Annotated in this window: 32 protein-coding genes, 2 pseudogenes and 4 CRISPR repeat arrays; of the genes and pseudogenes, 20 read left to right on the top strand and 14 right to left on the bottom strand. The window is 65.1% G+C overall.

Features of this window, described 5'->3' with window-relative positions; translation table 11 throughout:
- Window positions 1-776 precede the first annotated feature (776 nt).
- The 6 genes from BKH20_RS04140 (at window position 777) to BKH20_RS14585 (ending at window position 5,675) form a co-directional block, all read left to right on the top strand.
- Window positions 777-1,073, top strand: coding sequence for a nucleotidyltransferase family protein (locus BKH20_RS04140; protein WP_070661622.1), 297 nt, complete (start codon window positions 777-779; stop codon window positions 1,071-1,073).
- Between the two features lie 19 nt (window positions 1,074-1,092).
- The gene (locus BKH20_RS04135; protein ID WP_143224937.1) at window positions 1,093-1,407 is read left to right on the top strand and encodes a HepT-like ribonuclease domain-containing protein; all 315 of its coding nucleotides are present in this window, start codon (window positions 1,093-1,095) and stop codon (window positions 1,405-1,407) included.
- A gap of 470 nt (window positions 1,408-1,877) precedes the next feature.
- A complete protein-coding gene (locus BKH20_RS04130) occupies window positions 1,878-2,165 on the top strand; it encodes a helix-turn-helix domain-containing protein (RefSeq protein WP_075375762.1) in 288 nt (95 codons plus the stop codon).
- Complete coding sequence (locus tag BKH20_RS04125; RefSeq protein ID WP_075390037.1) at window positions 2,162-3,406, top strand: type II toxin-antitoxin system HipA family toxin; 1,245 nt, start codon at window positions 2,162-2,164, stop codon at window positions 3,404-3,406. The genes BKH20_RS04130 and BKH20_RS04125 overlap by 4 nt, the downstream gene beginning before the upstream one ends.
- 367 nt (window positions 3,407-3,773) lie before the next feature.
- On the top strand, window positions 3,774-5,192 hold the full coding sequence (locus tag BKH20_RS04120; RefSeq protein ID WP_256693030.1) for a cation:proton antiporter: 1,419 nt from the start codon (window positions 3,774-3,776) through the stop codon (window positions 5,190-5,192).
- A gap of 30 nt (window positions 5,193-5,222) precedes the next feature.
- Window positions 5,223-5,675 carry a type II toxin-antitoxin system Phd/YefM family antitoxin gene (locus BKH20_RS14585; protein WP_256693029.1) on the top strand — a complete coding sequence of 151 codons (453 nt, stop codon included), beginning with the start codon at window positions 5,223-5,225 and terminating at the stop codon, window positions 5,673-5,675.
- A gap of 29 nt (window positions 5,676-5,704) precedes the next feature.
- On the opposite strand, the gene BKH20_RS04110 is transcribed toward BKH20_RS14585, so the two are convergent.
- Window positions 5,705-6,028 (bottom strand): HigA family addiction module antitoxin, encoded by a 324-nt coding sequence (locus BKH20_RS04110; protein WP_075390049.1) that lies wholly within the window; start codon window positions 6,026-6,028, stop codon window positions 5,705-5,707.
- A gap of 173 nt (window positions 6,029-6,201) precedes the next feature.
- Here BKH20_RS04110 and BKH20_RS04105 point away from each other — a divergent pair, with 173 nt between their 5' ends.
- Together BKH20_RS04105 and BKH20_RS04100 are read left to right on the top strand one after the other, a co-directional pair.
- Window positions 6,202-6,453 (top strand): type II toxin-antitoxin system Phd/YefM family antitoxin, encoded by a 252-nt coding sequence (locus tag BKH20_RS04105; RefSeq protein WP_075390036.1) that lies wholly within the window; start codon window positions 6,202-6,204, stop codon window positions 6,451-6,453.
- Window positions 6,453-6,707, top strand: coding sequence for a Txe/YoeB family addiction module toxin (locus BKH20_RS04100; protein WP_075390035.1), 255 nt, complete (start codon window positions 6,453-6,455; stop codon window positions 6,705-6,707). Before BKH20_RS04105 ends, BKH20_RS04100 begins: the two co-directional genes overlap by 1 nt.
- A gap of 612 nt (window positions 6,708-7,319) precedes the next feature.
- Here BKH20_RS04100 and BKH20_RS04090 read toward each other — a convergent pair.
- Complete coding sequence (locus BKH20_RS04090; RefSeq protein ID WP_075390034.1) at window positions 7,320-9,935, bottom strand: sialidase family protein; 2,616 nt, start codon at window positions 9,933-9,935, stop codon at window positions 7,320-7,322.
- Between the two features lie 264 nt (window positions 9,936-10,199).
- A complete protein-coding gene (locus tag BKH20_RS04085) occupies window positions 10,200-10,565 on the bottom strand; it encodes a winged helix-turn-helix transcriptional regulator (protein ID WP_075390033.1) in 366 nt (121 codons plus the stop codon).
- Between the two features lie 122 nt (window positions 10,566-10,687).
- Here BKH20_RS04085 and BKH20_RS04080 point away from each other — a divergent pair, with 122 nt between their 5' ends.
- Window positions 10,688-11,632 (top strand): NmrA/HSCARG family protein, encoded by a 945-nt coding sequence (locus tag BKH20_RS04080; protein WP_075390032.1) that lies wholly within the window; start codon window positions 10,688-10,690, stop codon window positions 11,630-11,632.
- Between the two features lie 420 nt (window positions 11,633-12,052).
- On the opposite strand, the gene metX is transcribed toward BKH20_RS04080, so the two are convergent.
- Both metX and BKH20_RS04065 read right to left on the bottom strand, forming a co-directional pair.
- Window positions 12,053-13,273, bottom strand: coding sequence for a homoserine O-acetyltransferase MetX (gene metX / locus BKH20_RS04070; RefSeq protein ID WP_075390031.1), 1,221 nt, complete (start codon window positions 13,271-13,273; stop codon window positions 12,053-12,055).
- An 11-nt stretch (window positions 13,274-13,284) separates the two neighbouring features.
- Complete coding sequence (locus BKH20_RS04065) at window positions 13,285-14,709, bottom strand: O-acetylhomoserine aminocarboxypropyltransferase/cysteine synthase family protein (protein ID WP_075390030.1); 1,425 nt, start codon at window positions 14,707-14,709, stop codon at window positions 13,285-13,287.
- Window positions 14,710-15,532: 823 nt separating this feature from the next.
- On the opposite strand from BKH20_RS04065, the gene BKH20_RS04060 reads away from it, so the two are divergent.
- On the top strand, window positions 15,533-16,936 hold the full coding sequence (locus BKH20_RS04060; protein ID WP_081381381.1) for an NlpC/P60 family protein: 1,404 nt from the start codon (window positions 15,533-15,535) through the stop codon (window positions 16,934-16,936).
- A 203-nt stretch (window positions 16,937-17,139) separates the two neighbouring features.
- Here the strand turns inward: BKH20_RS04060 and BKH20_RS04055 are convergent, their stop codons facing one another.
- Window positions 17,140-17,640, bottom strand: coding sequence for an inorganic diphosphatase (locus BKH20_RS04055; RefSeq protein ID WP_010614423.1), 501 nt, complete (start codon window positions 17,638-17,640; stop codon window positions 17,140-17,142).
- 235 nt (window positions 17,641-17,875) lie between these two features.
- Between BKH20_RS04055 and dacB the strand changes: the two genes are divergently transcribed.
- The 4 genes from dacB (at window position 17,876) to BKH20_RS04035 (ending at window position 22,777) form a co-directional block, all read left to right on the top strand.
- A complete protein-coding gene (gene dacB, locus BKH20_RS04050; RefSeq protein WP_075390029.1) occupies window positions 17,876-19,270 on the top strand; it encodes a D-alanyl-D-alanine carboxypeptidase/D-alanyl-D-alanine endopeptidase in 1,395 nt (464 codons plus the stop codon).
- Between the two features lie 81 nt (window positions 19,271-19,351).
- A complete protein-coding gene (locus BKH20_RS04045; protein WP_075390028.1) occupies window positions 19,352-20,572 on the top strand; it encodes a zinc-dependent metalloprotease in 1,221 nt (406 codons plus the stop codon).
- 113 nt (window positions 20,573-20,685) lie between these two features.
- Complete coding sequence (gene hpt / locus BKH20_RS04040) at window positions 20,686-21,240, top strand: hypoxanthine phosphoribosyltransferase (protein WP_075248100.1); 555 nt, start codon at window positions 20,686-20,688, stop codon at window positions 21,238-21,240.
- A 220-nt stretch (window positions 21,241-21,460) separates the two neighbouring features.
- On the top strand, window positions 21,461-22,777 hold the full coding sequence (locus BKH20_RS04035; RefSeq protein ID WP_256693028.1) for a hypothetical protein: 1,317 nt from the start codon (window positions 21,461-21,463) through the stop codon (window positions 22,775-22,777).
- A gap of 1,124 nt (window positions 22,778-23,901) precedes the next feature.
- Here the strand turns inward: BKH20_RS04035 and BKH20_RS14215 are convergent.
- The 5 genes from BKH20_RS14215 to BKH20_RS13945 form a co-directional block, all read right to left on the bottom strand.
- Entirely contained in the window at window positions 23,902-24,042 is a 141-nt protein-coding gene (locus BKH20_RS14215) for a hypothetical protein (RefSeq protein ID WP_178387912.1), read from the bottom strand.
- Between the two features lie 10 nt (window positions 24,043-24,052).
- Window positions 24,053-24,658, bottom strand: a complete 606-nt coding sequence (locus tag BKH20_RS04030) for a DUF6036 family nucleotidyltransferase (RefSeq protein ID WP_075373397.1) — start codon at window positions 24,656-24,658, stop codon at window positions 24,053-24,055.
- Complete coding sequence (locus tag BKH20_RS04025; RefSeq protein WP_075373396.1) at window positions 24,648-25,115, bottom strand: hypothetical protein; 468 nt, start codon at window positions 25,113-25,115, stop codon at window positions 24,648-24,650. The genes BKH20_RS04030 and BKH20_RS04025 overlap by 11 nt, the downstream gene beginning before the upstream one ends.
- Window positions 25,116-25,736: 621 nt before the next feature.
- Window positions 25,737-26,057: a CRISPR direct-repeat array (repeat unit 37 nt; unit sequence GTCTTAATGCACCTTCTGGTGCTGGGTGCTTTCTGAC).
- Between the two features lie 399 nt (window positions 26,058-26,456).
- A CRISPR array of direct repeats spans window positions 26,457-27,299; the repeat unit is 37 nt; unit sequence GTCTTAATGCACCTTCTGGTGCTGGGTGCTTTCTGAC.
- A gap of 262 nt (window positions 27,300-27,561) precedes the next feature.
- Window positions 27,562-28,305 (bottom strand): hypothetical protein, encoded by a 744-nt coding sequence (locus tag BKH20_RS04020; protein WP_256693027.1) that lies wholly within the window; start codon window positions 28,303-28,305, stop codon window positions 27,562-27,564.
- A 60-nt stretch (window positions 28,306-28,365) separates the two neighbouring features.
- Complete coding sequence (locus tag BKH20_RS13945) at window positions 28,366-30,720, bottom strand: hypothetical protein (protein WP_075373666.1); 2,355 nt, start codon at window positions 30,718-30,720, stop codon at window positions 28,366-28,368.
- Between the two features lie 348 nt (window positions 30,721-31,068).
- Between BKH20_RS13945 and BKH20_RS04010 the strand changes: the two genes are divergently transcribed.
- From BKH20_RS04010 to BKH20_RS13940, 5 genes are read left to right on the top strand one after another with little or no spacing between them, the layout of a single operon-like run.
- A complete protein-coding gene (locus BKH20_RS04010; protein WP_075390026.1) occupies window positions 31,069-33,165 on the top strand; it encodes a Cas10/Cmr2 second palm domain-containing protein in 2,097 nt (698 codons plus the stop codon).
- Window positions 33,162-35,084 (top strand): RAMP superfamily CRISPR-associated protein, encoded by a 1,923-nt coding sequence (locus BKH20_RS04005; RefSeq protein ID WP_075390025.1) that lies wholly within the window; start codon window positions 33,162-33,164, stop codon window positions 35,082-35,084. Before BKH20_RS04010 ends, BKH20_RS04005 begins: the two co-directional genes overlap by 4 nt.
- The gene (locus tag BKH20_RS04000) at window positions 35,081-36,910 is read left to right on the top strand and encodes an RAMP superfamily CRISPR-associated protein (protein ID WP_075390024.1); all 1,830 of its coding nucleotides are present in this window, start codon (window positions 35,081-35,083) and stop codon (window positions 36,908-36,910) included. Before BKH20_RS04005 ends, BKH20_RS04000 begins: the two co-directional genes overlap by 4 nt.
- Window positions 36,903-37,472 (top strand): hypothetical protein, encoded by a 570-nt coding sequence (locus tag BKH20_RS03995; protein ID WP_075390023.1) that lies wholly within the window; start codon window positions 36,903-36,905, stop codon window positions 37,470-37,472. Before BKH20_RS04000 ends, BKH20_RS03995 begins: the two co-directional genes overlap by 8 nt.
- A gap of 1 nt (window position 37,473) precedes the next feature.
- Complete coding sequence (locus BKH20_RS13940; protein ID WP_075390022.1) at window positions 37,474-39,774, top strand: hypothetical protein; 2,301 nt, start codon at window positions 37,474-37,476, stop codon at window positions 39,772-39,774.
- 77 nt (window positions 39,775-39,851) lie between these two features.
- On the opposite strand, the gene cas2 is transcribed toward BKH20_RS13940, so the two are convergent.
- The 3 genes and pseudogenes from cas2 to BKH20_RS03975 all read right to left on the bottom strand — a co-directional run bounded on the left by cas2 (window position 39,852) and on the right by BKH20_RS03975 (window position 41,236).
- Window positions 39,852-40,082 carry a CRISPR-associated endonuclease Cas2 gene (cas2, locus tag BKH20_RS15020; protein WP_075390047.1) on the bottom strand — a complete coding sequence of 77 codons (231 nt, stop codon included), beginning with the start codon at window positions 40,080-40,082 and terminating at the stop codon, window positions 39,852-39,854.
- Window positions 40,019-40,341, bottom strand: a pseudogene (gene cas1, locus BKH20_RS15015) (CRISPR-associated endonuclease Cas1). The gene cas2 and the pseudogene cas1 overlap by 64 nt, the downstream one beginning before the upstream one ends.
- Before the next feature lie 244 nt (window positions 40,342-40,585).
- Complete coding sequence (locus BKH20_RS03975) at window positions 40,586-41,236, bottom strand: reverse transcriptase domain-containing protein (RefSeq protein ID WP_075390020.1); 651 nt, start codon at window positions 41,234-41,236, stop codon at window positions 40,586-40,588.
- 939 nt (window positions 41,237-42,175) lie between these two features.
- A CRISPR array of direct repeats spans window positions 42,176-42,646; the repeat unit is 37 nt; unit sequence GTCTTAATGCACCTTCTGGTGCTGGGTGCTTTCTGAC.
- 405 nt (window positions 42,647-43,051) lie between these two features.
- Window positions 43,052-43,526: a CRISPR direct-repeat array (repeat unit 37 nt; unit sequence GTCTTAATGCACCTTCTGGTGCTGGGTGCTTTCTGAC).
- Window positions 43,527-43,669: 143 nt separating this feature from the next.
- On the opposite strand from BKH20_RS03975, the pseudogene BKH20_RS03970 reads away from it, so the two are divergent.
- Window positions 43,670-44,038: pseudogene (locus tag BKH20_RS03970) on the top strand (transposase family protein); the annotation flags it as partial.

The raw sequence follows: 44,038 nt of genomic DNA, 5'->3' as shown, positions 1-44,038 counted from the left end.
CCAACTTTGCCGACCCCCTGGGTGATCCTCTAGTAGGTTCCCAATGTATTGGACTGCTGGGTGTATTTCGGACAGTGCTTGTTTTCTTGATTCAGGCTGCCTTCGTTAAGTCTAAAAGTTCGCGTTCGGCCTCGTTCGGGGGCGGTACCTCAGGGCTGGGTGAAGGCAAACATGATTGCATCTCAGTTCGATCCAAGAGGCAATATTCTTGATCGCCTTATCCTGGGTTGGGTACACCATCCGATGGGCCCTCTCATTCTTGAACGTTGCGTTGAAGACTCCGCACAAGCGCCGTCCCAGCACACCCCCGTGTACCCCACTGAGGGGCGAATCCCATAAGCCTCTGAGTCTCAAGAAAAGTGGAGACCTCGACACCAATCGTGGCCCCATTCAGTGTCAGGGCATCGTAAGAATCCCACTTGACTCGCAGTCCAGCCAAACCTATCGCCCTCGTCGCCAGGAACTCATCAAGGTAGCCGCGAGCATTGTTCATCCGAAGATTGGACAGAGTGAAGCGCCAGAAGTCCACGACCGTCGCATCTGTTCCGGCCACCACCGTCTCATCTGACAAGGCATGAGTTTGGGGGCTCGGATCGGAGGAGTGGTCATGGGCTCAGTGCCTCGACAGGAAGGCTGACCCACTGTTACTGCGGGCAGCGAGCCATGGGGCGGAGGGCGTTGGTCGTCGGAAGGAAGTAGTGCCGGCTATACGTGGGGGTAGGAGGGATCCGCCTCCGACCCGTGGCCATGTGTTGCTCATCGCGTAGACTTGGCGCATGGAGACTCTAGATGTCGACCGATTGAGGCTGGACGCGCTGTGCCGTCGCTTCGGGATCGCGCGCCTCGACGTCTTCGGATCCGTCGCTCGTGGAGAGGACGGCCCAGGAAGTGATGTCGATCTTCTCTACGAACTCGCTCAGGGGCGAGCGCTCGGCTGGGAGATCGAGGACCTATCGCAGGATCTTGCCGACCTATTCGGACGCCCCGTCGACTTAGTGTCACGGAAGGCACTGCACCCGCTGATCCGTGACCAGGTCCTTGCGGACGCGGAGCCATTTTATGTGGCGGCCTGAATATCTTTACCTGAGAGAGATGCGGGATGCGATATCCCGCATCGTCGCCCTCATTGACGGAGTCCAGCTCAGTGCTGACCTCGAAGACGACTGGGTGAAGGCTGATGCTCTGGCTTGGAACTTCACGATCCTTGGAGAGGCGGCGGCGAAGCTGCCGGAGGAATTTCGTACAGGTCACCCGGAAATCATCTGGCGTCGACCCATCGGTTTGCGCAATCGAGTTGCGCACGGGTATTGGTCAATCGACGTCGACATCCTGGTGACGACGGCACGCAACGATCTTCCTGAACTCGGCCGGCAACTTGACGTCCTGCTATCCGGCATGGAACCGTAACGAAGCGCAAGCCCGGAGTTCAGCCGTCTGCTCCGTCGTCGTCGCCCCGCTCAAGACAAGGACACCACCAGCCGACTCTCGCGGGGTTGGATCGCCACGGAGTCAGGGCCTTGGAAGGCTGGTTGGAAGGACTCGCCCGAGCCGTGGCCAATGAGCGACCTCGTCTTGAAGCAGTTCTTGAACTGCGGCTGCAGGTTCGCTGGTCAGCAGGTCGTCGCCTGCGGGTCAACGAAGGTCGACCGCTGGTAGCAGTTCAGAAGCATCAGTGGACCGTCGGAGGACACGGCCACCACGCCCTGTGCCTGGGCTATGAGGTTGAACAACCCGCCGGCGGGCGGCCCGGGCGTCTGAGGGGCGATCCTCAGTTGCCGCAACCGTTGTCCACTCCACGTTCGCTAAACGATACGACTAGCAACATCGCCACAACTCTCAGTTCGGGCTACGATGGTCGTCATAGTGAATGGAGGGACATGTCGGGCTACAGGATCAACCGTCAGCTGACGGAGTTCGGAGAGCACGTGCGCGGGTGGCGCATGGTGCTCGGCCTGACCGCGCAGCAGGTCTCCGAGCGAGCGGGCATCACCCGTGACACCCTGCGCAAGATCGAGTCGGGCAACCCCAACGTCAGCTTCAACAGCGTCACCCAGGTGCTGCGCGCCCTGGGCATCCTCGACCAGCTTGTTGACGCGGCCGACCCCCTGGCCAGCGACATCGGCCGCCTCCGCGCCGGCCGCCTCACTAGAAAGCGCGCCCGATGACCACTATCGAGATCCTCTCCGATGCCAACGGCCCCCACCGGCTGGTCGGCCAAGCGCACTTCACCCGATCGCGCGGCCAGATCTCCACCACCTTTCTCTACGACCCCACCTACCTCGCCGACGGTGGGATGAACATCGACCCAGCCCTGAGCCTGGTACCCGGCGCTCAATACCAGCCCGGGCTCGTTGGAGCCTTTGCTGACAGCGCGCCTGACCGCTGGGGCCGCAACCTCATCCGCAAGGCCGAACGATCGCGAGCCCGCGATAAGGGACGCGTTCCCCGTCAGCTGGACGACCTCGACTTCCTCCTGGGCGTCAGCGACGACACCCGACAGGGCGCCCTACGCTTCCGGGCCCCCGGGAGCGACGAGTTCCTGGGAGAGCCCTCGCGCGTTCCGCGGCTCGTCGCTCTGCCTGAGCTACTGCACGCCAGCGACGAACTGGCCTCCGACGATGACCCCTCCGACGCCGTTAAACGACTTCTCGACACAGGGACGACGGGCCTCGGCGGTGCGCGGCCCAAGGCCTCGGTCCGGCTCGACGACGGCGGCCTCGCCATTGCGAAATTCCCTCACTCCGGCGACTCCTGGGACGTCATGGCCTGGGAGGCCACAGCTCTCGACCTCCTCGAGACAGCGGGCGTTCGCACACCCCAGCACCAGCTCACCCAAGTGGGCAATCGAAGCATCCTGATCCTGCGGAGATTCGACAGAACCCGTGATGGCGCGCGTATCGGCTATATCAGTGCCATGACAGCCACTGGATCGTCCGACGGGGACCAGAAGGACTACGCCGACCTCGCCGAGGCGATTCGCGATCTCTCTCGCTCGCCCGTCCAAGACCTCCATGAGTTCTACGACCGAATCATCGCGAGCATCGCCCTCGGCAACACTGACGACCACCTGCGCAACCACGGGTTCCTCGCCGACCGTGGGCTCTGGGGACTCAGCCCCGTCTTCGACGTCAACCCGAATCCCGACCTCAGTCAGCCCCGTGCGACGTCGATCATGGGAGCAGACGCGATGCCCGACGAGATCGACGGGCTCCTGGCTATAGCAAACGACTACCGGCTCACTCAATCGGAGGCGCGGGAGCGAATCGGACGCATCACTGCGTCTCTGTCAGGATGGCAGGGCCAGGCGCGGGCGAACCGACTCCCCGAGCGGGAGATCACCATGATGGCTGAGTCCATCGAGCCTCGCCTGGAAGCTCTCACCCGAGCCACGCACGCCGAGGATTGAAGCGGCGTCTCGTGACGCGAATCGAGTATCCCCAGGGGCGCTGAAGGAAGCGTTAGTAGGCTGCGCACGGCCCGGACCTGACACAGGCCTGGCCCCGAGCCGGGCTTGACTGCGCCCCTCTCCCGGGCCGACCGCAGCCCGCTCGCCACACTCATCCCAGGAAGGGAACCCGGCAGCCTCATGACCATCGAGATGATCGTCGCCCTCATCGGCGCCTCGGTTGTCGCCTACGCGATCGCCAACAGGTTCCGCCTCATCGCCCCGGTACTTCTCATCGCCTCCGGCGTGGGAGTCGCGGTGCTCCCAGTGGGGGAGGAGATGTACCTGCCCAGCACCGTGGTCCTCACGATCTTCCTGCCAATCCTCCATGTACTGGGAATCGCTGTCCGTCTCCCTCAACCGCATGCGACGAAGCCTGCGCGGCATCATCCTCAGCGCCACGGTGCTCGTCGCCATCACGGACGCCCTCATCACCCTCATCGGCGTCCTCACGGGTCTGAGCGTGGGAGCCGCCCTCCTCATCGGCGCCTGCCTCGGCCCCACCGACGCCACCGCCGTCTCCAGCCTGGGACGCGGCATCAACCCCAACGGCCGCACCGTTCTTCAGGCCGAGTCGCTACTCAACGACGGCACCGCCCTGGTCATCTTCGCCATCGCCCTCCAAGCCGCTCAGGACTCCTCCGGCGTCACCGCAGGTCTCGTCACGCATCAGCTCCTCCTATCCTTCGGCGGAGGAATCGGTGCAGGAGCCCTCGTCGGTGCGGCAGTCACGAAGATCGGCATCCGGGTCCGCACCATCACCGACGACCCCATGCTGGCGACAATCACCGCCCTGGCCACCCCGTTCCTCACCTTCTTCATCGCCGAGGAGATCGGCGGCTCAGGCGTGCTCGCCGTCGTCACTTGCGGAATCGTTATCTCCCGCTTCGCCGCCCCGCACATGTCCCTGGGCTCGCGAGTCCTCGGCATCCCCTTCTGGACGATCCTCACCCACATTCTCAACACCATCCTCTTCGTCATGGTGGGGGTGGCGCTCCCCGGCATCGTCGCCGAGCTCCCCCGCGCCGACCTCGTACGCGGCCTCATCCTCATCCCCATCATCTACATCGCCATGGTCGCGGGAAGGTTCGCAGGCCATCACCTCATCATCTACTCCATCTGCGCCCTCGACCGCCGCCCCGAGCAGCGCCTGCGCCGCACCAACATCCGCGGCCGCATCGTCTCCACGGTCGCTGGCTTCCGCGGCGCGATCTCACTGGCGATGGCACTGTCCATCCCGACCTCCTTCGACGGCGTCGCCTACGCTGAGCGCAACCTCATCATCCTCGTCGTCGCCGGCGCGACCCTCCTGTCCCTCCTCATCCAGGGCCTCGCCCTGCCCTACGTGGTCCGCTGGGCCAACGCCAGGCCCTCGGCCGGCACACAGACCGCCGAGTCCGTCGAGTCGCAGGAGACCGAGGCCCTCGCCGACATCCTCGCCGACACCATCAGCCAGCTCGATGCCATCGCCGAACGCGCGGGCGTCGACGACGACGCAGCCATCGAGGCGGTGCGTGCCGACTATGCACGTCGTCACGACTCCGTGCTCAACTCGGCCACAGAGAGTGAGGCCGACGTCTATAGCCGCCCGGAGAGCGCCCTGCGGCTTGCCGTCATCGAGCACCTGCGTGAGCGCGTACACGGCCTGCGCTTCGCCGGCCGCATCGACGACTCCACCGCCTCACGAGTCAACCGGCGCCTCGACGTCGAGACCCTCCACATCAACGGCCCCATCGACGTCGAGTAGACCGGCGGCGCCGACGAAGCGAGCCGGACGTTGCTGGCGCTCATTGACCGCATCGCCGCCAGTCACCATGCCGTTGAGATCGTCTCGAGCAACGGTCGAGCGGTTCTTATGCCTGCCGACGAGTATGCCGCTTGGCAGGAGACTGCTTACCTGTTCCGTCACCTGAGAACGCCCGGCGTCTCCTCGATGCATACGAACGGGCTCTCACGGGCTCTCGCGCTCGAACCCGACCTCATTGCAGCGGCGCTGGAAGGAGCTGGTGTCCAAATCGGTGACAAAGGAGCCCCGATGTCGCCAGCCCGGGAAACGAAACGTTGGAATCATGCGGTTTCTTCTCGCCGGTTCCGTCCCGTTCTGGGCCTTTGTCACCGATTTGGACACTGCCGGGCGTCTCGTTGGCGAGGACGGAGGGCCGCTGGGGCCCTTCAGCAGCGCAGGGCCCGCCTGGGCTCGATCTGCGCCAGGTCACCTCGCCGGATGTGAGCGTCGGTCATGTATACCGTCTGTATTGTCTACGCCACCGGCTGCAGCGGCACAATGCTGTCGAGCTGCTCGCGCAGTGCCCGGCGCTCAAGCCTGAGCTCATAGTGGCTCTGCAGGTTCATCCAGAGCTCAGCAGATGTGCCGAAGTACTTGGCCAGCCGTACAGCGGTGTCCGCGGTGATGCCGCGCTTGCCGTGCACGATCTCGTTGATGCGGCGCGGGGGCACGCCGATGGCCGTGGCGAGCTTGTTCTGGGTGATCCCAAACCCCTCGATGAAGTCCTCCATGAGGACCTCGCCCGGGTGAATCGGGTCGATCCGGTCAGCGTCAGTGGTAGTCGACGAGCTCGACATCATCCGCACCTCCTGAGTGCTAGCCCCTCGCAGGAAGTGCCCCGGTGACTGCTCCTGAGGCCCTTGAGGTGCAGTAGGTGGCTGCTCGGACCGTGTGAGGGAGTGAGAGAGCCTACAGTCTATCGTCTCGGATGGTACCGTATCCTGGTACGTCTGAGGGAAGAGGTGCTCTTATGTCTATCAGTGCAAGCGAGGCGCGCAAGACGTTGTACCCGCTCATTGAGCGAGTCAACGCCGATCATGACGCCGTTGAGATTGTTTCACGTAAGGGCAGTGCTGTTCTTATGCCCGCCGACGAGTATGCTGCTTGGCAGGAGACCGCCTACCTGTTCCGATCGCCTGAGAACGCGCGACGCCTTCTTGATGCGTATGGCCAGGCTTGTGCGGGCCAGACGGAGACGCATGACCTTGACCGGGAGGACTGATGCGTCTCGTATGGGTCTCGTCGGCGTGGGAGGACTATACGTACTGGCAGAAGGCGGACCGCAGGATCCTCAAACGGGTCAACATGCTCATCGATGCGGCCCTTCGCGATCCCTTCGGAGGTATCGGTAAACCCGAGCAGCTCAAGTACGGCGCCTCGGGTGCGTGGTCGCGAAGGATCACTGACGAGCATCGCCTTGTGTACCTCGTTGCTGGTGATGACCTGGTGATTCTCCAAGTTCGCTACCACTACTGATAGTGAAGGCGGTCGTGTCGTCTCGAGTAACGACCGTGCGGTCCTCATGCTGGCCGACGAGTACGCGAGCTGGCAGGAGACCGCCTACCTCTTCCGGTCGACCAAGAACGCCCGTCGTCTGCTCGACGCATACGAACGGGCTCTCACGGGCTCTCGCGCTCGAACATGACCGCATTGCAGGGGCGCTGGAGGGCGCAGGTGTCCAAATCGGTGACAAAGGAGCCACGGTGCCATCAGTGCGGGAGAAGGAACGTTGGAATCATGCGGTTTCTTCTCGCCGGTTCTGGTCTGTTCCAGGCCTTTGTCACCGATTTGGACACTGCCGGGCGTCTCGTCGGTGAGGACGGAGGGCCGCTGGGGCCCTTCAGCAGCGCAGGGCCCGCCTGGGCTCGATCTGCGCCATGTCACCTCGCCGGATGTGAGCAAAAGTCATGCGCGCAGATCTCCCTACCCGGCGACCTGCCGGCACCCGGTGGCGAGCCTGGTCCGCGCGGTCGCGTCTCGCCGCTGAGGCGGCCGCTCCGCCGAGCAGGACAGCATTGAGGGGTGGGGCGCGTCGGCGTCCCACCCCTCAGTCAGCGCTCCGAGCCGGATAGCCGGCTCATCGCGTGTTCAGTTCTTCGCGCGACGAGCCCGTAGCAGCAGGTAACCGCCGACAACCGCGACACCCGCAAGGCCCAGGCCCAGCAGCGCGTTGGTCCCCGTGCGAGACAGGCTGCTGCCGGCCTTCGCCGCCTGCGTCGGCGTGGCGCTCGGCGTGCTGGCGCCACCGGTCGGCTGCGCCATGGCCCCGTCAGACGGCCGATCGATCTCATCGGGCTCCATGCCCGGCTTCGACGTCGCCGCCGCGCTCCGACTCGGTGCCGGGCTCGCGCTCGACGACGGCCGCCCCGACTGTGTCGGCGCAGCGGTCGCCTTCGGGTTCACCACCGACGGCGCCCGACCCGTGGCACCCGGCTTGGGCGCCGAGCTCGGCTGGGTGCCCGGCGCCTGCGTCGGCTCAGCGGTCGGAGCAGGCGACGTCTCCGGCTCGGGCGCAGCGGTCGGTCCAGCGCTCGGCTCGGGCGCGGAGCTCGGCATCAGGGCTGCCGTCGGCTCCGTGCTCGGAGCGGTCGTGGGCTCCGGAGCCGGGGCGCTGCTCGGCTCCGGTGCAGCGCTCGGCGCGGCCGACGGGGCCGGCTTCTTCGTCGGTGCCGCCGACGGTGCCGCCGTCGGGGACGGGCTCGGCTCCGCCGGCTTCTGGCCGCACTGCTCGCCGAGCCAGTTCATCGTGAAGTTGCGGTACCAGATGCCGCCGTAGCTAGCACCGTCATGGGCGTCCTCGCTGAGCAGCCCGATGCTGCCGTCGGACTGCACCGCGATCGTCGTGTAGCCAACGAAGGGCTCGTGGAAGACCTTGCTGGTCGTCCAGGAGGCGCCGTCGTCGCAGGACATCGAGATGGTGCCGCGGTCACGCGACCACGGCTTCGGGTTCGGTGAGTGGCTCAGCAGCAGCACCTTGGCGCGCGGGTCGTCCGGGGCGGCGTTCGGGAAGGCTCGGATGATCTGGGCGTTGTCCACCGAGTCGGGCAGGTTCTTGTCGGACACCGGCTCGCTCCAGGTCTGCCCGCCGTCGGTGGAGTGGGCCACCTTGCGGAAGCCGGAGCTGTCCGAGGCGCGCGAGTTGAGCATGAGGGAGCCGTCGGAGAGCTCAACGACCTTGTTCTCATCCATGCCGGTCCCGATCGGCGTGCCGGCCTGCCACGTCTTCCCGTGGTCGTCGGAGTAGACCGAGACGGCCTGCACCGCGCCGTCGGCGGTCCTGATCGTGTACTGCTGCACCAGGCGCCCGGCGTGAGGGCCGTGCTGAATCTGGATGCCCTGGCCCGAGGCCGCGAAGCGCGCGGTCCACGGGTTGTTCTTCGTGATGTCTGCGGTGATGGTGCGGTGCGTCCAGGTCCAGCCGTTGTCCGTGGAGGTCGACACCTCGGCCTGGATGACGCCCCGGTTGTCCGGGTCGGTGCCGGTCTGTGAGCCGCCCCAGCCCTGGTCGTAGGACTTGACGTGGAAGTTGAAGATCGTGCCCGTCTGGTGGTCGACGACGTAGCTCGGGTCGGAGTAGCCGACCTTCTTGCCGGTCTCCGTGCCCTGGTGGATGTAGGTGGGCGCCGACCAGGTCTTGCCGCCGTCGGTGGAGCGGCGCTGGACGATGTGGTTCGGGTTGGGGGCGTCGCTGCCGCCGTTGCCGTTGTCCTTCGGGCGCTCGTCGTAGGAGATGAGCAGGTCCCCGTTGGGGGCGGTGGTGATCGCCGGGATGCGGTAGTTGTCGGTGGCCGTGTTGGGGGCCACGTGCTGGGCCTGGCTCATCGAGGCCGGCAGGTCGGTGCTCGCGTCGGGCGCCGGCGCGGGCGTGGCCTGCGGGTGGTCGCCGACGACGTTGATCGGGTTGCCGGTGGCGGTGAGCGTCTGAAGGGTGGCGCCGTCGGTGCCGGTGGCCGTCAGAGTGATCGACGGCGTCCAGCGGCCGGCGTCGACGTCGGCCTGTGTGATCGTGTGGGTGAGTGCCTTGCAGTTGTAGACGGCGCCCTTGCCCGGCTTGAGGCCGCCCCAGTGGCACTGGCGGCCCAGGTCGTCGAAGGAGGAGTCGGTGGCGGCGACGTTGATCGTCTTGTCCGACACCGAGCGCACGCGCACCGTGTAGCTGACGGTGTCGCCCAGCTTGTAGTTCTCCTGGCTCGACGACGGCGTGAGCGACTCGACCCGCAGCGTGGCGGCCTTGACCGGGCTCGTCGCGCCGCTGATCGTCTCCGGGGTGCTGAGGGCCTTCCCGGCGTACTCCACGGCCTTGACCTCGTAGGCGATCTGCGGGGTGAAGCCGCCGGCCTTGACGTCCTCGGCGGTCACCGTGTGCGTGGCCAGGCCGGTGCAGTCGGTCTTGGTGGTCCCGGCCGGGACGTTGCGCCACCGGCACTTGGAGACGTTCCCGGACAGGTTCGTCGAGGCAGGGGCGTAGGAGTGGGCCTCGCCGCTGGTGTTGGTGAGGGTGATGTTGAAGGTCATGACATCGCCGACGGAGTAGAGGCCGTCCGCGGGCGCGTTCACCTGCGTGATGGTGACGTCGGCCAGGCCGTCAGAGGTGGGGACGGCGAGCGCCGGGGGCGCGGCGGCGATCAGGCCGGTGGCGGCCAGTGGCAGGGAGCCCAGGAGAGCCGGCAGGCGCCTCCGGGAAAAAGGACTGTGCGATGTCATAGGTGTTCCGTTCTAGGGTGCCGAGGCGGCCTTGCCTTCAACAGGAGACGTAGACGGTAGATGTCAGACGTCTCACGATAAGGTAACGGAACATCACGATTCTGCAAAGTCGGGCGAGTCGCCGACGGGGTATAAATTGTCCGGCCGTCAAGTTCGTCTCGACGGCCGGTCGTGTCGGTGAATGACTCCGTGGCTGTGATTCGCGCCAAGAGAATGTGTGCCGTGTAGGTCTTCGGTGGTCCACTTCAAGAAACATGAGGGCATCTACATGAATTGACCTCGCTCTGCTACCACCTGATTTCCCCATTGTGTCAGGGCCTGTAAGGCGGGTAAAAAGGTTCGACCGAAGTCGGTGAGTGAGTACACCGTTTTCAGTGGCGGCTTATCGCCAAAGGCTCGGCGTGATATGAGGCCGTCCGTCTCGAGCTGTTTGAGCTGATGAGTGAGTGTTGCATCTGTTGCTGACACGAGATCGTTTCGTAGTTCGCTGAAGCGCTTCGGCCCGTGTTGAAGGTGGTAAATGATGACCGTCTTCCATTTTCCTCCGACAAGATTCATGGCCACGCTGATCGGGCAGGAGTAGGTCTTGTCGTTGAAACTGACGAACTCGCTGATGTATTCGGTTCTCATGTGTCATGTCTCCGTTTTGAGGGGACTATCTAAAAAGATAGTTCTTGACGTGGCGGTCTCACTCCTGTGACGCTGTCCTGTGTCAGCCAATGTTCGTTATGAGTCATGGATGGGAGCGTAACATGCTGGACACTCCGATTGTTGCTGTTGCCGGTGCAACCAGCAAGCAGGGGCGCAGCGTTGTGAGATCGTTGCTGCAGGGTGGAGGCTACAGGGTGCGGGCACTGACTCGGGATCCCGCATCGCAGGTGGCGCAAAGCCTTGAACGTCAAGGTGCCGAATTGGTGGCGGGGTCGCTTTCGTTGGGGAGTGATGATGCGTGGGTTGATGCTTTTTCTGGTGCTCGTGCTGCATTCTTGGTCACCCCTCCCACTCCTCCGAGAGGGTCTCGTGAATACGAGTTGGGGTGTCGGATCGCTGATGCTGCGGTGAGGGCCGGGGTTGAACACGTTGTGTTCAGTGCCTTGGAGAACGTTGATGAGACCACAGGTGGAAAGTTGTTCGCACCTCATTTCACCGACAAGGCACGGGTTGCGGAGTACATCAGTGGTCTGCCCGTAGCTAGTACTTTTGTGATCCTCTCATTTTTCTACACCAATTTGATGGAGTACTACGTTCCCAGGGTGGAGGACGGCTCGCTTGTCCTTCCTATATATCTTCCTGAAGATTTTCGGGCGCCGTTCGTCGATCCCGTCACGGCGACTGGTCCGGCTGTGCGGGAAATCATCAGCAAGCCGGAGAGGTATGACGGTGAAACCCTGCCGATCGTGGGTGATGTCATCTCTCCGCGCGAGATGGTGAGAACGTTCCAGGATGTTACCGGACTGCGAGCCGAATATCGCGATGCGTTCACGTATGACGGGTTGGCGCGCAACTTTCCTGAATTGGTTGCCGATGATCTTCATGCGCAGGAGATCCTGGGGATGGTCAACTATGCTGTTGAGTACGGTTACTTTCGGCAGGATCGTGATCTTGAGTGGAGTCGCAGTATAGACCCGGAGGCGCTCACGTGGGAACAGTTCCTCCGTGCCACGGGGTGGCGCGGAGAGGCTCGTTCATATGGGTGATGATCCCCGTGCCATCTATGGGATCGGTGTGCGAAGTATGTGTCCGCGGGGCGACCGTCACGTTGCATGACGCTCCTGTTGACATTCTCTTCCGGTGTCTTGAGGTGCTGTGCCACCTGCTCTTTCCGTTGTGCCATAGGAATGGCCATAGGGATGTTCTCCCCCCTGGTATGCCCGCAATCGACGTCGATGGCGGGGACATCGACGTCTCGCCGATCAGCGCGCGTGACGCCGTCGCAGCGGGGGGCTGGCCACCCGGTCCCTGCGCTCTGGCTCCGTGCCCTTTGACGTGCCCGAGCTCGACGCGGAGCTGGCTGCCTACTTCCACCGCGGGCAGCACAACTCTTACTCACCGACGGAATCTTCATAGACGACGCGGCTCCGGGTCGTTTCTGAAGTTTTGGTCAGTTTTGTCGATGTCTATGCGTCGGCCAGGAAGTCGCGCAGGATCGTGTCCATCTGCTCGGCCTCGATGAGGAAGCCGTCGTGCCCGTGCAGGGAGCTGATGGTCTCGCGCCTCGCGCCGGGGATGCCGCCGGCCAGCTCCTCTGCCTGGGCGGGCAGGAAGAGCCGGTCGGAGTCCACGTCCACCACGAGCGTGCGCGCCTGCACTCGCGCCAGCGCCGCCTCGATGCCGCCGCGCCCCGTGCCGACGTCGTGCACCATCATCGAGTGGGTGACGATGAGGTAGGTGTTGGCGTCGAAGCGCGCCAGCAGCTTGCCGGCGTGGTAGTCCAGGTAGGACTCCACCTGGTAGCGCCCGCCCACCGCCGGGTCCTCCTCGCCCTGGTGGCGCCGCCCGAAGCGCTCGTCGAGCTCGGCGGCGCTGCGGTAGGTCGTGTGGGCCAGCGCCCGCGCCAGTCCCAGCCCCCGCACCGGCCCGACCGAGTGGGAGTAGTAGTCGCCGTCGAAGAAGAAGGGGTCGGCCACGATCGCCAGTTCCTGCAGGTGGCACCAGGCCAGCTGGTCGGCGGTCGTTGAGGCGCCGGTGGCCACCAGCGCCAGGTTGCGCACCCGCTGCGGGTGGGTGACCCCCCACTCGACGGCTCGGTGCCCGCCCAGCGAGGCCCCGATGACCAGGTGGAAGACCTCGATCCCCAGCGCGTCGGCCAGACGCGCCTCGGCCTCGACGGCGTCGCGCGTGGTCAGCCACGGGAAGCGCGACCCCCAGGGGCGCCCGTCCGGCGCCGTCGACGACGGCCCCGTCGAGCCCTGGCAGCCGCCCAGGATGTTGGCCGCCACCACGAAGTAGCGCTCAGTGTCGATGGCCCGCCCGGGCCCCACCAGGTCCGACCACCATCCCGGCGTCGGGTGCCCGGGCCCCGCCTCACCGGTGACGTGGGAGTCGCCGGTCAGGGCATGCAGCACGAGCACCGCGTTGTCGCGCTGCGGGCTCAGCTCCCCCCAGGTCTCGAAGGCCAGGACCGTGTTGGGCAGGACCTCCCCGGACTCCAGGGGCAGGTCCCCGATCTCCAGGAACCGACGGTGCCCCGGCTCGTCGCCGGGCCGCCAGGCGCCCGTGGGGGAGCCGGCCTTGCGGTCCACCAGCTTGGAGGAGGCCGTCCCCACGCCGAAGGCGGCCGGCTCGGTCTGGGTGCTGCCGCTGGAGACAGGGTAGGAGGAGGATGTGGTCGCACTCATGGCACGCCGCCTCAGGCTCCGGCCGCCGCGCTCGGCTCTCCCGCCCCGACGGCCCGGGCCGCCGCCAGGCCGCGCTCGAGGTCGGCCAGGATGTCGTCGATGTGCTCGATCCCCACGCTCAGGCGCACGGTCCCGGCACTGATCCCGGCCGCGGCCAGGCCGGCGTCATCGAGCTGGGAGTGCGTCGTGGTGGCCGGGTGGATCGCCAGTGAGCGCACGTCCCCAATGTTGGCCAGGTTGGAGAACAGGCTCAGGGCGTCGATGAAGGCCGCCCCCGCCTCGCGCCCACCGGCCAGGTCGAAGGTGAGGATCGAGCCCGCCCCGCGTGGACAGTACTTGCGGTGCCGCTCGTAGTAGGGGCTGGAGGCCAGCCCCGAGTAGCGCACCGAGGCGACGTCGTCGCGCCCCTCCAGCCAGGTGGCCACCGCCAGGGCGTTGTCCACGTGCCGCTCCATGCGCAGCGAGAGCGTCTCGATGCCCTGGGCGATGAGGAAGGCCGAGTGCGGCGCCAGCGCGAAGCCGAGGTCGCGCTGGCCCTCGGCGCGCGCCTTGAGGATGAAGGCCAGGTTTGCGCCCAGCGGGCTGCCCACCCCCAGGTCCCGGGCGTAGACCAGGCCGTGGTAGGACTCGTCGGGCGTGTTGAAGCCCGGGAAGCGCTCGGGCTGGGCTGCGAAGTCGAAGCCGCCGGAGTCCACGATCACGCCCGCCACGGACGAGCCGTGCCCGCCCAGGAACTTCGTCGCCGAGGCCACCACGATGTCCGCGCCCCACTCGAAGGGGCGGGTCAGGAAGGGCGAGGCCACCGTGTTGTCCACAACCAGTGGGATGCCCAGCTCGTGCGCGGCCGCCGAGATCGCCTCGATGTCGAGGATGTCGCCGCGCGGGTTGGGGATCGACTCCCCGAAGAAGGCGACGGTGCGCTCGTCGGCCAGCGCCGCCCAGGCCGCCGGGTCGCCCGTGTCGTCCACGAAGCGCGCCTCGATGCCCAGCCGCGGCAGGGTGTGGGTGAGCAGGTTCGTGGTGCCGCCGTACAGGGAGGGGGAGGCCACGATGTTGTTGCCCGCCCCGCCCAGCGTCACCAGGGCGAGGGTCGTGGCCGCCTGCCCCGACGACGTCAGCAGCGCCCCGACACCGCCCTCCAGGGCCGCGATCCGCTGCTCGACGATGTCATTGGTGGGGTTGTTCAGGCGCGTGTAGATCGGGCCCAGGTCGCTCAGGGCGAAGCGGGAGGCCGCCTGCTCGGCCGACTCGAAGACGTAGGAGGAGGTCTGGTAGATCGGGATGGCCCGGGCGTGGGTGGGCTCGGACATCGGGTCGTGCCCGGCCTGGACCTGCTTGGTCTCAAAGCGCCAGCCCGCCGGGCTGGTGGGGGAGGGGACCGGCTGCGCGCCCTGGGGGGCGGTCTGGTCGGGGGTGGTGGGGTGCTGGTCGGTCATGAGGACTCCTTGGTGGTTTCCGGTGGCCGGCGGCGATGTCAGTGCCACGAGCGGTGCCTGCCTCGCGCCGGCGGTTGCGGCGCGCCTACGGGCGGCTGCCCGGGGCCCGCTGGGGCCGGCGTCGGAGCCGGCCCGGCAGCAGGCGGGGCGAGGAGTCGTGGTGCTGAGTCGTCCGCCGTCACCGTGCTGCAACTTCTGTGGTGGTGCGGGTGAGGGCGGGGACGCGCACGTGGGCCGACGGCGGCGTGCGCGTCAGCTGCGCATTCGCCCCGTGGTGGGGGCGTCCGGCCGAAGGGCCTCAGGACGACGGAACATGCTCCGACTTTAGCGGTTTCCTCCGCGGGTGGTCCAAACGCGTGTCCGCCATGCGGCCGCGGTGTAGGGCTCGGCGCGGGTGCGGCGCCTTCGCGGCGTCCCCTTGCCGCGGGGCGGTGCTGGCCTGTCCGGCCTGAGCGACCGCCTTCCGCCGGCGACGATCCGGCCGTTTCAACCCATAGTGACCTGCACAAACGGTCATTTGTGCCGGATGTCATATCGGTCACGGTCATATGACGACGACGAAGAGCCCCGTCAGCGCAGGCACAATCCGTTAACTACAGAGATGTAAGTTACGATTGTGAATAGTGTGAATTCTGTTTTCAGATGGGGCCAAAGCGACTAGTGTGGCTTTGTCGCATCCGGGCTGACGCTGTCTGCCGTCTTCGTCCCCTCATCCGCTCCGCGCCCCCGTGATCTCGCGGAACGGATCCCGACGGCGGGCCGGCGCCGGTCCCCGGGTGAGGCGTCATCCTCACGTTCAGCCCCATCACGACGGAGAACCCCTGTGAGCTCGATCCCCCCAAGACGGCACGGATACGGTGTTGTTGCCACCGCAGTGGTGGCCCTGGCATGCACCCTGGCGCCATCGGTGCTGGCCGACCCCGTGGATCAGAGCGACATCGATCGCTCCAAGGCCTCCGAGCGCTCGACCTCCACCTCCATCGCCTCCCTGGAGGCCCAGCTCGCCCAGGAGAGCAGCAACCTGGAGGAGGCCCAGATCAAGGCTCAGGTCGCCAACGAGGACTATCTGACCGCCGTCGACGAGCTCAACACGGCCACCAAGGACGCCCAGACCGCCCAGGCCAACGCCGACGCCGCCGCCTCCAGCACGGCCACGGCCCGCTCCGACCTCGGCTCGATCGTCGTCCAGACCTACCAGGAGAGCGGCAACCCGCTCGACCCGCTCACCCCCTACCTCACCAGCGAGTCACTGGCGGACCTGGCCGACGCCGACGTCGCCCTGACCCGGGCCGGCGAGAAGAACAACGCCAAGGTCCAGAACGTCGAGGCCCTCGAGGCGGTGGCCGCGAGTATGCAGACCATCGCCGACCAGAAGGTCACGGCCAAGGAGACCGCCACAACCGCCGCCGCGACCGCCAAGTCCGACGCCGAGGCCGCCGCCAACGACGCCCAGAACGCCGTCACCACCACCCGCACCAACCGCCAGAACCTCATCGTCCAGCTGGCCGCCCAGCGCAACACCACCGTCGAGCTGGAGACGAAGTATCAGAACCAGGTCGAGGCCGAGCGTAAGGCCCGTGAGGAGGCCGCCGCCCAGGCAGCCGCCAAGGCGGCCTCGGAGAAGGCGGCCGCCGACCTCGCTCAGAAGCAGGCCGAGCAGGCCGCCGCCCAGCCTCAGGAGTCGGCCCCTGCTCCCCAGGAGCAGTCGAGCCAGCCCAGCCCGAGTCCCCAGTCCTCCGCTCAGGAACCCGCCACCACCTCCCAGCCGGAGCCAGAGGCGGCCGATGAGGAGGAGGCCGCGCCCTCTCCCGCTCCCACCCCGGAGCCTGAGCCTGAGCCTGAGCCCGCGCCGTCGTACTCCGGCAACGCGGCCTCCACCGCCATCAACGCGGCCATGGGCTACATCGGAACCCCCTACGTGTGGGCCGGGGAGTCGGCGTCGGGCCTGGACTGCTCGGGGCTGACGATGGTCTCCTACGCGGCCGCCGGCGTGTACCTCACGCACTCCTCGCGCGTGCAGTACGGGGAGGGCACCCAGGTCCCGCTCGACGCCGCCCAGCCCGGAGACCTGGTCTTCTGGTCCTCCGACGGCAGCCAGTCCGGCATCTACCACGTCGCCATCTACCTGGGCGACGACACGATGATCGAGGCGCCGACCTTCGGCATGACCGTGCGCGTCACCCCCATGCGCTACTCCGGCGTCATGCCCTACGCGGTGCGCCTCTGAACCTCTCAAGCGGGGGTGGGGCGGGCGGCACACGCGCTCTCGGCTACCATCCGCGCCGCTCGTTCCTCGCGGCGCTCCCGCCAGACCCGCCACGCCTTCGAGCACGTATTCCGCCCGCCCCGAAAGCCGGGGCGGGCGGTTCGTCAGTCGCGAGCTGTGGGGCGGTGCGGAGCATGTATGCCGCCCCGCCCGCCCGGCTAGCGTCAGTGGCCCTCGCGGGCGACGCGGTCGGCCTCGCGCTGGAAGGACTGGCGGATCTCCTCCTCGGCCTCCTCGCGGCCCACCCAGTGGGCGCCCTCGACGGACTTGCCGGGCTCGAGGTCCTTGTAGACCTCGAAGAAGTGCTGGATCTCCAGGCGGTGGAACTCTGAGACGTCCTCGATGTCGGTACGCCAGGAGGCGCGCTGGTCGGCGCTGGGCACGCACAGGACCTTGTCGTCGCCGCCCTTCTCGTCGCGCATGCGGAACATGCCCAGTGCGCGGCAGCGGATGACGCAGCCGGGGAAGGTCGGCTCCTCCAGCAGGACCAGCGCGTCGAGGGGGTCGCCGTCCTCACCGAGGGTCCCGTCGATGTAGCCGTAGTCGTCGGGGTAGCGCGTCGAGGTGAAGAGCATGCGGTCCAGGCGGATTCGGCCGGTTTCGTGATCGATCTCGTACTTGTTGCGGTTGCCCTTGGGGATCTCAATCGTGACGTCGAACTCCACGGGGAGCCTCCTTCGCTCGTGTCTTCAGCTCGTTGGGCGCTGGAACGGTGCCTGCTGGTCGGCGTCGATCCGGCGGGGCGGGTATTGATGGCACTAGTGTGGCGCACGACAGCGCCTGAGGTCGGTAAACGCGTACTCTGCACGTCGGTGCACCGGTGGCGGTAACCTCCTGGGCGCCCTACCTACTTGATATACAGGCCATCCCAGCCTGTCCACAACCCAGTCCGGAGGACGTATGCGCAAGGTCCAGACCGCTGCCCTGACAGCGGCGAGCCTGCTGGTTTTCGGCGGCTACTACAGCCTGGGCGATGCTCTCGACCTGCTGCCCGGCCCGGTGACGGTCGCCTACGCCGACGTCGCCCCCCGGCCCTTCCCGACTCCGGCCGGCCCCAGCGCCAAGACCGCCGCCGCCCCCTCCGGCCTGGACCAGGGGGCTCCCACACCCTCCAAGACCGCCCTGAGCGGCTACGCCCAGGGCGTGGCCTCCGACGCCGCCCTGACCGGGGGGAACGTGACGGCCTCCGTCGTCGACGTCGCCACCGGCGAGGAGCTGCTGGACCGCTCGGCCGCCACCGGGGTGACGCCGGCCTCCACCAACAAGGTGCTCACCGCCTGGGCCGCCCTGTCCTCCATGGGGCCGGGACACACCCTTCAGACCAAGGCCGTCCTGGAGGGGCAGACCCTCACCCTCGTGGGCGGCGGTGACGTGCTGCTGGCCGACAACGAGGGCGACCCGAGCGCCACGGCCGGCCACGCCGGCCTGGGCGACCTCGCCCGCGCCACCGCTGAGAAGCTCAAGTCCCAGGGGACGACGTCGGTCTCCCTGCGCCTGGACGACACCCTGTTCACTGGTGCCCAGTGGAACGAGAAGTGGGAGGCCGGCAACGAGCAGTACGTGGCCAAGATCCAGCCGATCATGGTGGATGTCTCAGCCACCCAGAACCAGGGCTACCCGGAGGATCCGGCCATGGGGGCCGCCCAGGCCTTCGCCAAGCACCTGAGCGAGGCCGGCATCACGGTCGACGGCGAACCGACCCGCGCCGCAGCCTCCGGTGGCGCCCGGGAGATGGCCTCGGTCTCCTCCGCCCCGCTGTCCGACATCCTCGCCCTGTCGCTGAAGACCTCCGACAACACGATGACCGAGGTCGAGGGGCGCCTCGTGGCCGCGCACGCCAAGGAGACCACTGACTTTGCCGGGGCCTCCAAGGCCGTGCTCGCCCAGCTGAGCAAGGACGGCTTCGACACCTCCGGGGTGACGCTCCTGGACTCCTCGGGGCTGGCCAAGGGCAACAAGGTCCCCGCCAGGCTCCTGGCCCAGATCCTCGCCAAGGCCGCCGGAGGCGAGGGCAGCTCGGCCGGACGCACCCTCATCGCCGATCTGCCCGTCGCCGCCCTGGACGGGACTCTGGACCACCGCCTGCACGACACCGCCGCCGCCGGGACGGTGCGCGCCAAGACCGGCTCACTGGAGCAGACCTCCTCCCTGGCCGGGGTCGTCACCACCGCCGACGGGCGCCAGCTGGCCTTCGCGGTCCTGGCCAACGGCTTCCCCGCCAACGGCGTCGGGGCGGCCGCGGCCGCGATCGACAACCACTTCGTGGCGCCCCTGGCCTCCTGCGGCTGCTCGTGAGAGGCGCGGCGGCGTGTTCGGCGCAGTGGCGAAAGGCAGGGGCTCGGGCAGCCCGGTGAACTCGGCGAGAAAGGTGTCACGGTGACGACCCAGGGCACAGCGGCGGGCCTCGTCGACTGGCGGACGGTGGAGCGCCTGAGTGCGCTCATCCCGGCAGGCCCCAGCGCCTCGCGCTCGGCGCGCGCCAGCTCGGTGGCGGTCCTGCGCCGCTCCGCCCAGGAGGCGCCGGCCTGGGTCGCCAGGATCACCGGCCTGAACCGGGCGGCTCAGCAGGTCGCCGAGTCCACACGCGTGAGCGTCGTCGACCGGGCCGGGCTCGTGCGCGCCTCCACCCGGGCGCTGCGCGGCCTCATGGAACAGGTGCCCGCCCCGCGGGCCTCGGAGGCGATCCAGCTCGTCGGGGCCGCCGAGATCGCCGGGGCGATGAGCCTGCTCGCCACCCGGCTCCTGGGACAGGTGGTGCCCGCGGCCCCGAGCGGACCCCACGGCCACGGGGCCGGTGCCGCCGACGCCGCTCCGCCCGCAGGCGAGGGGGCCGACGTCGCGGCGCCCGCCACCGCGCCGGCCCGTGACGTGGCGACAGGCACAGGCTGGGATGGGGCGGCGTCGCCGCACCTCCTGCTCGTGGCCCCCAACGTGCTGGCGGTGCGCCGCCAGATGGACCTGGACATGCTCGACCTGCCCGCCTGGGTCTGCCTGCACGAGATGACCCACGCCGTCCAGCTGGCCGCCGCGCCCTGGCTCGGCCCCTACCTGTCGGACTCCATGCGCATGGTGATCGGCGCCGTCGTCGAGGCCGTGTACGGGGGCGCCGACGGTGCCGGGGGCGAGAGCTCACGAGGGCGGGGGAGGCAGCGGCCGCGGCGAGGCCGGGCGGTGCGCCTTGCGGCGCGTGCGGGCCGAGGGCGGGTGCTCGAGGGTTTGATGAACGTCACGGATCGCGCCGAGGTCGCCTCCCTGGCGGCCGCGCTGACCTTCCTGGAGGGGCACGCCGAGGTGGTCCTCGATGACGTGCACCCCAACCGGATGCCGTCGGTCCACCGGCTTCGGGCCGTGCTCTCGCGCAGCCGCGCGGCCGACGGCGGCATCGGCCCCGGCCCCGGACTGGGCTCGCTCCTGCTGCACCGGCTCATGGGCCTGGAGGCCAAGGAGGCCCAGTACGCCGACGGCGCCGCCTTCGTGCGCAGCGTCGTGACCCGTATCGGGCACGAGGGGCTCAACGCCGTGTGGGCCGATCCCGAGCTGCTGCCCACGCCGGCTGAGCTCGCCCGCCCCGACGTGTGGGTGCGTCGCGTCAGCTGAAGTGCCAGGTCGCGGCCCGTTGTGGCAGGCTTATGGCGTCGGCGCGGACCGGTGGCCTCCCCGGCCACGGTGGGCCCGCGCAGTTATGACGACACATGAGGAAGGCAGGGCGTATGGACGCCACGGACATGGGATCGGACCTTCAGCAGGTTCTCATCACCGAGGAGCAGATCGGGCAGCGCCTCGATGAGATGGCCGCGCAGATCGACGCGGACTACGCCGGTCGCGACCCTCTGCTCGTGGGCGTGCTCAAGGGGGCCGTCTACGTCATGGCGGACTTGTCACGCCGGCTGCACATGAGTGCCCCGATGGACTGGATGGCGGTGTCCTCCTACGGCTCGGGCACCAAGTCCTCCGGCGTGGTGCGCATCCTCAAGGACCTGGACACCGACGTCACCGACCGTCACATCCTCATCATTGAGGACGTCATCGACTCCGGGCTGACCCTGTCCTGGCTGCTGGGCAACCTGTCTTCCCGCGGCGCGGCCTCGGTGGAGATCGCCACGCTGCTGCGCAAGCCCGACGCCGCCAAGGTTGAGGTGGACGTCAAGTACGTCGGCTTCGATATTCCTACGGAGTTCGTCGTCGGCTACGGGCTGGACTACGCCGAGCGGTACCGCAACCTGCCGTTCATCGGTACGCTGCGCCCTGAGGTCTACGGGGGTTGACTGATCCAGGTCAACCTTGACGCAACCTGAGGGTAAGACGGAAAAATAACGGGATGTGGCACCTGGGCGCCGTCGTCGGGCGGCGGTCAAGGGGCCCGCGAACTGCGATGTGCCCCCTTTTCAAGGTGGTCGGAGTCGCGTACGTTACGTTAAGATAACAAGTGCAGGTCGCCGGTGGATGCCCCTCCCGGCGGGTGACGTGGAAGGACTGTTGGTAACAGTGAAGAAGGCTGTGCGTCGACGCGCTCCGAGGCTGGTTGGTCTCGCCGGTGCGGTGGTGCTGTCGTCCTCGCTGAGCATCCCCATGATGGCTCCGGTGTCCGCGGAGCCGACCTCCGGCAACACGTTTAATACGGTTGCTGAGATGGCGCAGGTCAGCGGTGCTTCGGGCACTCTGACGACTCTCGGTGACGAGGCGCCCGGTGATGGTGGCGGCCTGACCTACAACGTGGAGGGTGTCAGTCCCGGGGGCGCGTTGGGCGCTGTCTCGGTCATGCTGGCTGATGGCCAGTGGGCCGTGCCGCAGGGGCTCCCCGCCTCTGCGGCCGCCGGCCCGGATGGTGCCGCCGCCAACGACGTGGTGGCCCGGACCCAGTCCTTCGTCAGCGCCGGAGGGTCCTTGGTGTCGGATGCGTCGCGTCCTACGCCGCTGTCGGGGGCGAATGCGCGTGCCAGTGGCCCCGCCCCGTACGCGATCACGTCCTCCGCCCTGGTGGGCATGGTGCTCTCCGGCTGGGACTACTCGCACACGACGTATGCGGCGGACCAGAACACTCAGGTCGGCTACCGGGCCGACGTCGGGCAGGACCTTTCCGGGAGCTGGAAGCCGGATGACCTGGCCGGCTGGTTCCACTCCCAGGGGCGTCTGTGGCTGAACACGGACGGCTCGATCAGCCCCGGGGACATTGTCTTCTTCTCCAACCCCCTGTCCGGGGGGCAGGGTGGTTCCGGCTCGGCTCCCGCCCAGTCCACGGTGTTCGGGAACGTCTACGACGTCGGCATCTATGTCGGCAACAACCAGGTTGTGCGGGCCTCGACGGGCACCGCCCAGGCGCAGACCCTGGATGCGCAGATGATGGCTGAGGTGGCTTTGGTGGCGCGCCCGCAGTGGTCCGCTCCTGCTGGTGGCGCGGCTGCGCCTGCGGATCAGCAGCGTACCGGTGGCGGTGCGGGAGCCGCCGGGGGTGGCGCTGCGACGCCGGCCCCGGCGGCCTCGGCGTCGGCCTCGCCCCAGGCGAAGGCTCAGCAGGGCCCGGCTGCGGGGGCCCCGTCTTCCAACGGCGGCTCGGTGCCGGATGGCGCAAGCTCCGGCGCGCAGTCCGCGGGTGGGGCCGGGGACGGCGACCACAACGAGGTCGTGGTGGGTGCTGGTAGCAGCCAGGACGCGAAGGGGCTCACGAGCGCCGCTGAGCGGCCTTCCGCCCAGAGTGTCCGGGAGCGGTGGCTGCCGGTGACGGGTGTGGCGATCGGCGTGCTGTCCGTGGCGGCGATCCTGCTGTCCGGCGGCCTCGTCATCCTGCGTCTACGCCGCGCCTGAAGCGGGGGCGGCGCGCGGGGCGCGGGGCGGCTTGGCTGGGCTGTCGGCCCGGCCACCTGACCGCCTGGTCGCATGACTGCCTGCCCGCTCGTGGGCGGGCGAGGAATGAACGGTGAGTGGGCTGCTGCCGCCGAGTTTCTTGGTGCCGCCCGTTTTGGTTTGCGTCTGCTTGACCGGCTCCTGCGGTAGGGGCGTTTTGGCTGCGTGACGTTTCCTGGATTCCTGCGAGTTCACCTGCCAAGAATCCACTTGGGGTGGGGGTTTTGGTTGTCGTCGAGGAGGACGGCGTCCGTGGTGGTGGGGTGGTTCGGGTTGGCTCGGAGGGCCTGTTCAAGGGATTGGCGATCGGACTGGCCGTTTTCCGGCGCTGTTGGCAGCCACCGCACGGCAAGCCCCGTGAATAGGGGCTTCTGGTGCTGGGTGCTTTCTGACGCCAGAACCAGATCGCCGCGCTGCAGGCGCAGATGTCTTAATGCACCTTCTGGTGCTGGGTACTTTCTGACGCATGAAGAATGACTATGAACCAGCTGCGGCTGAAGGTCTTAATGCACCTTCTGGTGCTGGGTGCTTTCTGACCTGGATACCAGCGTGGGATACCTGCTCACGGGAGAGTCTTAATGCACCTTCTGGTGCTGGATGCTTTCTGACAAGGTACAGATCGTCCTCGAAGACAACCTCTAAACGTCTTAATGCACCTTCTGGTGCTGGGTACTCTCTGACGGGACCTGGTTCGGTGTCAGTGCCCAGGCTGAGGAGTCTTAATGCACCTTCTGGTGCTGGGTACTTTCTGACAGGTCAAGCAAGGAGACAACGATGACAAACATTATGGTCTTAATGCACCTTCTGGTGCTGGGTACTTTCTGACCTCTGCCTCTGGGAACGGCGTCGTTGCGCCACTTCCAGGGGCTGGAGCGCTACCGGCTCCGCAAGCACCCCGCGGGACCGGCCGGCACTGTTCCTATTTAACCACTTTTCGGCGTCCTGACGCCAAGCGCCACCGACGCCCCCTCAGGCACCCTCGGCCACCAGCTTCCGACGACGTCAAGCAAAAGGTCGACGTTCCCGCCTGTGACTGTGGCCACAACCTGCTGTGGTGGAGATGGAGCAGGGCTCTGGACTCGGCGTCAGGAGCGTTTCCCACGCCGAGCCGCCTGGCCGTCCAGCAAGTGGGTCAGGAAGGCCTCGAGCTGTCTGTCGGCGTCGGTCATCATGGTCCACTGCTCGGAGACGATGGACCCGACCGCCTCCGAGTCGAGCTCGATCACACGATCCACCTCATCCGCAGCCTGCGGTTGGTCTGGACCTTGATGTTTTACTGTCTTTCCAGTGATGAAGAAAGGACTGTGCTCGTGCCTTGGCTTCTTCGTGCTGCTCGTCGAGGAGTTCGAGAAGGTTCATGACGTCATAAGGATTGACGATTGCGGCGTCCAGCAATGCGCCGACAAATTCTCTGTCCTTGTCGCGGTTGGCACACAATTTTGCGACGCACAGATCTTCTGGTGACAGGCAATAGCCTGTGTTACTTAGTGTGCTTCCGGGAAGAGAAGTTGCAGGTCCTGAAACAGCTATGAGGCGGTCTCTCCATCCGGAAGAGAGGATCGCGGTGGAATCGTCGACGCCGTCGATTGCGAAGCCGTGAAGTTGCTCGAAAGGAGAAAGCTCGCCAGCGACTCCCTCAATGAGATCCGCCAGTTCTTTGACGGTTTCAGGGTTGTCGTCGATGGGAAGAATGTCGATCTCGCGGGATAGTGTGGCGCGTTCGGGCAGTTCGTCCTCGGAGAAGGAGGCGAGGATGGACTGTGAGCCGAGGACGGTCACCTCGCTTCTGTTGATGATTGTGCAGGCTGTACGAATGGCGTGGTAGAACTGCTCACGCTGCATAGTGCTTCCTCTCCCAGTAGATGACGGCCTGGCGTTGGGGTGCGCTGAGAAATCCCGCCATGGGGGAGACGTCTCGGAGCAGGCAGGCGTCCTCGTCTTCGGCGCACATGCGTTCACGCATCGTTTCGATGTCGCCTGACTCTATCCATGACTTCCAGCGTTCGAGAGCCGACCGGTGCAGCGTCCCTTGAACCGAGTGTTCATTGCGTGCGATTCCGGTGACAACTTGTGGGTGCCAGGATGACGTCTCCGACCAGTTGATGGATGCATCGACCAGTCGGTGGAGCATGAGGCTGCGGCGTCGTGAGCGGCTGGAGGCCGCAGCGCTGTCCGGAGTGATGCTGGTGATACCGGGGTCGAGGTCGGGGAGGGGCGTTGTGTTGTCGGGGATGTGTGGGGCCACGATCCCGAGATCCTCCAAGCCCAGCGCGCTGAGATAGCGGGCGCGCGTGCGCAACGTAATGTCGCCTCGCGCTTCTCGTGTCTCGGTCTGAGATACGGAGGCGGCAGAAACCCCTAGGCGTTGTGCTAGCTCACTCTGCGCAACGCCTAGGCTGCGCCGGGCCTCCTGAATCGTAGTCACGTACTTAAGTTATAAGTTAAAGGCTGGCGTTGGCAACTGTTCTTTCGGTGGCGTCATGGCCCTGCCTCTGCGTCGCCGCTGAAGCAATGCTGGTGTGGGACATGGATGTTGGTCTGCCGACGCGTTGACTGTGTCCCGTGAGTGGGTGACGAGCGGGCGGCTGGGCTCCTTGGCGCGGCCGCCTGGCTTTGCGTCTGCTGGCCGTTCCCTGCGCTGTAGGCGTTTCGACTGCGTGATGCTTGCTGGAATCCTGCGAGCTCACCTGGCACGAATCCACCTGGGGTGGAGGCCTTGGTGGTCGTCGAGGAGGACGGCGCCCGTGGTGGTGGGGTGGTTCGGGTCGGCTTGGAGGGCCTGTTCAAGGGACTGGCGGTTGGACTGGCCGTTTTCTGGCGCTGTTGGCAACCACCTCACGGCAAGCCCCGTAAATAGGCACTTCTGGTGCTGGGGGCTTTCTGGTTGGAGTACCTCAGGGCCACCGAGGCGTGGATAAATGGTCTAATGCACCTTCTGGTGCTGGGTGCTTTCTGACCATGGAAGGAGATACCATGCAAAGAAGGAACAACGGTCTTAATGCACCTTCTGGTGCTGGGTGCTTTCTGACTGATTGGGGTCCACTCGGGTGTCGCTCGGAGGTTCGTCTTAATGCACCTTCTGGTGCTGGGTGCTTTCTGACCCCGCACCGTTGCCGAATATGAGATTCTCGTTACCAGTCTTAATGCACCTTCTGGTGCTGGGTGCTTTCTGACGCGTTAGGGCATATAGGCGCGAGGTTCTCAGTCTTAATGCACCTTCTGGTGCTGGGTGCTTTCTGACCTCTGCCTCTGGGAGCGGCGTCGTTACGCCATTTCCAGGGGCTGGAGCGCTACCGGCTCCGCAAGCGCCCTGCGGGACCGGACGGCAGCGCTCCTATTTAAACACTTTTCGGCGTCCTGGCGTCAAGCGCCACCGACGCCCCCTCGGGCGCCTCCAGCCACCAGCTTCCGACGACGTCAAGCCAAAAGGTCGACGTTCCCGCCTGTGACTGCGGGCACATCCTGGTGTGGTGGTGGAGGAGTCGGGCCCGTGCGACATCGGGAGCGCTTCCTCCGCCGAGCCGTCTGGCCGCTCAGCTCGTAAAGGAGATGAGGGTGGACTGTAAGTTCCGTCAATAGGCTTTCTGGTGCTGGGTGCTTTCTGACGCCGAAACTTCGGAGGAGAGGAGGTGAATACCTCAGTCTTAATGCATCTTCTGGTGCTGGATGCTTTCTGACTTTGGCTGGTTGCTGTAGCTGCCTGGGTGGGTGTACCAGTCTTAATGCACCTTCTGGTGCTGGGTGCTTTCTGACGAAGCTCGAGAGGCTTCTTAATGATATTCCGGATCTCGTCTTAATGCACCTTCTGGTGCTGGGTGCTTTCTGACTATGCCATCTATAAGGAGTGCCATGTTGCTGAGTAGTCTTAATGCACCTTCTGGTGCTGGGTGCTTTCTGACCAGGATGTCATTGACAGGATTGCCGAGGTCTTTGAAGGTCTTAATGCACCTTCTGGTGCTGGGTGCTTTCTGACGTCGAGTCGTTCCGATGGATGACTCACACCGAGAGTCTTAATGCACCTTCTGGTGCTGGGTGCTTTCTGACGGTTGACGAGCTGCTGGCTGCTGAGAGTGACCGTGACAAGTCTTAATGCACCTTCTGGTGCTGGGTGCTTTCTGACTAATCAGCGAGCTTCTGGGGCGCCTTGACGCAGTCAGTCTTAATGCACCTTCTGGCGCTGGGTGCTTTCTGACGGGCGAAGAGATCCCTGAGTGGGAGGCCCAGCTGTCTTAATGCACCTTCTGGTGCTGGGTACTTTCTGACCGACGTGCCGCTCCAGTTCTCACAGTTTGAGAGTGAGTCTTAATGCACCTTCTGGTACTGGGTACTTTCTGACATGACGGCTGGATCGGCTTCGACACACTCAGGACCTTCGTCTTAATGCACCTTCTGGTGCTGGGTGCTTTCTGACGTGTGACTGGGACGTGAGACCTCATGAATGTTCTAGTCTTAATGCACCTTCTGGTGCTGGGTGCTTTCTGACCCCTGCCTCTGGGAGCGGCGTCGTTGCGCCGTTTCCGGGGGGGGTGGAGCGCCACCGGCTCCGCAGGCACCCCGCGGGACCGGCCGGCACGGCCCCTATTTAACCACTTTTCGGCGTCCTGGCGCCAAGCGCCACCGACGCCCCCTCGGGCACCTTCAGCCACCAGTTTCCAACGACGTCAAGCCAAAAGGTCGACGTTCCCGTCTGTGACTGCGGGCACATCCTGGTGTGGTGGAGGTGGAACCGGGCTCTGGACTCGGCGTCAGGAGCGTTTCCCACGCCGAGCCACCCGGCCGCCCACCTTGTCAACGAGCAGCCAGATCCCGCCGCCGATGAGGACCGACCCGATAAGACCGAAGCCAAGAATCCACCCCCATCCCGCGTCCCAGCCGCCGATGCTCTGGTGCCGGACCGCGATACCCTTGGCGGCCTCCCAGTTGGACCAGATCTCCAGGAACACGCTCAGCGGCAGGCCTATGAAGGTCAGGACCGCCAAGGCGATCTCCATGACTCGCGTGGAGCGGGCGCGCTCCTCCTCGGCCTTCTGGTCGGCGCGGCCGATGCGCATCAGTACGTTCTCGCGGAGCCTGTGCGCCTGATCTCTGGCCTCCTCAACCAGCAGAGGAATCCGGTAAGTGTCCAGCAGGTAGGTCAGGAAGGCGTCGAGCTGTCTGTCGGCGTCGGTCATCATGGTCCACTGTTCGGAGACGACGAACCCGACCGCCTCCGAGTCGAGCTCGATCACACGATCCACCTCATCCGCAGCACGCGGCTGAACGTCGGCCAGACGAGCCATGAGCGAGGAGGCCCGGAAGCGCTGAAGCAGCATGAGCAGAATCGCCTCGATGAAACGCCCCTCAACCTGGGCCAGCGGGAAGAACCCTCCCTGCTGAACCTGGCAGAAGGAGCACCCGTGGGACCCTGCGTAGGCCACCCAGGTCTGCGAGAGCCGGTGGAGCTGCCAGATCGAGCCCTCTCCCTGCTCCGAGGTCGAGGACAACGTCATGCGGCGTGAGATTGACGAGGCTCTACGGTGGGTCGCAGCCGCACTGGGGACCGGTACCGGTCACGGCTTCTCCCCGTCGCCAGTCTTCCCCAGCGCCTTCACCTGGCCCCGCAGTGAATGGAACCGACGGCCCCAATCCCCGGCCGACACATTGTGCTCGGCCTCGACCGCGTTAATGGCGAAACGGAGGAGGGCTGGGTACGTGCAGGTATCGCGCTGCTGGTAGTTCTCAAGGACAGTCGGCATGATCTCCGCAAGCGACTGATTGCCATGAGTAATCGGGAGCTTGTTACGCGCCCTTACAAGGAGACCTAGAAGGTGTGCGGCAGATTCTGCTTTGAGATCCGTTTTTCCGGAATCGTTCTTGTTGTTCGCCATGACGCGAGGCTGGATGAAGCCCTTGGGGCGATTGCGATCTGGAATGTTCACGAGTTCTGCGATGATGGTGATGATGCGCGCCTGAGCGTCAGAAGGAAGACCTGCGATCAAGTTTGAAGCTGCCTCCATTGCTCCCAGAACGGTGCCCGCGAAGCTGTCAAGATCGGCGGCATTGACGGCCTCGACAAGTTGGTTTGCTAGTTCAGTAGCAGTGTTGGATAACTTGCCCATCTCGGGGCTGCCCAAGGCAAGAAGCCTGCTGGCAGACAAAAGATCGAAGCGGTTCAGGCAATACTCAGTTGCGTCCAGGAGGGCCTGGCGGGTGTCCTTGTCAAGCCCGAGCTGGTGGAACTGCAAGGACGCGCTGTTATCTTCCTTGGACGCCAAGAACACCGGAATTCCGTGTGCCGAACCAAACTCCTGTGCGGCCTGAAGGAGTGTGATGAAGATGGGTTTTTCTCCAAGGTTCGTCACAATAATGGCGCGAGGGGATTTCGGCAGCCGGGCAATCCAACTGATAGCCTCTGCTTTAAGATCTCGCATCGTCGCTTCAATCTCATGGGATTGAGCTCCGTTGTCGGTTGTGGAGGGGCCATAGTTGACAACAATTGTTACGCCATTTCCTGTCGGTTCCCAGGAAGGGAGGCGATCCAGTCTATCGTTTCTGATGTCTTCGGCTACGTCATGCCCGGCGGTCCAGGACTTCTCAGAGCATGCAATAAAGGTGTTGACCTGCAGGGGTGGGGGAACAGAGCAGGATCTACTGATAATCTCTGCGGGAGGCTGAAGAAGAAGTGAGTCGATGAGCGGAAGACGCCCATCAAGCCCCTTGGTTGTAAGGAAGCACACTTGTTCCGATGGCCAGCTTAACCAGGATGGTGGTTCTCCTAGTGCGTGCCGGACGATGTCCAAAAATTGGCTTGGGTCGGTTGCTGAACTCGGCGTGCCGAAATGATGAGTTGCGTCAACGCCGAGGTCGTTGAGGTCGGACTGTGCGGCAAGCCAGTCATTTGGCGGGCAAGGATTTCTTTTCGCCTTTCTTATGGATTCCCCTACCGTCAAAGGTCTCCCTTTGCTTGCGAGTGATACGTCGGAGATGTTAAGACCGTTGGAGTCGTTGTACTCCTGTAAACGCCGTCGGTACTCAGCAATGATCCAGGACCGAACGGCCATACCGGCTGCAAGGTCACCTCGCGAGACGTCCGCCAAAACTATCTGAGCGAAATCGTGAGGGGTGGGCGAGGTGTTCGATTCTCCCATGACCCTTTCAACCGATTCGGCGGCTATATTGACCTCTTCGTCTGGAGTGGGAGATGACATCTTCAGAATCGTCGGTAGTCCGAGTCCCATGAGCCATCCCCTGGCTGGGTCGGCGCGGACTGACATGTCGATGAGTGGTGGTGCGTCCTGTGCGTCGGGGTCATCTGCTGTGCGGTCAATCAGGACAAGAGACCAGCCATCCGGGTGCGTGGATGCAGCGACACCGGCAGCTTCTGAGAATATTTTACTTGCCCCACTCCCAATGGGCAGAAGAATGTGCCCGTTATGTAAACCTATTGTATGTTCCAGTAGCTCGGTGCTCGCCTGGTTAACCGTAAGGTCTGGTAAAATGCAGGATTCGATGTGGATGTCATCCACTCCGGCTAAAGCCGATATGTCGTCAGAAATCTCGCTGAGCTGATGAGCGAGAGAGCGTGCGAGCTGGTCTGTGGGGGTGCGTCCCCCTTCGGCGCCGATGATAAGAATATCTGCCTGGCTGACGTCTTTGGTTGCAAGTCTCGACAGGGCTCGTATCTCTTTCTTCAGTGCGCTGCCGGGGGGTGTCGAAGCGTCTTCTTCGTCGGTGTCGATGTCTATCTGGTGGTCGAAGCTCAGTTCCAGAAGCCGGGATGCGATGCCGGAGGAAGTTCTTTGGGAGTTAAGCTCGGCCAGACGAGACGCCAAGTCATCCTCAATATCTTCTTGGGCGCGCTTGCGATTCCCCTTCTTTAATGGGATCCCAAGATCTGCTGTACCTGCGATATGAACAAGCAGCATGATTGACTCTTCTCCTTTGAATGGTGCGGGCGCACCCTTGAGGTGCTGGAAATGAGGCTCGCGTCGGCATACTCTGCTGCAGCCTGACTGCTTACTCGGCGGGCTGGTTGAGAGGCGGTCGCCTGCCCCGTAACAGTGCCACACCCGCGGCAGGTGCGCAGAGTTTTTACAAGGTTGGATGTTGTTGCGTGTTGTTGGGGTAGCGGGGAAAACCGGCGACCATAAACCCGCATGGCAATGTTTGTCAAGGACGTCATTGTTCTGGGTGAACGCTCGCCACGCCAACCGGATGTCTGGTAAGACTATCCCGGGGCCCACAGCCGCGCCACCGTACGAACGGAGTTGACGATGCACCTTGTCATGCTTGAAACCAACGGGAATCAGCGCTTCATCTTCTCCTCGCCGCGGCTGCGGGACAGCGTCGGAGCGTCCTCCCTGCTGACCAAGCTCGAGCAATGGACTGCGCAGGAGCTTCTCGCTAAGGGCGCGGCCGCAGCCTGGTGCGCGGCTCGCGGACTGCCCGACGGCCGAGAACCGCACGAGTCCCAGTGGGTCTCCACGTCCTCCGGCAAGGTCATCTTCCTGGTGGATTCAGCCCAACAGGCCAAGGACGTCATCGGCGCCGTGACGCGTACGGCTCTCGCCAAGGCGCCGGGCATGGACGTCTCCGGCGTCTTCATCTCCCTGCCCACTCCTTCCGATCCGCAGTCCGGTCCCGTCTACGTCACCGAGAGCGCACTCAAGGAGATCCACGCGGAAGCAGCCCGCTACGCCCTCCAACGCCCGCCCGCCGAGGCGCGCTTCTCCCAGCTTCCGTTCCTCAGCCGGGCCAAGGACTCCTCCCTGCCCGCCTCCCCGCCGCTGGCCACCTGGGACGAGGCCAAGGATGATCGCCAGGACGCGCTGTCGCTGGCCTCGCGCGTCCGGCGCTACGGGGCGTACCAGGCACGGCTCGATCTCCTGGACAAGGGGGTCGATCGCAGCTCCGACCTCTCAGACAAGCAGGCGCTTCTCACCCGCGACCCGACGATGCTGGCCAAGAAGCTCCACCAGGTTTTCGTTGAGGGCATCGAGCCGGTGGGTGATGAGGGCAGGCCGTCACCTGAGGAGAGTATCGCGCAGGGAGCAGAGGAGCTCCGTCCGCTTGAGCACGCCATCCAGTCCAACCCGGACGCCAGCAGCACCGCTGACTCAGACATCGACTCCGGCGACTACGCCTTCCTGTCCAAGGTCGCTGTCATCCACATCGACGGCAACGGCGTCGGCGGCATCATGAAGGAGCTCAACTCCTCGAAGGACCGTGTCGTCCCAGGCGTGTTCAAAGCCAAGGTCGGCTGCGACCGCGATGACCCCGACGCGTTGCGGCGCTTCCTTCGGGCGGTCAACAAGCGCCTGCAAAACGCAGTCGAGCACGCCTTCGCCGCAGCATGGACGCGAATCGACGAGCTGTCCGAACATGATGACGACCGGGCCGGGCGGGGGCACACTGTCATCCCGGTCGTCCCGGTGATCCTCGGTGGTGACGACGTCACCGTCATCACCAGCGGCGACTACGCCCTCCCCTTCGCCGCCGCCTACCTCCGTCACTACGAGGAGGCCACCGGCAACGACCCGATCCTGTGCTACCTCACCCCGCCCGAGGGCCAGGACACCGGCCCCATGACCGCCGCTGCCGGCGTCGCCATCGTCAAACGCAACTTCCCCTTCCACATCGCCTACGAGCTGGCCGAGAAACTGGTTGGTCGCGCCAAGAAAGTCGGCAAGACGGCGTGCCCGCCGTGCTCAACACTCGACTACCACGTCCTGTTCGACACCACGGTCCTCGACCCCGACGAGGCCATACGCGGCTACGAGAGCTTCACCACCCGTCCCTTCCGCCTGCTCAACGACGAGACGTCGTCGGCCGTGAGCACCCGCGACGACGGCTCCAGAACCGCCGGCTCCGGCGACGGCGAGCACAGCACATCCGCCGACTCCTCGCCGAACGACCTTCGCCACGAGCCCTGGGAGGCGACCTGCCAGCGCGTCGCCCGGTTCAAGGGGGTGCCCCTCGGCAGCACCGACGAGAGCCGAAACGAGACCGTCCTCGAACCGTTCCCACGCACCCGGGCGGCGCGCATCTGCGGGCTGCTGTCCGCCGCGGTGCGGGAACGAGCCGCTCATCGTGACGACGACGTGACGGACGCTCCGACCGCTGAGGCCGGGGACCGCGAGATTCCGGGTTCCGAGGCGTCTGAGAAGAAGGAGGACTGGGTCCCTCCGTCGCTCGTCAACGCCTGGAACGAGTGGGAGGCGGCCCGCGAGGAGATCGGCACCTGGATCGACACCGAGCTGGGCGGCCTGGGCGCCATGTTCGACCTCCTGGAGCTCTCCGACCTCCTCCCGCCCTCCTTCTTCCCCAGCCTGGGGGAGGCCCCCAACACAGCATCGGAGGCCACCGAATGAGCCCCTCATCCCCGACCTCCTTCCCCCTGTCGGTCACCTTCCACTCCGACTGGGGCGTCACCACCGGAACCGGCGTCGCCGGCGGCGTGGACTCCGTCGTCGAGAAGGACGAGCGCGGCCTGCCGATCGTGCGCGCGACCGTGCTCGCCGGCGTCGTGCGGGAGCAGTCGCTCCTCGCGGCCCAGGCCCTCGACGACGGCTCCGGCCGCTCCTGGCGCGCCTTCGCCTCCGCACTGTTCGGCTCCGACCTGGCGCCGCGACTCGTCACCTTCTCCGACGCCAGGCTCATCGACCCACCGGCCGACCCCACCGACCTCATCCACGAGGTCATCTCCCTGTCCATCGACGAGAGGACCGGCACAGCGCGCGAGGACTTCCTGAGGATCTTCGAACGCGCCGGCGCCTGCCGACTGCGCGGCGAGGTCACCCTGTCCGACGTCGATAGGGACGGACGCCCCCTGACCTGGAGCGACGAGCAGCGCGACGCCGCCGAGCTCCTCCTGGCCCTCTCGGGCTTGCTGGTGCGCGCAATCGGCTCCAACCGGGCGGCCGGCGACGGCGTCTGCGACGTCCTCATCCACGCCGACCACGAACCCGGTGACGCCCGGGCCGTCAAGGACTGGTGCCGCACACAGCTGGGCAGGTGGAAGGGGCGCGGCGCACCGCAGCCTCCCGCGGCGGACGCGGCCGCTGCGGCCGCCCCGGTCCTTCAGGCGAGCCGTGCATCCACCGCCGCCGGCGCCTTCCACGAGGCGACCTTGACGGTCGACCTGCGAACCCCGGTGGTCTCCTACGAGGTCCCCATGTCCAACGAGATCCGCTCCCTGGACTTCCTGCGCGGCACCGTCCTGCTGCCCTGGGTGCACCGGCTCATCACGCGCACCGTCGCCCAGGCCCCCGGCGCATCGGAGGCCCTCGTCCGGGAGGTCCGCGACGCCGTCGTCAACGGGGAGCTGCTCGTCTCCGACGGCGTCGTCTCCTACCAGGGGGAGCGCGGGCTGCCGATGCCCCTGGTGTTCTCCAGCCCCAAGGTCGGCCAAGGAGCCGAGAGCCAGGAGCCCAAGACGGCTGAGGGCGAGGGCGACGAGGAGATGCGTGTCTGCAACCGGATGTGCGCCGAGGAGCCCGAGAACGAGGTCCACAAGCCGCTGCGCAATGGATACGTCTTCCCGGCCGCCGGCGCGAAGGGCGCCCCGGCGCTCATCGGGCGGCAGTCCACGGCGCACGACGCCGCCACCGGGGCGGCCAGGGACGGCCAGCTCTACCTGGTGCGGGCGCTCCCGGCGGGCCTGAGCCTCCAGGCGACGGTGACGGTCTCAACCCGTCTGTACCAGCGGATCGGTGAGCAGCTGGAGGCCCTCGCCGGCACCGGGTACCGGGCCCGCCTCGGGGCGCGTCGCCTCAGCGGCACCTTCGGGGAGACCGAGTGCACCCTCTCGGCCTTCGCGCCGAGCCCGGCGCCCCAGGTGGTCGACGCCGAGGACACGACGATCTGGTTCACCTCCGACGTACTGGCCCGCTCATCCCGGCTCGGCCCGGGCGGGAGCCTGACCGACCTGCTCGCCGCCTTCGAGCGGGCCGGCGCCCCCATCGAGCTCGCCGAGGCGGACGAGACGCGCTTCAACGCCGGGGTCAGGCACCGGCGCGTGGACTCCTGGTCTGCGGCGAGCCACCAGCCCCGGGCCACCCGCATGGCCATCCAGGCCGGCTCGGTCCTCAAGGTGAGAACCACCGCCCCGGAGAGGCTGGCGGCCCTGGCGGCCGTCGGTATCGGGGAGCTGCGGGCGCAGGGCTTCGGACGGTTCGTCGTCGGGCACCCCCTGCTGGAGAAGGAGACGTTCACACTGAGGAGCCTTCACGGGGAGGACCTCGCACCGACCGCTGATGGCGCTGCGGCATCGAAGGAGGCTCAGCGATGAGCGTGACCCGCTATGAGCTCACCGTCCACCTGGTGACGGACGCGCCCCTCCACTCGGGAGGCATCGACGAGGTGGTCGACCGCCGGCGTGGAGCCGTCGACTCTCGCGACGATGAGTCCACGCCGGCGAGCGATTCCGAGAAACTCGATGACGCCACCGAAGACGGCAAGAAGAAGTCCAAGGCAAGACGGACCACCGTCGCCCGGCGATTCGCGCGCGACGGTCACGGTCGTCCGGTCCTCACCGGGCGCTCCGTCAAGGGCGCCCTGCGAGCCGCCTGCCAGCGATTCCTCGAGGAGCACGGCGGCGCCGTCGGACCGACCGAACGCGAGCTGCGGCAGCTGTGGGGCGATGACGGAACCCGAGGGGCCGGTTCGGCGGCGCCGCTGCGGGCTTCGGCGATCACCGTGCACACGGTCGAGCTGCCCACCGAGGGCTATGAGAGGAATGGGGAGCACAAGATTGTGCTCCCGACCCGGATGGGCAACGCCATCGACCGGTACTGGGGCTCGGCCGGCGACACCGCGCTGTTCGAGCACGAGTACCTGCCCCGCGGCAAGGAGCTCGCCCTGACCATCACCGCGGAGGCCGGGCTGCCCGACGGCGTCGAGGTGCCTCAGGGTGATGTCGCCCCGCCCGGGCCGGAGCAGGTCGAGAAGCTCTTCGCGCTCATCATCGGGCTCGTCAAGGACGGCAGGGTCGCCTTCGGTGGCCGGCAGAACGCCGGGTGGGGGAGAGCCGCGCTCAGTGACTCGGAGAGGGCCTGGATCCTCACCAAGGCGGAGCCGGGCAGCCGGGCGGGCCTGGAGGAGTGGCTCTCCGGCGCCGGCGGCCGCTCGGTCGACGTCGCCCCCGTGGACTGCGGGGGCAGCGGCCGGATGCGGATCGAGATCACCTGGGACAGTCCCACCGGGATCCTCGTGGCCGAGCCTCCGGAGGACGACGCCAAGAAGACTTCCGACGCCGGGGCCGCAGACGGATCGCCGGGAGAGGCGGAGGGCGCGGACTCTGAGGAGACGAAGCCGGCCCGCCCCCTGCGCGCCGGCCCGGAGGAGACCGACCCGATCGTGCTGCCCGGAAGCTCCGTCCGCGGCGCGCTGAGGACCCGGGCGACGCGGATCGCCCGCACCATCCTGCTGGCGAAGAAGGACCCGAGCACGGTGGCGGACTGGTCGGACGCCGGCGTCCACGAGCAGCTGGCGCAGGATCCGAGCCTGGTACGGGACCTGTTCGGGTCGACGATCCACCGCGGTGCGCTGACGGTCCTCGACACGCTCGCCGCCGAGGACGGCCCGAGCCGCAAGGTCACGCACAACGCCGGCGACCGGTGGACCGGCGGCGTCGCGGACGGGTTGCTCTACAGCGAGGAGGTCTACGACTCCACCTGGAACAGCATCGTTCTGGAGCTCGACCTCGACCGGCTTCTGACCAACGCGCGGGCGGGCCTGGGGGAGCCGGATGGGCAGGTGGACAGCCGGGGCGAGGACCGCAGCCGCGCCGCCTTCTGCCTCCTGGGGCTGGTGCTCGCCGAGCTGGCCGCCGGGACACTCCCGCTGGGGAGCCGCGGCACCCGGGGCATGGGGCAGGTCGAGGTCAAGGCCATGGCCGTGACCGGCGGCAAGGGCCTGGGGATCGAGAACTGCTCCCTCAAGGCGGAGGACGGGACGGGCGAGTCGCTTCCTCGGCGGATTCTGAAGGGGCTCAGGGACGTGAGCTCCGGGATCGAGAGGAATCCGAGAGCCGGAGCCGGCTGGGAGGGATGGTCCTCCTACCTGGTGGGCAGCAGCGAGAGGCCGCTTGAGGACAAGGAGGAGCGGGATGCCTGAGAAGACGTGGGAGCCGGAGCCGTTGCGAGAGGCGGTCTGGAAGGACATGCCCGGCGCGGGAGCCGATCAGCCCGGGGGCACCGAGCTTCAATGGGTTCTTGAACGCGCCGAGGACCTGGGAGGCGAGATGAACGGCGTGGCCTACACGACCAGCGGCGCCTACTCGGTGAGGAGGGCGGGGGCTTCCGGGCTCACCAGCCTGATCGAGAGGGAAGGCCAGATCGGTTCCCGGGAGCAGGAGATCGACCTGGACACGGTCTTCGAGCTGCGCCTGTGGCGGGTGATGGACAAGAAGACCGACGACGGCGGCAACGTTGCCGGCGAGGACGGCGTCCTGGCCCACGAGCTGCGGTGGCTTAACGGCAGTGGGGCCGCTGAGATCGTGGTCGGGGAATCCTGCGAAAGTGTCCCGGGCGGCAGCGACTGCTGGGTTCGGGAGAACAGCTATCTCCAGCACGGAGAGAAAAGCGAGATCATGGACAGCATCGAGGTCTTCACCGTGGAGGAGACGTACGGAAACACCGTATTCGCCGACGAGCTCATGACCGGAAGGTGGGGCTGACATGACCGCGTTCCAGCCGTTCCACTCCGCCGTCAACCGGATTCCGGTGCCGAGAGAACAAGCTCAGAAAAAAGGTTACTCCTCCGACCTCTTCGAGGATGATGTCGCGCCTGCCCATGATCATCTTGCTGCTGCGAGATGGACTGGGTCAGTCGATCTGAAAATCACCGTCAAGACACCTCTCGTGTTTGGTGAACAGAGTGCTGAGCCCTCATCGAGCCGTGAGGTCAATAAGCAAGGAAGGCCATGCGTCTCTCTTCCTGTTGACGTAAACGGAAAAGCGATAGTTCCGCCAACAATGATCAAAGGGATGATATCTCGCGCATTTGAGACGCTAACCTGCTCCCGTTTCAGGGTGTTTGCCGGACATGATGAGCCCCTTACGTACCGCGTCGATCCTGCACAGGCCAACGGCCTCTTCCCGGGTGTCGTATATTATGATGACGAGATCCAGGGGTGGGCGGTTGAGATCCTGAACGGAACTGGAAATAAAAACGAGATGGCGTTGCTTAGGGATTCAGTTGAAAAAGGTGCTGGAACTATTGTGTTAGAAGGTCACCCCAATCTTAAGTCAGGGGAGTCTGGTGAGCTTCCAACTGAGGCTGAAGTCATGTCGGAGTTCAGGGATAGAACCGAGCATGGTAAATGGGTGTATGTAAAGTTGACAAAATGGTACGGAAAGTCAGGGAAACAAATAATGGTCACCCATGTCTGGAATGAAGATATCGGTGAAGAAGGAGACTTTGAGCGATTCTTCAGGGCTCCAATTGAAGGTGAGGAGTTTGCTGCCCATGGATTTCCGTGCCGGACTGCGCCTCGCAATAAATACGCAGAAGACCTGTATAAGGATAAAAAATACGAGAGATTTTTCTTCAAGGTAAAGAAAGGAAAGGACGGAAGGTGGCGAGAGAAAAAGGGGACTGTCGTTGCACTACCTCCGGACGTCATCTCAAAATATGAGAAGATTGTGCGCTCATATGTGGAAATGAGTAAACGGCCGGAAAGTCGAAGTCTACTCAATCGGGCGGCTGATGGCTCGGAGCGAGAGAAGCTTGGACAGTTGTTGAAGGATGATCCCGTATTTGTGGTGTTGAGTGCAAAAACTTTAGATGATGGTGCGGTTGAGGGGCAGGTTAATCGCAATGTCAAGGTGTTGGCAGTGCTGCCAACCATGGTGGGGCGGCGAACCTATGACTTGTCTCCAGCGGAATTGGCGAAGAGACAGGGTGTGTTCCCTGTCGATGATAAGGGTCGTGCATCAGCAGCGGACAGGGTGTTTGGGTATGTCGTTCCCAGTCCTGAGCGGGGTGCCGTCGGAGGCGACGTTGCGTCGCGTGGGCGCATCAGTATAAGTGCGGTGGATTCGTCCAATGCTGTCATCAGCAGGGACCGGAGAGAGCTTCCTCCTCTGCTTTCTCCTAAAGTGTCGTCCGCGCGTCGTTTCCTTACGGACAGTTCGGGGAAGACTCCGCTTACCGCCTCCGGTGGTCCTCTGAGGCGTGGTGATTACTTTAGGGAAGGGCAGCACTTGGGTGCTGCCTGCTATCCGGTTCATCGGAACCAGTTGGGTAAGAATGAATTTCCTAAGGGTAATCAAGAGGAGTTGGGTGCGAAAGACGAGGAGTCTAGTAATGATGCGGTTCGGTTGGCGGTGAATTCCTGGATTAAAGCGGGAAGTGATTTAAAGTGCACTCTTCGCTACGAGAATCTTTCCCGAGATGAACTTGCCGCATTGTTGTGGGTGCTTACCCCTGAGAATCTCGTCCCTGAGGAAGAGCGAGATTCCAGTGGAAATAAAGTTGGATACTTGCGCATGGGACTCGGCAAACCTTACGGTCTGGGCGTTGTTGAGGTTCGCATGGTGGGGAATTCTCTGAAGGCTAAGTCGGGTGTGGATCTAGCGAATGATTATATGTCGCTAGAGAGCTGTGACGGACTTGATGGTAAGGGTGTTTCTTCGGCTGATTTCTTGCTTCCGAAGGAAGAGTTCCTCGCGAGGGAGCCTTGGGTTCGGGCTATGCGACGTGCCGCCTACGGCTATGCCGATAGGGTTGAGGTTCGTTACATGACTCTGGATGAAAATAAGGAAAACAATATAACCGATAGTCGGACTGGTGCACCAAAGCGAAATAAAGGGATTTCACCAAGAGATTTGTTTGGGGAACAAGCGAGAAAGCCTTTGAGTATTCATCATCCGGAAAGAAATGGAAATATGGGCAACCGCAATGGTGGACGGCAGCATGGCGAAGGGCGTCAAGGCGGTCGCCATGGCAAGGCTCGTCACCGCGGCCGGCGGCACTGATCGTCGCGCAAGACACGGTCGTCGTCGGACGGGGTGGGGTGCGCTCGTGAGCCGCGCGTTCTCGGCGTGCCGCCGGTTCACCACACCGCTCGGTACAGTCCGGCGTCGTCGAGCGCGGGCGAGGTCCCGTGGATCTCGCTGCGTGTCAGGCAGGAGTCGCACAGCGGGTAGAGGTGGATGACGTCGTTGGCCTGGTTGATGATCTCGGTGACTTGCCGGCGCACCTCGTCGAGCTCGGCGGGCTCTAGCTGCAGCTGGATAACGGACTCCTGGAGCTGGTAGCCCCAGCCTTCCAGCGCGGCGGCCAGGTGGGCCTGCCGCGCTGGAGGTCCAGGGAGAGGCTGGGACGCTTGTCGGTGGAGGCGTGCAGCACCCCGAGCGAAGGCTCGAGCCCCGCGGGCCGCAGAGCGCCCGTGCACTCGGCCAGCAGGATCGCGTAGGTGTAGGAGAGGGCGGCGTTGGCCAGGTCCTTGGGCGGCGGCTGTGCCCGTCGAAGGCGACCTCCGGTGGGACCAGTCCGGACAGGCAGCCGAAGTAGGCCGTTGAGACGGCGCCCTCCAACTCCATGAGCTCGTCGACGTCTGCGGCAGGCCGTCGGCGCCGTCGACGATGAGGCGGTTCTGGCTGATGTGGACGCGGGCGCCGTCGCGGCCGACGTAGACCACCTGGTCCGGGTCGGGACGGCCCTTGATGTCGTGGCGGGGGTCGACGGGCGGGAAGCTGCGGGAGAAGTCCGTCCCCAGGTAGCAGAAGCCCTCATCGAAGCTGGTCATGGCGGTTTTCTCCTGGTTGAGTCGGAGGCCTCTGGGCGTCAGGAGGGAGTCGAGGAGCTCGAGGGCCTCCAGGAGGTCGGGTTCATGGGGGGGCTGCAGATGACGATGTCGTCGGCGAAACGGGCGTAGCCGTAGCCCGCGTCGCCTATGGCCCGGTCGACGTCGGTCAGGGCCAGGTTGGCCAGGAGCGGGGCCAGGCAGGAGCCCTGGGCGATGCCGCGGTTGCAGGTGCGCCGCTCGCCTCTGGCGCGCCGAGGCCGGGCGATGAGTCGGATGAGGTCGATGGTGCGCGGGCAGCCGGCGATGGGGGAGAGGGCGGCCAGGGCGTCCTCGATGCTGAGGTTGGGGAAGTAGTCCTCGATGTCGGTGCGCAGCACGTAGCGGTAGCCGGTGTCTCGCAGCCTGGCGAGGTGGTCGACGGCGTCGTCGGTGCCGATGCCCGTCCGGTAGGCGAAGGAGCAGGGGGACATGGCGAGGTCGGCCCTGTGGACGATCGTGTTGACGACCGCGCGCTCGACGACCCGGTCCCGGATGGAGGGGATGTGCAGGGTGCGGACCTCCCCGGAGGTGCCCTTGGGGATGCCGAAGCTCAGGAGCGGGTCGGGTTCGTAGGTTCCTGAGCGCAGGGACTCGGAGAGCTCGGTGAGGAAGTCATCGAGATGCTGGCGGATAAGGGTGAAGATCTGCATGCGATCTCACGGCACGTGCCGTTATATGCCTTCATGCACCTTCTGGTGCTGGGTGCTTTCTGACCCTGGCACAAGTGAATGTCCCTATCGGGGTAGAAGTCTTAATGCACCTTCTGGTGCTGGGTGCTTTCTGGCCTGATGGTTCTACCGTGACTGCTGTCAAGACGGATGGTCTTTAATGCACCTTCCGGTGCTGGATGCTTTCTGACTAGAGAACGGCTGGTACGACTGGTTCTGCAAGGAGTCTTAATGCACCTTCTGGTGCTGGGTGCTTTCTGACGGTACGCGTACAACCGGCAGAGCGGGTTCATCCACAGGTCTTAATGCACCTTCTGGTGCTGGGTGCTTTCTGCCTTTCAATCTTCTTGGTTTGTCGTAGGATGCTATTGGAGGTCATAATGCACCTTCTGGTGCTGGGTGCTTTCTGACGCTGCCCGCCCGGATGGTCGCACGGCTGGTCCGACTCGTCTTAATGCACCTTGTGGTGCCGGGTGCTTTCTGCCAAGAAACAGACTCCGTACCTTCGATGGCACTGTCGTCTTAATGCACCTTCTGGTGCTGGGTGCTTTCTGACGTGCTTACGAGGAGATCATCTACCAGAACGACTGAGGTCTTAATGCACCTTCTGGTGCTGGGTGCTTTCTGACCCCTGCCTCTGAGAACGGCGTCGTTGCGCCACTCCCGGGGGCTGGGGCGCCACCGGCTCCGCAAGCACCCCGCGGGACCGGACGGCACCGCCCCTATTTAACCACCTTTCGGCGTCCTGACGCCAAGCGCCACCGACGCCCCTTCAGGCACCTTCAGCCACCAGTTTCCGACGACGTCAAGCCAAAAGGTCGACGTTCCCACCCGTGACCGTCGACGCATCCGGCTTCCGCTGTTGGTCCGGCAGGACTTAGGGCTCCTGTGGTTGGAGAGCGCGAGGCGACCGGCAGAGAGTGTCTTGATGTGCCTTCTGGTCCTGGGTGCCTCCTTACAGGTGAGGACGTCATGAAGATCGCGTTCCCGTCTTAATGCACTTTCTGGTGCTGGGTGCTTTCTGACAATGACGTCGCTGCTTGAACACTCCGTCACTAAAAGTCTTAATGCACCTTCTGGTGCTGGGTGCTTTCTGACATGTGCGTGACAGGCTGGAGATTGGAGTTCGTGCTGAGTCTTAATGCACCTTCTGGTGCTGGGTGCTTTCTGACCGGGAAACGGTCGGATGATCGGTGCTCAGACTCCCGCGTCTTAATGCACCTTCTGGTGCTGGGTGCTTTCTGACACGTGCCTGGCCGAGCGTCACTCGGACAACGTCATGTCTTAATGCACCTTCTGGTGCTGGGTGCTTTCTGACCACTCGTGACCACAAGATCACTATTCACACTGTGTACGTCTTAATGCACCTTCTGGTGCTGGGGGCTTTCTGACCCCTGCCTCTGAGAACGGCGTCGTTGCGCCACTCCCAGGGGCTGGGGCGCCACCGGCTCCGCAAGCACCCCGCGGGACCGGCCGGCACGCCCCCTATTTAACCACCTTTCGGCGTCCTGACGCCAAGCGCCACCGACGCCCCCTCAGGCACCTTCAGCCACCAGCTTCCAACGACGTCAAGCCAAAAGATCGACGTTCCGGCCTGTGACTGCGGACACAACCTACTGTGGTGGAGATGGAGTCGAGCCCTGGACTCGGCGTCAAGAGCGCTTCCTCCGCCGAACCGCCTGGTCGCTCAGCTTGTTAAGGAGATGAGGGTGGGCTGTAAGTCCTGTCAATAGGCCTTCTGGCGTTGGGCGCTTGCTGACTTGGCTGGAAGCCAGACGTGATGCACGTTGCCGTGCGTGTCTTAATGCACCTTCTGGTGCTGGTTGCTTTCTGACTTAGGAGATCCCTATGCTAAACCGGCATGGGTTAGTCTTAATGCACCTTGTGGTGCTGGTTGCTTTCTGACGAACGACGCCGAAGCGATGATGATAGACCTCAGCAAAGTCTTAATGCACCTTGTGGTGCTGGTTGCTTTCTGACGTGAGAGACCTCAAAGAGTTCGGGGCGGACCCGGAGTCTTAATGCACCTTCTGGTGCTGGGTGCTTTCTGACAAGTGCCAGCAGCAGTACGCGAATGATATTCTCCAGACGTCTTAATGCACCTTCTGGTGCTGGGTGCTTTCTGACGCACGAAGGGGTGGCACGATGCCCGCCATCAAAGTCTTAATGCACCTTCTGGTGCTGGGTGCTTTCTGACAATAGCCCCGTTACAGGGGTGGTGTCTCTCATGGTGATGTCTTAATGCACCTTCTGGTGCTGGGTGCTTTCTGGGCTCTTCGTGTTTGAGGGTGTGGTAGGTGGAGCCTATTGAAGTGCATAGGTGGAGTGGAGGGGTGGGTGCGTCGTTGCGGTGGGTAGGGGTCGAGGTCCCCCGATGATGGGAGCTGCTAGACAACCGTCACGAGAGACCTCGACGTGCCTGAGACTACCTTCACCGGCCCTGATCTGACGACCTTCCTGGGCCTGAATGCCCTGGGACTGACCGCTGTGGGCCAGCACCTCACGGCCAAGCGCGCGGTGATCGAGTGCCGTATGCCGATCGGGTTTGAGGACCCGTTCTGCAGAGCCTGCGGGGCCCAGGGAGTATCCCGTGGGACGGTGGCCCGGCGCCTGGCCCACGTGCCGGTGGGGTGGAGGCCCACGCAGCTGGTGGTACGCGTGCGGCGCTTCGCCTGCACCGGCTGCCGCCGGGTGTGGAGGCAGGACACGAGCGGCCTGGCTCAGCCACGGGCGCGGCTGACCCGCTCGGCGGTGGAGTGGGGGCTGCGGGCCCTTGCCCTGGAG

It is taken from the genome of Actinomyces oris (assembly GCF_001937445.1).
Lineage (GTDB): Bacteria > Actinomycetota > Actinomycetes > Actinomycetales > Actinomycetaceae > Actinomyces > Actinomyces acetigenes.
Note: the sequence above shows the minus strand (reverse complement) of the source record. Positions and strands in the feature narration are given on the sequence as shown.

What these genes read in the sequence shown, in the direction of transcription:
- BKH20_RS04135 (WP_143224937.1), top strand. Translation starts at nt 1,093, where the DNA reads ATGCGGGATGCGATATCCCGCATCGTCGCCCTCATTGACGGAGTCCAG.
- BKH20_RS04065 (WP_075390030.1), bottom strand. Translation starts at nt 14,709, where the DNA reads ATGACCGACCAGCACCCCACCACCCCCGACCAGACCGCCCCCCAGGGC.
- BKH20_RS04005 (WP_075390025.1), top strand. Translation starts at nt 33,162, where the DNA reads ATGAGCCCCTCATCCCCGACCTCCTTCCCCCTGTCGGTCACCTTCCAC.
- BKH20_RS04085 (WP_075390033.1), bottom strand. Translation starts at nt 10,565, where the DNA reads ATGAGAACCGAATACATCAGCGAGTTCGTCAGTTTCAACGACAAGACC.
- BKH20_RS04010 (WP_075390026.1), top strand. Translation starts at nt 31,069, where the DNA reads ATGCACCTTGTCATGCTTGAAACCAACGGGAATCAGCGCTTCATCTTC.
- BKH20_RS04000 (WP_075390024.1), top strand. Translation starts at nt 35,081, where the DNA reads ATGAGCGTGACCCGCTATGAGCTCACCGTCCACCTGGTGACGGACGCG.
- BKH20_RS04020 (WP_256693027.1), bottom strand. Translation starts at nt 28,305, where the DNA reads ATGACGTTGTCCTCGACCTCGGAGCAGGGAGAGGGCTCGATCTGGCAG.
- BKH20_RS04030 (WP_075373397.1), bottom strand. Translation starts at nt 24,658, where the DNA reads ATGCAGCGTGAGCAGTTCTACCACGCCATTCGTACAGCCTGCACAATC.
- BKH20_RS04130 (WP_075375762.1), top strand. Translation starts at nt 1,878, where the DNA reads ATGTCGGGCTACAGGATCAACCGTCAGCTGACGGAGTTCGGAGAGCAC.
- BKH20_RS13945 (WP_075373666.1), bottom strand. Translation starts at nt 30,720, where the DNA reads ATGCTGCTTGTTCATATCGCAGGTACAGCAGATCTTGGGATCCCATTA.
- dacB (WP_075390029.1), top strand. Translation starts at nt 17,876, where the DNA reads ATGCGCAAGGTCCAGACCGCTGCCCTGACAGCGGCGAGCCTGCTGGTT.
- BKH20_RS04120 (WP_256693030.1), top strand. Translation starts at nt 3,774, where the DNA reads ATGTACTGGGAATCGCTGTCCGTCTCCCTCAACCGCATGCGACGAAGC.
- BKH20_RS04100 (WP_075390035.1), top strand. Translation starts at nt 6,453, where the DNA reads ATGCGTCTCGTATGGGTCTCGTCGGCGTGGGAGGACTATACGTACTGG.
- BKH20_RS04110 (WP_075390049.1), bottom strand. Translation starts at nt 6,028, where the DNA reads ATGTCGAGCTCGTCGACTACCACTGACGCTGACCGGATCGACCCGATT.
- BKH20_RS04140 (WP_070661622.1), top strand. Translation starts at nt 777, where the DNA reads ATGGAGACTCTAGATGTCGACCGATTGAGGCTGGACGCGCTGTGCCGT.
- BKH20_RS04105 (WP_075390036.1), top strand. Translation starts at nt 6,202, where the DNA reads ATGTCTATCAGTGCAAGCGAGGCGCGCAAGACGTTGTACCCGCTCATT.
- BKH20_RS03975 (WP_075390020.1), bottom strand. Translation starts at nt 41,236, where the DNA reads ATGCAGATCTTCACCCTTATCCGCCAGCATCTCGATGACTTCCTCACC.
- hpt (WP_075248100.1), top strand. Translation starts at nt 20,686, where the DNA reads ATGGACGCCACGGACATGGGATCGGACCTTCAGCAGGTTCTCATCACC.
- BKH20_RS04080 (WP_075390032.1), top strand. Translation starts at nt 10,688, where the DNA reads ATGCTGGACACTCCGATTGTTGCTGTTGCCGGTGCAACCAGCAAGCAG.
- BKH20_RS03995 (WP_075390023.1), top strand. Translation starts at nt 36,903, where the DNA reads ATGCCTGAGAAGACGTGGGAGCCGGAGCCGTTGCGAGAGGCGGTCTGG.
- BKH20_RS13940 (WP_075390022.1), top strand. Translation starts at nt 37,474, where the DNA reads ATGACCGCGTTCCAGCCGTTCCACTCCGCCGTCAACCGGATTCCGGTG.
- metX (WP_075390031.1), bottom strand. Translation starts at nt 13,273, where the DNA reads ATGAGTGCGACCACATCCTCCTCCTACCCTGTCTCCAGCGGCAGCACC.
- BKH20_RS04125 (WP_075390037.1), top strand. Translation starts at nt 2,162, where the DNA reads ATGACCACTATCGAGATCCTCTCCGATGCCAACGGCCCCCACCGGCTG.
- BKH20_RS04090 (WP_075390034.1), bottom strand. Translation starts at nt 9,935, where the DNA reads ATGACATCGCACAGTCCTTTTTCCCGGAGGCGCCTGCCGGCTCTCCTG.